This window comes from Desertimonas flava, assembly GCF_003426815.1.
Lineage (GTDB): Bacteria > Actinomycetota > Acidimicrobiia > Acidimicrobiales > Ilumatobacteraceae > Desertimonas > Desertimonas flava.
Genome location: NZ_QKYK01000001.1, coordinates 1 through 57,671, shown reverse-complemented (window position 1 = coordinate 57,671; position 57,671 = coordinate 1). Strand labels below are relative to the sequence as shown.

48 protein-coding genes, 1 pseudogene and 1 riboswitch (1 of these 50 running past the window's edge) are annotated in these 57,671 nt (G+C 71.0%); of the genes and pseudogenes, 23 read left to right on the top strand and 26 right to left on the bottom strand.

Annotated elements, in window-relative coordinates:
- A protein-coding gene (locus DN771_RS00245) for an SDR family oxidoreductase (RefSeq protein WP_162941378.1) crosses the window boundary here: on the bottom strand, positions 1 to 286 show its start. Its footprint begins 581 nt before the window's first position; only the first 286 of its 867 coding nucleotides appear in the window; it begins with the start codon at positions 284 to 286; its stop codon lies beyond the left edge, outside the window.
- Between the two features lie 244 nt (positions 287 to 530).
- Positions 531 to 1,775, bottom strand: coding sequence for a DNA polymerase IV (gene dinB, locus DN771_RS00240; protein WP_227462233.1), 1,245 nt, complete (start codon positions 1,773 to 1,775; stop codon positions 531 to 533).
- A 136-nt stretch (positions 1,776 to 1,911) separates the two neighbouring features.
- On the opposite strand from dinB, the gene DN771_RS00235 reads away from it, so the two are divergent.
- Both DN771_RS00235 and DN771_RS00230 read left to right on the top strand, forming a co-directional pair.
- Complete coding sequence (locus DN771_RS00235; protein ID WP_116995330.1) at positions 1,912 to 2,442, top strand: DUF1697 domain-containing protein; 531 nt, start codon at positions 1,912 to 1,914, stop codon at positions 2,440 to 2,442.
- 71 nt (positions 2,443 to 2,513) lie between these two features.
- Positions 2,514 to 3,332, top strand: a complete 819-nt coding sequence (locus DN771_RS00230) for a thioesterase family protein (RefSeq protein WP_116995329.1) — start codon at positions 2,514 to 2,516, stop codon at positions 3,330 to 3,332.
- A gap of 585 nt (positions 3,333 to 3,917) precedes the next feature.
- On the opposite strand, the gene pyrE is transcribed toward DN771_RS00230, so the two are convergent.
- Positions 3,918 to 4,487: an orotate phosphoribosyltransferase gene (gene pyrE / locus DN771_RS00225; protein WP_116995328.1), complete on the bottom strand. Its 570-nt coding sequence runs from the start codon at positions 4,485 to 4,487 to the stop codon at positions 3,918 to 3,920.
- Positions 4,488 to 4,583: 96 nt separating this feature from the next.
- On the opposite strand from pyrE, the gene DN771_RS00220 reads away from it, so the two are divergent.
- A complete protein-coding gene (locus DN771_RS00220; protein WP_116995327.1) occupies positions 4,584 to 5,525 on the top strand; it encodes an LLM class F420-dependent oxidoreductase in 942 nt (313 codons plus the stop codon).
- Positions 5,526 to 5,533: 8 nt separating this feature from the next.
- Positions 5,534 to 6,025, top strand: coding sequence for an 8-oxo-dGTP diphosphatase (locus DN771_RS00215; RefSeq protein WP_205528342.1), 492 nt, complete (start codon positions 5,534 to 5,536; stop codon positions 6,023 to 6,025).
- Between the two features lie 34 nt (positions 6,026 to 6,059).
- On the opposite strand, the gene DN771_RS00210 is transcribed toward DN771_RS00215, so the two are convergent.
- Entirely contained in the window at positions 6,060 to 6,896 is an 837-nt protein-coding gene (locus DN771_RS00210) for an acyl-CoA thioesterase (RefSeq protein ID WP_116995733.1), read from the bottom strand.
- Between the two features lie 124 nt (positions 6,897 to 7,020).
- On the opposite strand from DN771_RS00210, the gene DN771_RS00205 reads away from it, so the two are divergent.
- The gene (locus DN771_RS00205; protein ID WP_116995326.1) at positions 7,021 to 7,410 is read left to right on the top strand and encodes a hypothetical protein; all 390 of its coding nucleotides are present in this window, start codon (positions 7,021 to 7,023) and stop codon (positions 7,408 to 7,410) included.
- 55 nt (positions 7,411 to 7,465) lie between these two features.
- Here the strand turns inward: DN771_RS00205 and purB are convergent, their stop codons facing one another.
- Positions 7,466 to 8,776, bottom strand: a complete 1,311-nt coding sequence (gene purB / locus DN771_RS00200) for an adenylosuccinate lyase (RefSeq protein ID WP_116995732.1) — start codon at positions 8,774 to 8,776, stop codon at positions 7,466 to 7,468.
- 94 nt (positions 8,777 to 8,870) lie between these two features.
- Positions 8,871 to 10,142, bottom strand: a complete 1,272-nt coding sequence (locus DN771_RS00195; RefSeq protein WP_116995325.1) for an adenylosuccinate synthase — start codon at positions 10,140 to 10,142, stop codon at positions 8,871 to 8,873.
- 88 nt (positions 10,143 to 10,230) lie between these two features.
- Between DN771_RS00195 and hisD the strand changes: the two genes are divergently transcribed.
- Entirely contained in the window at positions 10,231 to 11,613 is a 1,383-nt protein-coding gene (gene hisD / locus DN771_RS00190; RefSeq protein ID WP_162941377.1) for a histidinol dehydrogenase, read from the top strand.
- Positions 11,614 to 11,720: 107 nt separating this feature from the next.
- On the opposite strand, the gene DN771_RS00185 is transcribed toward hisD, so the two are convergent.
- The 4 genes from DN771_RS00185 to DN771_RS00175 form a co-directional block, all read right to left on the bottom strand.
- Positions 11,721 to 12,986, bottom strand: a complete 1,266-nt coding sequence (locus tag DN771_RS00185) for an RNA polymerase sigma factor (protein WP_116995324.1) — start codon at positions 12,984 to 12,986, stop codon at positions 11,721 to 11,723.
- The gene (locus tag DN771_RS00180; RefSeq protein ID WP_116995323.1) at positions 12,983 to 13,333 is read right to left on the bottom strand and encodes a YciI family protein; all 351 of its coding nucleotides are present in this window, start codon (positions 13,331 to 13,333) and stop codon (positions 12,983 to 12,985) included. Before DN771_RS00180 ends, DN771_RS00185 begins: the two co-directional genes overlap by 4 nt.
- Positions 13,334 to 13,404: 71 nt before the next feature.
- Entirely contained in the window at positions 13,405 to 13,872 is a 468-nt protein-coding gene (locus DN771_RS29075) for a DUF6069 family protein (protein WP_162941376.1), read from the bottom strand.
- 216 nt (positions 13,873 to 14,088) lie between these two features.
- Positions 14,089 to 16,593: an ATP-dependent Clp protease ATP-binding subunit gene (locus tag DN771_RS00175; RefSeq protein WP_116995322.1), complete on the bottom strand. Its 2,505-nt coding sequence runs from the start codon at positions 16,591 to 16,593 to the stop codon at positions 14,089 to 14,091.
- A 211-nt stretch (positions 16,594 to 16,804) separates the two neighbouring features.
- On the opposite strand from DN771_RS00175, the gene DN771_RS00170 reads away from it, so the two are divergent.
- Positions 16,805 to 17,374 carry an FMN-dependent NADH-azoreductase gene (locus tag DN771_RS00170; protein WP_116995321.1) on the top strand — a complete coding sequence of 190 codons (570 nt, stop codon included), beginning with the start codon at positions 16,805 to 16,807 and terminating at the stop codon, positions 17,372 to 17,374.
- A gap of 18 nt (positions 17,375 to 17,392) precedes the next feature.
- Here DN771_RS00170 and DN771_RS00165 read toward each other — a convergent pair whose 3' ends face one another.
- On the bottom strand, positions 17,393 to 18,301 hold the full coding sequence (locus DN771_RS00165; protein ID WP_116995320.1) for a heme-dependent oxidative N-demethylase family protein: 909 nt from the start codon (positions 18,299 to 18,301) through the stop codon (positions 17,393 to 17,395).
- A gap of 9 nt (positions 18,302 to 18,310) precedes the next feature.
- On the opposite strand from DN771_RS00165, the gene DN771_RS00160 reads away from it, so the two are divergent.
- Entirely contained in the window at positions 18,311 to 18,979 is a 669-nt protein-coding gene (locus DN771_RS00160) for a DUF2461 domain-containing protein (protein WP_162941375.1), read from the top strand.
- A gap of 16 nt (positions 18,980 to 18,995) precedes the next feature.
- On the opposite strand, the gene DN771_RS00155 is transcribed toward DN771_RS00160, so the two are convergent.
- From DN771_RS00155 to DN771_RS00145, 3 genes are all read right to left on the bottom strand, one after another.
- A complete protein-coding gene (locus DN771_RS00155) occupies positions 18,996 to 19,436 on the bottom strand; it encodes a cyclic nucleotide-binding domain-containing protein (RefSeq protein WP_116995318.1) in 441 nt (146 codons plus the stop codon).
- A 69-nt stretch (positions 19,437 to 19,505) separates the two neighbouring features.
- Positions 19,506 to 20,171 carry a Crp/Fnr family transcriptional regulator gene (locus tag DN771_RS00150; protein WP_116995317.1) on the bottom strand — a complete coding sequence of 222 codons (666 nt, stop codon included), beginning with the start codon at positions 20,169 to 20,171 and terminating at the stop codon, positions 19,506 to 19,508.
- The gene (locus DN771_RS00145) at positions 20,168 to 22,819 is read right to left on the bottom strand and encodes an ATP-binding protein (protein WP_116995316.1); all 2,652 of its coding nucleotides are present in this window, start codon (positions 22,817 to 22,819) and stop codon (positions 20,168 to 20,170) included. Before DN771_RS00145 ends, DN771_RS00150 begins: the two co-directional genes overlap by 4 nt.
- A 222-nt stretch (positions 22,820 to 23,041) precedes the next feature.
- Between DN771_RS00145 and DN771_RS00140 the strand changes: the two genes are divergently transcribed.
- Positions 23,042 to 23,665: a TetR/AcrR family transcriptional regulator gene (locus tag DN771_RS00140; RefSeq protein ID WP_116995315.1), complete on the top strand. Its 624-nt coding sequence runs from the start codon at positions 23,042 to 23,044 to the stop codon at positions 23,663 to 23,665.
- A gap of 24 nt (positions 23,666 to 23,689) precedes the next feature.
- Here DN771_RS00140 and DN771_RS29070 read toward each other — a convergent pair whose 3' ends face one another.
- From DN771_RS29070 to DN771_RS00105, 6 genes are all read right to left on the bottom strand, one after another.
- A complete protein-coding gene (locus tag DN771_RS29070; RefSeq protein WP_162941374.1) occupies positions 23,690 to 24,835 on the bottom strand; it encodes a CehA/McbA family metallohydrolase in 1,146 nt (381 codons plus the stop codon).
- A complete protein-coding gene (locus tag DN771_RS00125; RefSeq protein WP_116995312.1) occupies positions 24,832 to 25,914 on the bottom strand; it encodes an ABC transporter ATP-binding protein in 1,083 nt (360 codons plus the stop codon). Before DN771_RS00125 ends, DN771_RS29070 begins: the two co-directional genes overlap by 4 nt.
- Positions 25,914 to 26,735: a carbohydrate ABC transporter permease gene (locus DN771_RS00120; RefSeq protein ID WP_116995311.1), complete on the bottom strand. Its 822-nt coding sequence runs from the start codon at positions 26,733 to 26,735 to the stop codon at positions 25,914 to 25,916. Before DN771_RS00120 ends, DN771_RS00125 begins: the two co-directional genes overlap by 1 nt.
- Complete coding sequence (locus DN771_RS00115) at positions 26,732 to 27,535, bottom strand: carbohydrate ABC transporter permease (RefSeq protein WP_205528340.1); 804 nt, start codon at positions 27,533 to 27,535, stop codon at positions 26,732 to 26,734. The genes DN771_RS00120 and DN771_RS00115 overlap by 4 nt, the downstream gene beginning before the upstream one ends.
- Before the next feature lie 119 nt (positions 27,536 to 27,654).
- Positions 27,655 to 29,277 (bottom strand): extracellular solute-binding protein, encoded by a 1,623-nt coding sequence (locus tag DN771_RS00110; RefSeq protein ID WP_116995309.1) that lies wholly within the window; start codon positions 29,275 to 29,277, stop codon positions 27,655 to 27,657.
- 146 nt (positions 29,278 to 29,423) lie between these two features.
- A complete protein-coding gene (locus DN771_RS00105; RefSeq protein WP_116995730.1) occupies positions 29,424 to 30,101 on the bottom strand; it encodes a YdeI/OmpD-associated family protein in 678 nt (225 codons plus the stop codon).
- Positions 30,102 to 30,203: 102 nt separating this feature from the next.
- On the opposite strand from DN771_RS00105, the gene DN771_RS00100 reads away from it, so the two are divergent.
- Positions 30,204 to 33,479: a DEAD/DEAH box helicase gene (locus tag DN771_RS00100; protein ID WP_116995308.1), complete on the top strand. Its 3,276-nt coding sequence runs from the start codon at positions 30,204 to 30,206 to the stop codon at positions 33,477 to 33,479.
- A complete protein-coding gene (locus DN771_RS00095) occupies positions 33,476 to 34,210 on the top strand; it encodes an SWIM zinc finger family protein (RefSeq protein ID WP_116995307.1) in 735 nt (244 codons plus the stop codon). The genes DN771_RS00100 and DN771_RS00095 overlap by 4 nt, the downstream gene beginning before the upstream one ends.
- 81 nt (positions 34,211 to 34,291) lie before the next feature.
- Here DN771_RS00095 and DN771_RS00090 read toward each other — a convergent pair whose 3' ends face one another.
- Positions 34,292 to 35,593, bottom strand: coding sequence for an alkyl sulfatase dimerization domain-containing protein (locus tag DN771_RS00090; protein ID WP_116995306.1), 1,302 nt, complete (start codon positions 35,591 to 35,593; stop codon positions 34,292 to 34,294).
- 53 nt (positions 35,594 to 35,646) lie between these two features.
- On the opposite strand from DN771_RS00090, the gene DN771_RS00085 reads away from it, so the two are divergent.
- From DN771_RS00085 to DN771_RS00075, 3 genes are all read left to right on the top strand, one after another.
- Positions 35,647 to 36,483, top strand: a complete 837-nt coding sequence (locus DN771_RS00085) for a PhzF family phenazine biosynthesis protein (RefSeq protein ID WP_116995305.1) — start codon at positions 35,647 to 35,649, stop codon at positions 36,481 to 36,483.
- A gap of 82 nt (positions 36,484 to 36,565) precedes the next feature.
- Positions 36,566 to 36,752, top strand: a riboswitch (cobalamin riboswitch).
- A 15-nt stretch (positions 36,753 to 36,767) separates the two neighbouring features.
- A complete protein-coding gene (locus DN771_RS00080; RefSeq protein WP_116995304.1) occupies positions 36,768 to 37,682 on the top strand; it encodes an ABC transporter substrate-binding protein in 915 nt (304 codons plus the stop codon).
- A gap of 107 nt (positions 37,683 to 37,789) precedes the next feature.
- Positions 37,790 to 38,731 carry a hypothetical protein gene (locus tag DN771_RS00075; RefSeq protein ID WP_116995303.1) on the top strand — a complete coding sequence of 314 codons (942 nt, stop codon included), beginning with the start codon at positions 37,790 to 37,792 and terminating at the stop codon, positions 38,729 to 38,731.
- Between the two features lie 90 nt (positions 38,732 to 38,821).
- Here the strand turns inward: DN771_RS00075 and DN771_RS00070 are convergent, their stop codons facing one another.
- A complete protein-coding gene (locus DN771_RS00070; RefSeq protein WP_116995302.1) occupies positions 38,822 to 39,451 on the bottom strand; it encodes a TetR/AcrR family transcriptional regulator in 630 nt (209 codons plus the stop codon).
- 237 nt (positions 39,452 to 39,688) lie between these two features.
- On the opposite strand from DN771_RS00070, the gene DN771_RS00065 reads away from it, so the two are divergent.
- From DN771_RS00065 to DN771_RS00035, 7 genes are all read left to right on the top strand, one after another.
- Positions 39,689 to 40,348 carry a phosphatase PAP2 family protein gene (locus tag DN771_RS00065; protein WP_116995301.1) on the top strand — a complete coding sequence of 220 codons (660 nt, stop codon included), beginning with the start codon at positions 39,689 to 39,691 and terminating at the stop codon, positions 40,346 to 40,348.
- Positions 40,345 to 41,406: a lysylphosphatidylglycerol synthase transmembrane domain-containing protein gene (locus DN771_RS00060; RefSeq protein ID WP_116995300.1), complete on the top strand. Its 1,062-nt coding sequence runs from the start codon at positions 40,345 to 40,347 to the stop codon at positions 41,404 to 41,406. The genes DN771_RS00065 and DN771_RS00060 overlap by 4 nt, the downstream gene beginning before the upstream one ends.
- 149 nt (positions 41,407 to 41,555) lie before the next feature.
- Complete coding sequence (locus tag DN771_RS00055; RefSeq protein ID WP_162941373.1) at positions 41,556 to 42,587, top strand: BMP family ABC transporter substrate-binding protein; 1,032 nt, start codon at positions 41,556 to 41,558, stop codon at positions 42,585 to 42,587.
- The gene (locus DN771_RS00050; protein ID WP_116995298.1) at positions 42,584 to 44,161 is read left to right on the top strand and encodes an ABC transporter ATP-binding protein; all 1,578 of its coding nucleotides are present in this window, start codon (positions 42,584 to 42,586) and stop codon (positions 44,159 to 44,161) included. The genes DN771_RS00055 and DN771_RS00050 overlap by 4 nt, the downstream gene beginning before the upstream one ends.
- The gene (locus DN771_RS00045; protein ID WP_116995297.1) at positions 44,158 to 45,252 is read left to right on the top strand and encodes an ABC transporter permease; all 1,095 of its coding nucleotides are present in this window, start codon (positions 44,158 to 44,160) and stop codon (positions 45,250 to 45,252) included. Before DN771_RS00050 ends, DN771_RS00045 begins: the two co-directional genes overlap by 4 nt.
- Positions 45,237 to 46,127, top strand: coding sequence for an ABC transporter permease (locus DN771_RS00040; RefSeq protein WP_116995296.1), 891 nt, complete (start codon positions 45,237 to 45,239; stop codon positions 46,125 to 46,127). The genes DN771_RS00045 and DN771_RS00040 overlap by 16 nt, the downstream gene beginning before the upstream one ends.
- A 20-nt stretch (positions 46,128 to 46,147) precedes the next feature.
- The gene (locus DN771_RS00035) at positions 46,148 to 47,185 is read left to right on the top strand and encodes an isopenicillin N synthase family dioxygenase (protein ID WP_205528339.1); all 1,038 of its coding nucleotides are present in this window, start codon (positions 46,148 to 46,150) and stop codon (positions 47,183 to 47,185) included.
- Between the two features lie 39 nt (positions 47,186 to 47,224).
- Here the strand turns inward: DN771_RS00035 and DN771_RS00030 are convergent, their stop codons facing one another.
- From DN771_RS00030 to DN771_RS00015, 4 genes are all read right to left on the bottom strand, one after another.
- The gene (locus tag DN771_RS00030) at positions 47,225 to 50,236 is read right to left on the bottom strand and encodes a protein kinase domain-containing protein (RefSeq protein WP_162941372.1); all 3,012 of its coding nucleotides are present in this window, start codon (positions 50,234 to 50,236) and stop codon (positions 47,225 to 47,227) included.
- Between the two features lie 62 nt (positions 50,237 to 50,298).
- Entirely contained in the window at positions 50,299 to 51,426 is a 1,128-nt protein-coding gene (locus DN771_RS00025) for a DUF58 domain-containing protein (protein ID WP_116995293.1), read from the bottom strand.
- Positions 51,427 to 51,455: 29 nt separating this feature from the next.
- The gene (locus tag DN771_RS00020; RefSeq protein WP_116995292.1) at positions 51,456 to 52,523 is read right to left on the bottom strand and encodes an AAA family ATPase; all 1,068 of its coding nucleotides are present in this window, start codon (positions 52,521 to 52,523) and stop codon (positions 51,456 to 51,458) included.
- A 23-nt stretch (positions 52,524 to 52,546) separates the two neighbouring features.
- Positions 52,547 to 55,060 carry a hypothetical protein gene (locus tag DN771_RS00015; RefSeq protein ID WP_162941371.1) on the bottom strand — a complete coding sequence of 838 codons (2,514 nt, stop codon included), beginning with the start codon at positions 55,058 to 55,060 and terminating at the stop codon, positions 52,547 to 52,549.
- Between the two features lie 244 nt (positions 55,061 to 55,304).
- Between DN771_RS00015 and DN771_RS00010 the strand changes: the two genes are divergently transcribed.
- Positions 55,305 to 57,161, top strand: coding sequence for a serine/threonine protein kinase (locus DN771_RS00010; protein ID WP_116995290.1), 1,857 nt, complete (start codon positions 55,305 to 55,307; stop codon positions 57,159 to 57,161).
- Positions 57,158 to 57,671: pseudogene (locus tag DN771_RS29065) on the top strand (hypothetical protein); the annotation flags it as partial. The gene DN771_RS00010 and the pseudogene DN771_RS29065, both read left to right, overlap by 4 nt.

Sequence of the window (57,671 nt, the reverse complement as noted above, 5' to 3'; positions counted from 1 at the left end):
CCGCGGCCGCTGCGTCCAACAGCATCGTGCTGTGTTCCACGGCCCGTGCGTACCCAGAATCGTCCCCGGTGCGCATCCAGTACGTGTTGTAGAACTCGTCCACCCCGTCGAACGCCGACGCGAGCACGCTGGGCTGGCTGAAGTCCAGTGGCCGGACGTCGATCGTGCTCCCGGCGGGCGCGGCGCGTGTGGTGAGCGTCCGTACCTGGGCGCCGCGCGACTCGAGCCGTTCGGCGATCGCCGCGCCGATGTTGCCGAACGCGCCGGTGACCAGGGCGGTCGTCACGAGCCCACATCCATCCTCGAAGTCTCCCAGAGCCGGCCAGCGCATCTCACACCGCCCCTGAAGCGCCCGGTATTTGCCCTCCGGTCGGGCGGGCCGGGTGGCCGGCCACCGCCACGTGCGGACGGGAGGGTACATACCCCACCGAAGCGTCCGGTATTTACCCTCCGGTTGGGACGGCGACCAGCGGACGGCCCTGCGCCTCGCACGGCCTTTCCGCTCACCGCCCAGGCACCAACCGTTAGGGTCAGTCGGGCAGCTGAGGCACGGAGAACCCCTCGTCGCGCCCGAGGAGCACGGCGCGGGTGAGCGCCGTCGACCCGAAGCGGTCGCGCACGTCGTCGAGCACCCGGTCCACCGACTCCCGCTCGGGTGTCTGATCGGCGTGGAAGGGCAGCGTCAACTGGACGGCGTCGTCGTCGTCGAGGTTGGCGATCGTGAGGCCGACCAGGGTGACGCCGCGTTCCTCGATCATCGGAGCCGCGCCGGCCAGCAGCCGCCGCGCCACCGCGAGGAACGTCGCCGAGTCGTCGGTGGCGCGATCCAGGCTGTGAGACCGGGTCGCCCGCGAGAAATCGTCGAAGCGGAGACGCAGGATGACCGTGCGGCCCACCCGATCAGCCGACCGCAAACGCCGTGCCACGCGATCGACGATGGCGACGAGCATCGTGTCCAACTCGGCGGAGCTGGTCGCCCCACGGCCGATCGCTCGCTGCGAGCCGATCGTCCGGCGTCGCCGGGCCGCGCGCACCGGCCGCGGATCGCGATTCGAGGCGAGGGCGTGGACGTGCCGGCCCCGATGGGGGCCGAGGATCGCGACGAGCGCTGCTTCGGGAAGGGCGGCGATGTCGGCCACCCGGCTGATACCCCTGGCGTGGAGGAGATCCGCGGTCTTGGCCCCGATGCCCCACACCCGCTCGATGGGCATCGGGTGCAGGAAGGCGAGCTCCTCGGTCGGAGGTACGTGGAGGAGGCCGTCGGGCTTGCCGGCCGCACTGGCCATCTTGGCGAGGAACTTGGTCCGGGCGACACCGACACTGATCGGGAGCCCGACGCGCTCGCGCACGTCCTGTCTCAGGCGGCGGGCGATGTCCACCGGTGCTCCGGACACACGGCGAAGCCCGCCGACGTCGAGGAACGCCTCGTCGACCGAGATCCCTTCGACGAACGGGGTGGTGTCGTCGAACACGGCGAACACCGCCCTGCTCGCCTCCGTGTAGGCGTCGAGCCGGGGAGGGACGAACACGAGGTCGGGACATCGGCGCCGCGCCTCGGCGGCGCCCATCGCGCCGCGGACCCCGTAGGCCCGGGCCTCGTAGCTCGGACACATGACCACGCCGCGGGCCGGGCTGCCGACGCCGCCGATCCCACCGACGGCGATCGGCCGACCACGCAGCGACGCGTCGTCGCGCTGCTCGACGGCGGCGAAGAAGGCATCGAGATCGGCGTGCAGGATGGTCGCCCCAGCCTCCTCGCCTCGTCGCCCGATCACGAACGTATGTTCGCGGATCGGCGGAAGGTCGTCAACCGGGGCAGCGCCCGTTCGACCCGCGGTGGGTCGGTAGTGTCGAGGTCATGGGCCGGGTTGGGAGTGCGATGCTCGATCTCGTAGTCGGGGCCGAGCAAGCGTGAGCGTGCGCGTGGCGTTCATCCGCGGCATCAACGTCGGCGGGCGCCACAAGGTGCCGATGGCTGCGTTGCGCGCCGACCTCGAAGCGGTGGGCTTTGGCGACGTCCGCACGTACATCCAGAGCGGCAACGTCGTGTACCGGACGCGAGATCAAGGCACCCCGGCCGATGACGCGGCGGCCATCGCCAAGACCATCCGGCGAGCCCACGGATTCGCCCCCGCCGTCATGGCGTTCGAAGCTGCCGACGTGGCGGCCCACCTCGACGCCAGCCCGTACCGCGACGCCGACCCGTCGCAGGCGTTCCTCGTGTTCGTCGACGGAGATCCGGCCGAGCTCGGTGATCCGACGCCGTACGCGACCGACGGCGAGCAGTGGCAGGTCGGCCCCGGGGTCGTGCACCTGTACACCCCGAACGGACTCGGACGCAGCAAGCTGGGCGGACGGTACGCCGGGGCGTCGAAGGTCGCCACGACCACGCGGAACCTGGGCACGATCGCCGCCGTGCTGGCCCTTGCCGACGGCCTGTGACGACCGACCATGCGCCCGCTGGCGAGAGACCGGATCCGATCCCGGGCGGATCCCACCCGTAACCTCGGCGCGTGTCCGACACGTACTTCGCCGCTCCCGAACTGCGCACGATCGACGGCGCCGACGCCGAGTGGTTCACGCCCAGCGAGTTCGCCCGCGGTCCCTGGGACCCCGAGGCATGTCATGGCGGGCCGCCGACGGCGCTGCTCGTGCGGGCGATGGAACAGGCCGTCCCGACGATGCGCCTCGTGCGCGTCACGGTCGACCTCGGCAAGCCGGTGCCGATGGCCGGCTTCTCGATCCGCGCGACCGTCACCAGGTCGGGGCGGTCGGTGGCGGCCACCGCGGTGACGCTGAGCGACGTCGACGGGGTCGTGCGCGCCACGGCGATCGGGCTGCACATCGCCACCCTCGAAACCCCGATGTTCGACGGTCCACTCGACAACGCAGGGATCGAGTGGCCGCAGTTCGCCGACGCCGTTCCCGGCAGGTTCCCGATCCGCAAGATCCGCCACGGGCTCACCGGGTTCCGCGACTCGGTGGAGATGCGCTACCCGCAGGGCACCGTCGCCGGCGACATCGGTTCGAGCACGGTCTGGATGCGCACCATCGGCATCGTGGCCGGCGAGGAGCCGACAGCGTTCCAGCGCATCTGCCCGCTCGCCGACTGCGGCAACGCGTTCAGCCGGCACGCCGAGGCCGAGACGGTGAGCTTCGTCAACCCCGATCTGGCCATCGCCGTCCACCGCAGCCCGGTCGGCGAGTGGTTGGGCATGCGGTCGGTGTCGCAGTGGCAGCCCGACGGCATCGGCCTCGTGGCGTCGACCCTGTTCGACGATTCGGGTCCCGTCGGCACCGCGACCCAGACGATGCTCCTCCGCCCCGCCTGATGCCCGAAGACCTGATTCTCAGCCTCCGACGGTCGCGTTTCGGGCGCTCCTGTCGGACCTGTGGGTCAGGAACAGGTGTGACCGCTCTACTTCGGCACGATCGTCTGCTCCTGAGGCTGGAGTGCCGTCGTCGGTCGTCGGACGCCGGCGCCTTGTCGGTGTGACTGGGCGGTTTGGGTCGCCGGTTGCGGTTGCCGCAATCTCCGTCATCTACCTCGGGGTCTCGACGCCGGCTCGGCTCGTGGGGATGTTTTCGGGGGCTGGATCGTGACGGTTTTCGTCACGATCCAGCCCCAGGTCACCGAATGGCACGATCGAGCCCCAGATTCTCGACGTTGTCCAGCGTCCACCCGGCCACCGACGTCGACCTCACCTTCGGAGCAGCAGCCGTCACCGGCGAAGCGGACCGACCAGCGGCCAGCAGAAGACGAGAGAGGCGCGACGGCCCCGCCGACGTGCCGACCCAGCGCGCTCCCAGAGGCCCACCCCGTGCGCACTTCCACCGTTCAGAACCCATGAAAGCGACAGGAGCGCCCGAAAACGCGACGAGAGCAGTTCACGAATCCGGATGGGGCGGGCGAGCCGCTACGAGCCGAAGGGGAAGCCGAGGTCGGGAGCCGTCAGCATCGGGGCGAAGGGAATGCCGGCGGCCTCGGCCATCGCCGCGCACGTACCGCCGCGGTCGACGATGACCGTGATCAGCACCGGCTCGGCGCCGAACGCCCGCACCACTTCGGCCGCCTCGAGCAGCGAGGTGCCGCGGGTGACCGTGTCCTCGGTGATGACGACCCGATCGCCCGGCTGGAGGGCGCCGGCGACCCGACCGGTCACCCCGTGGTCCTTGGCCTCCTTGCGCACCGTGAAGCTGCGCAACGACCGGCCCCGCGTCGCCCCGACCGCGGCCACGCCGTAGGCGACCGGGTCGGCGCCGACCGTGAGGCCGCCGATCGCGTTCGCGTCGGCAGGGATGAGATCGAGGGCGACGTCGGCGACCAGCAGGATCCCTTCGGGCCGGCAGGCCGTCTGCTTGGTGTCGAGGAACCAGCTGCTCGTGGCGCCCGACTTCAGCGTGAACTGGCCGTGCTTCACCGAGTGGGCGAGCACGTGGTCACGCAACGCGGCGCGCGCCGGGTCGAGGGGCGGGAGGTCGGCCATGGCGGCGACGCTACCAACGCGACCGTAGGCGGAACCGGTCCGGCCTCCATGAGAGTCCGCCACAGGAAATCCTGCGGCGGACCCTAACGTGGCGCCGTGTTCGACATCTCGCAGCTCCGCATCTTCACCGAGCCCCAACAGGGCGCCACCTACGACGATCTGCTCGCCGTGGCGACCAAGGCCGAGGCGCTCGGCTTCGGTGCGTTCTTCCGGTCCGACCACTATCTGGCGATGGGCGGTGCCCTCGAGGCGGGCGGCCTTCCCGGCCCGACCGATGCCTGGACGACGCTCGCCGGCCTCGCTCGAGACACGTCGACCATCCGTCTCGGCACGCTCGTGACATCGGCGACGTTCCGGCACCCCGGCGTGCTGGCCATCCAGGTCGCCGGCGTCGACCAGATGTCGGGCGGCCGGGTCGACCTCGGCCTGGGCGCCGGCTGGTACCAGGCCGAGCACGACGCCTACGCCATCCCGTTCCCCGATCTGGGTGAGCGGTTCGACCGGCTCGAGGAGCAACTGGCCCTCATCACCGGGCTATGGGCCGCACCGGTCGGTGAGCGCTTCTCGTTCGACGGCGACCATTACAGGGTGATCGACTCCCCCGCCCTTCCCAAGGCGGTGCAGGACGGCGGCGTGCCGATCATCATCGGTGGCGGCGGCAAGAAGCGCACCCCGGCGCTCGCCGCCAGGTATGCCGCCGAGTTCAACACTCCCTTCAAGACGCTCGACGACTTCGTCTCCCTGCGGGCGGGCGTCATCGCCGCGTGCGAGGAGGCGGGCCGCGACCCGTCGACGATCACCTTCTCGGCCGCGCTCGTCGCCGCGGTCGGCGGCGACGACACCGAGTTCGAGCGCCGGGCCAAGGCGATCGGCCGCGAGCCCGATGAGCTCCGTGAGAACGGTGTGGCGGGGACGGTGGAACAGGCTCAGGCCACGCTGCAGGGTTGGCAGGACGCCGGCGCCGAGCGGGTGTACCTCCAGGTGCTCGACCTCGCCGACCTCGACCATCTCGACACCCTGGCGTCGCTCACCGCCTGAGCGCCGCCGTGACGCTCGACGAGATCGACTGGGCGACGTGGGAGCCCGACAACGTGGCGACGCTGATGTTCGTCCGCTGCGGCCACGACGTTCTGCTGATCCGCAAACTGCGTGGCCTCGGCGCGGGCAAGTTCAACGGTCCGGGCGGTCGGCTGGAGCCGGGTGAGACGCCACTCGAGGCGGCGATCCGGGAGACCATCGAGGAGGTCGTCGTCGAACCTGGCGACATCGAAGTTCGCGGCGAGCTGCGCTTCCAGTTCCTCGACGGCTACCGACTGCACGGTTATGTGTTCGTCGCCCACTCGTACACGGGTGTCCCCACTGTCACGGACGAGGCCATACCCCATTGGTTCCCGATCGATCGCCTGCCGTTCGACGAGATGTGGGCCGATGACCAACTGTGGCTACCTGCGGTGCTCGCCGGCAGTTCCATCGACGGCCGATTCGTCTTCGACGGCGACACCATGGTCGACCATCACCTCGACATCACGGGACCCTGATTCCGGCTCAGCAGCGCGCTCGGCGACAGCGCTCTCAGAAGCGGGCGAGGAATTCTTGGGCGTAGGTGGCGGTGTGCGTCCCGTCGAGCGCGAACACGTGACCGATGGACAGTCCGCGCCCACCGACGAAGCCATGGCAGGTCACATCGTGAAGGTGCCATTGATCGACTCGCATCGGGCGGTGGAACCAGATCGTGTGGTCGAGGCTCGCCCCGTAGTTCGTGCTCTCGCCGTCGTCCGGACGCTGCGGCTCGCCCGGCGGCACCGGGGGACGCGGCACGTACTGCGGATGGGAGTGGAGGACCGCCTCGGCCGGCACGTCGTCGGAGATGTAGGCGAGCCAGCACTGATGCAGCAGGGCGGCCGCCGGGTCGTCGAGCTCACCCGGCGACCCCGTGTGCCGGAACCATCGGAGCAGGCGCCCGCCACCGGTGCGTTCGCCCAGGTCGCCGGCATCGTCGGGGACGTCGCGACGCTCGAACGTCTCGATCCACGACACGTCGTCGAGGCTGTCGGGGCTCGGTACGTTCCGCGGCATCGTCACGGTCTGGATCGTCAGTGACTCCTCGAAGCGCTGGAACGAGGCCTCCAGGTTGAGGATGGCCCCGACCGCCTGGCGAGCGACGACACGGCGCGTCGAGAAGCTGCGACCGTTGCGGATGCGGTCGACCTCGTAGCGCACGGGCTCGCGATCATCGCCGCGCCGGATGAAATAGGCGCGCAGGGAATGGGGTGGCTTGTCGGCTTCGACGGTGAGCGCTGCGGCCCGAAGGGCCTGGGCAACGATCTGTCCGCCGTACAGGCTGTGCCAGGGATACTCCGGCCCGCTTCCCACAAACGTGTCGGGTCCGTGGGGCTCCAGTTCGAACATCGACACGACTCTATTCAGTCGCATTCTGCGTTTTGCCGGCGGCACCACAAAGACTGTTGCCTTTTGGGTCTTTGAACATCGTAGAGTTTCAGGTATGGCAGCAAAAAGAGGCCCCAAGAGCCCCATGACCGACGAGCACAAGGCCGCGTTGGCGCTCGGGCGGATCGAGGGACGCGCCGTTCGTGAGTACCTCGAGTCGCTGCGCGCCAACAAGCCACGTCGTGGCCGGCGACGCACCCCGGATTCGATCAAAGCACGCTTGAAGGCCATCGAGGCCGAACTGGCGGATGCCGATCCGTTGACTGAATTGAAGCTTCGTCAGGAACGGCGCAATCTCGAGAAGGAGTTGCACACCCGCTCGTCGGGGGTCGATCACGCGGCGATCGAGAAGTCCTTCATCTCCGTGGCCAAGTCCTACGGCGAGCGTCAGGGAATCAACTACTCCGCATGGCGCGAAGTCGGCGTCGATGCCGCGGTGCTGAAGAAGGCAGGAATCACCCGCAAGGGCTCGTGAACTGTCCGGCGATCCGGGCGGTGGTCAACCGCCGCCCGGACCATCGACGATCTCGTCAGCGACTCGCCATCGAGTGCAGTTCGCTGAAAACTCGGTCGATGTTTCGGACGGAACGGGCGAGGTCGAAGGCCTCGTCGAGTTGTTGCGGCGTGAGCGTCACGTCGGCGTCGTTCTCCAGCAACTGACGAAAGTCGACACCCTCCTCCCAGGAACGCAGGGCGTTGCGCTGCACGATCCGATAGGCGTCGTCGCGAGAGCGTCCCGCCGCGACGAGCGCCAGGAGCACCGGCTGGCTGAACACCAAGCCGCGGCTCGACCACAGGTTGTCCCGCATGCGGTCGACGTTGACCACGAGGCCGCCGAGGAGCCGATTGAGTCGTTGCAGGCAGTAGTGCACCAGCGTCGTCGAGTCGGGAACGATGATCCGCTCCACCGATGAATGGGAGATGTCCCGTTCGTGCCACAGGGCGACGTCCTGGAGTGCGGCGAGCAGGTTCGAGCGAACCACGCGGGCGAGACCGCTGATGGTCTCGGCCGAGATCGGGTTGCGCTTGTGCGGCATCGCCGACGAGCCCTTCTGGCCCGGTTTGAAGCCTTCGAGCACCTCGCCCACCTCGGTGCGCTGGAGGTGCCGGAGCTCGACGGCGATCAACTCACATGTCGCCGCGGTCGACGCACAGGCATAGAGGAGCTCGGCGTGCCGGTCGCGGGCGATCACCTGGGTCGCCGGAACCGCCGTGAGCCCGAGAGCCTCGGCGACGTGGTGCTCGACGGCCGGCTCGACGTTGGAGTAGGTGCCGACGGCGCCCGACAGTTTGCACACCGCTACGGTCTCTGTTGCCGTGCGCAAGCGTGTGCGGTCGCGATCGAGTTGCAGCGCCCACAGGGCCGCCTTGGCTCCGAACGTCGTCGGTTCGGCGTGGATGCCGTGGGTCCGGCCGATCATGACGGTGTCCCGGTGGGTCGTCGCCAGGTCGGTGACGGTGGCGATCAGGGTGTCGGCGGCGCTGACGAGGAGCCGGCCGGCGTCGCGCATCGCGAGGCACAGGGCCGTGTCGACGACGTCCGACGAGGTGAGCCCGTAGTGGATCCACGACCCGGCCGGGGCACCGATCGCCGCCTGGACCACGTCGACGAACGCGGCGACGTCGTGGTCGGTGATCCGTTCCCGTTCGGAGACGGCGGCGACGAACGCCGCGTCGGTCTGCGGGGCGCGCTCGCGGCAGGCGACGGCGTCGGCGTCAGGGACGACGCCGAGCGCGGCGTGGGCCTCGGTGGCGAGCAACTCGATCTCGAGCCAGCGCCCGAACCTGGTGGTGTCGGCCCACACCTCCCCCATCTCCGGCGTGGTGTACCTCGGAATCACGCCCCGACCCACCCGAGTGTTGAAGTGCTCCGGAGTGTCGGGCGCCCCCCTATCGGACGTTCGACACTCGGTTGGCGTCCACCAGCGGTCATCGTCAGCTCCAGATCAGGTAATCGTCGCGTTCGGCACCGACGCCGACGACACGGACGGGCACGCCGACCTGGCGCTCGACGAGCTCGATCAGCGCCCTCGCACCCGCCGGGAGGTTCGCCGGTTCGCGGACGCCGCCGAGGCCGGTGCCCCAGCCCTCGAGCGTCTCGTACACCGGCTCGACGTTGGCCAACACGTCGGCCCGATCGGGGTACGACGTGAGCGTGCGGCCGTCGACGCGGTAGTCGGTGCACACCTTCACCGTGTCGAAGCCGTCGAGCACGTCGAGCTTGGTCAACGCCAGTTCGGTGAGGCTGTTGAGGCGCACCGCCTGGCGCAGCATGACGCAGTCGAGCCAGCCGGCCCGGCGGCGGCGCCCGGTCACCGTGCCGAACTCCCGCCCGACGTCGACGAGCCGGTCGCCGTCGTCGTCGGTGAGCTCGGTGGGGAACGGTCCCGAGCCGACGCGTGTGGTGTAGGCCTTGGTGATGCCGACGATGCGGTCGATGTCACGCGGCCCGAGGCCGGTGCCGGCACAGGCACCGCCGGCGGTCGGGTTCGACGAGGTGACGTACGGATAGGTGCCGTGGTCGAGATCGAGGAACGTCGCCTGCGCTCCCTCGAGCAGCACGTGCGCCCCGGTGGCGAGGGCGTCATGGAGCAGGCTGACCGTGTCGGTGACGTAGGGAACGAGCCGAGCGCCGAGATCGCGGAACGTGGCCACCACCCCGTCGACGTCGACCGGTTCGCCCCCGCTCTCGGCGATGAGCTTGTTCTCGGCGAGCGCCCTCGCCCGCACGTGCTCGGCGAAGCGCTCCGGATCGAGGACGTCGCCGGCGCGGATGCCGACGCGCCGGGCCTTGTCGGCGTACGCCGGACCGATCCCCTTGAGCGTGGTGCCGATCTTGTCGTCGCCCCGCATCGCCTCGGCGATGGCGTCGTGGGCCTGGTGCCACGGGAAGATGAGGTGGGCGAGGCTCGACACGCGGAGCCGCTCGCAGCTGATCCCTCGAGCGGTGAGGGCGTCGATCTCGGCGAACAGCGTCGGCAGGTCGACGACGACGCCGTTGCCGATGACGGGGATCACATGGTCGTAGAAGACGCCGCTCGGCGTGAGCTGCAGGGCGTACCTCTCGCCGCCCACGACCACGGTGTGGCCGGCATTGTGTCCCCCCTGGTAGCGGACCACGTAGCCGTGCTCCTTGGAGAGCAGGTCGATGACCTTGGCCTTCCCCTCGTCTCCCCATTGCGCGCCGACGACGACGGTGACTGGCATTTGCCCCAGGCTAGTGCTGGCTACCGGGGGCCACCCAGGCCGTCAAGTCGTGGGGCGGCGGCGAGAGCCGGCCGATACCGTCTCGTGGGTGACGACGACGCGGCCTGCCTGGCCGGACAACGCAACGAACGTGCTGCGGGTGCAGCGCTGGAACGAGATGGACGACGCGGCGCGCGACGCCCTGTTCGCCCGCGGGCTCGACGACATCTTCGCCCCGGCGCTGCGGTCGTCGATCACCGATCTGATCGACGACGTGCAGGCCCGTGGCGATGCCGCCGTCTGTGACGCGCTGGCGAGGTTCGACGACGCCGTGCTCACCCCCGACCAGCTGCGGGTGCCGGCCGAGTTGATCGAGGCGGCGACGGTGAGCGACGAGCTCGACGTCGCGCTCGACGACGCCATCGCCCATTGCCGGGCGTTCAACGAGCACCAGCTGGCCCGGCTGGGCGACTGGTCGTTCGACGCCGAGCCCGGTCTGTCGGTCGGCGAGAAGATCACCCCCGTGGAGTCGGTGGGGCTGTACGTCCCGTCGGCGAAGGCGAGCTACCCCAGCGTCGCCTATCAGCTCGGTGTACCGGCGACGGTCGCCGGGGTCGGCCGCATCGTGGTGGCCGTGCCCCCGCTTCCTGGTGCCCGCCGTGGCGACGACCTCGCCGATCCCGCCGTGCTCGTCGTCTGTCGCAAGCTCGGGATCACCGATGTCTTCGTCGTCAACGGCCCGGCCGGCATCGCGGCGATGGGCTTCGGCACCGAGTCGATGGGGGGGTCGATCCCCAAGGTCCGCATGATCGTCGGCCCGGGCTCACCGGCAGTGACGCTCGCCCAGGTCGAGATGCAGCGCCACGGCGTGGTCACGATGATGCTTCTCGGCCCGACCGAGAGCCTCGTCGTCGCCGACGCCTCCGCCGACCCGGCTCGGCTGGCGGCCGACCTGCTGGTCGAGGCCGAGCACGGCACCGACTCCTCGGTCGTGCTGGTCACCCCCGACATCGAGCTGGTGGCGGCCGTGGACGCCGCCCTCGAATCTCAGCTCGCCGACCTGCCCGAGGCCCGGGCGATGGCCGCCAGGGCCTCGCTCGGCGCCAACGGCGGCGCCGTCGTCACCGCCGACCTGGATGACGCCGTGGCCGTGGCCAACCGCTTCGGCCCGGAACACCTCCAGGTCGCCGTGGCGCCGGAACACGAAGCGCGCGTCGTCGACGCCCTCGTCAACGCCGGCGAGATCCTCGTCGGTCAGCACCTGCCGTTCAGCGCCGCCAACTTCGTGGTCGGCTGCCCGGCGTCGCTGCCGACGTCCGGCTTCGCCGCGGTGTCGTCGGGCATCACGGCGGCGACGTTCGTCAAGCGCACGGCCGTCGCCCGCGCCGACGCCACGGCGCTGGCCCGCATGGCCCCGTCGGTCGTCGCCCTCGCCGACCACGAGGGCTTCCCCGCCCACGCCGCCGCCATCCGCCGCCGCGATCTCGCCTGAGGTCTCCTCACCCGAGTACCGGAGCTGACCCGAGTACGGAAGCGCCCGGATCGGGGCCTCCCGTACTCGGACGACTTCGCATGACCAGCGTTCGCCGAGACGGAGTGTCAGACCAGCCGGGCGCGCTCGTCCTCGAGGAAGCGGCGCTCGACGGGATTGTCAGTCAGGGCGAGCGCCCGGTCGAACGCCGCCACGGCGTCGGCCGTACGTCCGCAGCGGGCCAGGACCCCGGCCCGCGCGGCGTGGTATGGCTGGTAGCTCTCCACGGCGTCGCCGTCCACCAGGTCCAACGCCAACAGGGCGTCGTGCGGGCCGTGCAACTCGCCGATGGCGACGGCCCGGTTGGTCGCCACTACCGCGTCGGGCCGGAGCGCGTACAGCTGGTCGTACAGGGCGACGATCTGATCCCACGCGGTGGCGTCGGCGGTCGGCGCATCGGTGTGGACCGCGGCGATCGCCGCTTGGATCTGGAACATGCCCGGCTGGTTGCGGCGGAGGCACGCCCGCACCAGCCGATGCCCCTCGTCGATCCGCTGGCGATCCCACCGGCTGCGATCCTGATCGGCGAGGCGGACCATGCGACCGTGTTCGTCGAGCCTGGTCTCGCGACGGGCGTCCGTGAGGAGCATGAGGGCGAGCAGACCCACCGCCTCGAGCTCGTCGGGCATCAACTCGACGAGCACCCGGCCGAGCCGGATCGCCTCGTCGGACAGATCGACCCGGACGAGCGATTCCCCGCTCGGGGCCGTGTGGCCGGCGGTGAACACCAACGAGATGGCCACCAGCACGGCGTGCAGCCGATCGGGCAGCTCGGCGGCCGCGGGCACCCGGTACGGCGCGTGGTTGTCCCGGAGCTTGCGCTTGGCCCGCACGATGCGCTGGGCCATCGTGGCCTCGGGCACGACGAAGGCGGCGGCGATGTCGGGGGTCTCGAGGCCGCCGAGCAGGCGCAAGGTGAGGGCCACCTGGGCATCGGTGGCGAGCGCCGGGTGGCAGCACAGGAACATCAGGCGGAGCTGATCGTCGGGAACGACGTCGACGAGCTGATCCAGCTCGTGCAACTCGTCCCGGTACGGGTTGGAGGAGGCGTCCATGTCGGTCTCGTGGAGACGGTGAGCGGCGACGTAGCGGTCGGTTCGCGACGACTCTCGGCGCAGGCGGTCGATGGCCCGGTTGCGGGCAGTCGTGGTGATCCACGCTCCGGGATTGGGCGGCAACCCGGTCTGCGGCCACACGTCGGCTGCGATGGCGAAGGCCTCGGCGACGGCGTCCTCGGCGAGGTCGACGTCGCCGAGGACCCGGATCAGCGTGGCCGTGCAGCGTCCCGACTCCCGCCGGAACACCTCCGCCAGCTCGTCGCCGCCACCGGTCATTCCGACTCGAAGGGCCGGACTTCCACGGGCTGTTCGCACGCCACGGTGGCCTTGGCGGCCCACTGGAGGGCGGCATCGAGATCGGCGGCTTCGATGACCCAGAAGCCACCCATCTGCTCCTTGGTCTCGGCGTACGGGCCGTCGATCATCGACACCTCGGAGCCGGCGGCGCGAACCACGGTGGCCGACGAGGCGGGACGCAGCCCACCGCCGAAGACCCAGGCGCCGACGCCCATCATCTCCTCGTTGAGCGCGCTGACCTTGGCCAACTGGCGCTGGGCATCGGGGGTGTCGAAACCCGTGTCGTAGTCGTCGTCGTGCCAGACGGACATCAGGTACTGAGGCATTGCAGGTTCCTTCGTCGGTGTTCGTGAATGAGGACGGTGCTGGAGGGCGGAAGTGAGCGATGATCCGGAGGTCACCCGCGGGCTCGGCGGGCGAGCAGCGGGACGGCGATGACGGCGGCGACCACGTGGGCGGCGACGAGACCCAGTCTGCTCGCCGTGTCGGGCGGTGAGGTCAACGACGGGATGCACGACGCTGCGGTCAGAGCTGCGGCGATCTGCACGAAGCGGCGGCGGGGCGCCACCGAGAAGCGGTTGAGCGCGGCCAGCAGCAACCCGCCGACGACGACGCCGACGAGCGTGAGGGTGGCGAAGCCGCCGACGGGGATCTGCTCGCCGTCGATGCGGAACGGAACGCCGCCGGCCCGGGCGGCGCCGGCGACGGCCATCGCTCCGGCCGACGCGGCGACGGCGGCCACGGCGGTGGCGCGGAGGACGGGGACCCGGCGCCGCGGTGTGACCTCGGCGAACGGGGTGGACGGGGTGGCCGGGGTGGACGGGGTGGACGGGGTGATCGTGGCGGGGACGGCGGTGGCGGTCATGGTTGATCCTTTCGGGTGGTGATGGAGGTGCGTCGTGCGCCTCTCATCACCACGACGAACGGATCTCCGCCGATCGACACCCGTCGCCGAAAAACTTCTGCTGGCGCGAAAAGGCCGTTCCACGACGTTCTCGCGCCAGCAGAACCCATCGCCTCGTTCTGCTGGCGCGAGAAACCGGTGGCAGAGGGTCTTCGCGCCAGCAGACGAGTCGGGCCGTCAGGAGCCGGGGGTGACGGTGATGGTGCCGTGGCCGTCGGCGTCAAGGGCGACGTCGACGGTGATCGTGCCGCCGTCGACGACCTTGCCCTCGAGCAGCAGCACGGCCGCCCGGTCGCCGATCTCGCGCTGGATGATGCGCTTCAGGGGACGGGCGCCGAACGCCGGGTCGTAGCCCTCGGTGGCCAGCAGCTCCATCGCCACCGGGCTCACGTCGAGCGCGATGCGACGATCGGCGAGCCGGTCCCGCCACGTCTGGAGCTGGACCTCGACGATGCGGGTGAGGTCGGCCGGCGCCAGCGAGCGGAAGCGGATGATGTCGTCGACGCGGTTGACGAACTCGGGCTTGAAGAACTCGAGCGGGTCGCCCGGGAGGTTCGACGTCATGATCAGCACGACGTTGGTGAAGTCGACCGTGCGTCCCTGGCCGTCGGTGAGGCGGCCGTCGTCGAGCACCTGCAGCAGCACGCCGAACACGTCGGGGTGGGCCTTCTCGATCTCGTCGAGGAGGACGACCGAGTACGGGCGCCGGCGCACGGCCTCGGTGAGCTGGCCACCCTCGTCGTAGCCGACGTAGCCGGGGGGCGCCCCGATCAGGCGGGACACCGAGAACTTCTCCATGTACTCGCTCATGTCGATGCGAACCATCGCCTGGTCGGTGTCGAACAGGAACTCGGCGAGGGCCCGGGCGAGCTCGGTCTTGCCGACGCCGGTGGGCCCGAGGAACATGAACGACCCGATGGGACGGTGCGGGTCGGACAGCCCGGCTCGGCTGCGTCGGATGGCGTTGGCCACCGCGGTGACCGCGTCGTCCTGGCCGATGACCCGCTGGTGCAACTCGTCTTCGAGATGGATGAGCTTGGCCGCTTCGGACTCCATCAGCCGGCTGACCGGCACGCCGGTCCACTTGCCGACGACCTCGGCGATGTCCTCGGCGTCGACCTCCTCCTTGAGCATGCGGTTCCCGGACTGCAGCTCGTCGAGGTGAGCGGTGGCCTCGTCGATGCGACGCTCGAGCTCGGGGATGCGGCCGTAGCGGATCTCGGCGGCGACGTTGAGGTCGGCTTCCCGCTCGAGCTGGATGCGCAGGCCCTCGAGCTCCTCCTTGAGCGTGCGGATGGCGTCGATGGCCTGACGCTCGGCCTCCCAGTGCTTCTTCATCTCGGCCGACTCGGCGTTGAGCTGGGCGAGCTCGTCGACGAGCGCCTCGAGGCGGGCCTTGGAGGCGTCGTCGCTCTCCTTCTCGAGGGCGACCTGCTCGATCTCGAGCTGCAGGATGCGCCGCTCGACGACGTCGATCTCGGTGGGCATCGAGTCGATCTCGATGCGCAGCTTGCTGGCCGCCTCGTCGACGAGGTCGATCGCCTTGTCGGGGAGGAAGCGGTTGGTGAGGTAACGGTTCGACAGCACGGCGGCGGCGACGAGCGCCGAGTCCTGGATCCGCACACCGTGGTGCACCTCGTAGCGCTCCTTGAGACCGCGAAGGATGCCGACCGTGTCCTCGACCGACGGCTCGGCCACGTACACCTGCTGGAAGCGACGCTCCAGCGCCGGGTCCTTCTCGATACGCGTGCGGTACTCGTCGAGCGTCGTGGCGCCGATCATGCGCAGTTCGCCGCGCGCCAGCATCGGCTTGATCATGTTGCCGGCGTCCATCGCCCCTTCGGCCGCGCCGGCGCCGACGATGGTGTGCAGTTCGTCGACGAACGTGATGACCTCGCCGGCCGAGTCGGTGATCTCCTTGAGCACCGCCTTGAGCCGCTCCTCGAACTCGCCGCGATACTTGGCGCCGGCCAGCATCGACGCCAGGTCGAGGGCGACGAGGCGCTTGTTCTTGAGACCCTCGGGCACGTCGCCGTCGGCGATGCGCCGGGCGAGGCCCTCGACGATGGCCGTCTTGCCGACGCCGGGTTCGCCGATGAGCACGGGGTTGTTCTTGGTGCGCCGGGAGAGGACCTGGATGACGCGGCGGATCTCGTCGTCGCGTCCGATGACCGGATCGATCTTCCCGTCGCGGGCACGCGCCGTGAGGTCCTGGCCGTAGCGCTCGAGTGCCTGGAACTGGTCCTCGGGGTTGGGCGACGTCACGCGGTGCGAGCCACGAACCTCGGCGAGCACCTGGAGCAGTTCCTCGCGGCCGACCCCGAGGCGGTCGGCCATGGCGAGCAGGAGGTGCTCGACCGACAGGTAGTCGTCGTGGAGGTCCTTCTGCGCCTGCTGCGCGGCGTCGAACACGGCCGAGATCTCCCGCCCGAAGCGGGGATCGTCGCCGCCGTACGCCTTGGGCAGGCGGGCGACCGCCTCGTCGGCGCGGTTGCGGATCATGAGCGGCGCCTGACCCAGCTTGGCGAGCACGGCGGGGACGACGGTGTCGTCCTGGCGCGCGATGGCGGCGAGCAGGTGGTCGGGGGTGAGCTCGGGGTTGGAGTTGGACTTGGCCGAATCGACGGCCGCGCTGACCGCCTCTTGGGTCTTCAGGGTCCACTTCTTCGGGTCGAGCACCATGGCGACAAGGGTATCGATGGGATCGGAAGTTGAGTCATATCCTGTCAACTTTTCGCTTGGAGTTGGCTCAGCTTGACCGATACGAAACCAGTGCTCCGACCGCGCGACGGAGGGCGGCCCTGGAGTACTGTGTCGCTCGTCACCCGCGGGTGAGGTGAGAGACCATTGTCGGCCCCCGCGCCCGCGGCCGTTCAGGAGAACGGAGTTTCCGATGACGGATCGGATCGTGTTGCGTGTGGATTCCGGGGTGGATCACCCCGCGTCCGTGAGCCGAGCCCTCGCCGACGAGCTCGTGCGCCGCGTCGTCGGCGACGGTGATCGTCTCGTCGAACGGGACGTGTCGCGTGGGCTCCCGTTCGTCGACGTGCCGTGGGTGGCCGCGGCGTTCGGCGACGGCGACCACAGCGCGCTCGCCCTCAGCGAGGAGCTGATCGCCGAGCTGATGTCGGCCGAGGAGCTGGTGCTCGTCGCCCCGGTGTACAACCTCGGCATCCCGGCGACGTTGAAGACGTGGATCGACCAGGTCGTCCGCGTCGGCATCACGTTCCGGATGACCCCCGACGGGCCAGAGGGGCTGCTCAATCTGCGCCGGGCGTGGATCGTCACGAACTCCAGCGGGACCGTCATCGGCAGCCCGCTCGACTTCAACACGGCGTACCTGAGGACCGTCCTTCACGTCGTCGGGGTCCACGACGTCCACATCGTGGCGCCACGCGAGCGACTCGATCCCAGCATCGAGGCGGTCGAGTGGGTCGACGAGGTCGTCCCCGCCGGCCCGTAGCCGGCGCGACGCCCGACGTCAGCCGTCGAGGAGCCCGGCGAGCGCCGGGCGGATCCCCTCGAGCTGCTTGTAGGCGGCGATGTCGTCGGGCATCGTCGCCAAGGCCTCGAGCAGACGGTTCATCGGCTCGCCGGCGGCCACCTCGCGAAGCGGTCGCGTGTAGGTGCGGATCGTGAACAGGACGGCGCCCGTGCGGGGGAACCGGCGGAGCGTCTCGCGCTCGATGCGGACCACGAGATCGTCGAGCCCGACACGGCCGGAGCGGGGCGCAGCCGTGCCGTCGAGCGGCTGGTACAGGTCGTCGGTGTCGAGCACACCCCACCCCAGCCGCCAGAAGCTCTTGGCCGGCGTGAGCCGCTCGAAGAACTTGGCGATCGGCTCACCGAGCTGCTCGTTGAGCTGGCTCACCGGTTCGTGCACCTCGACGAGCGACTTGCCCAGCTTCGACGCCAGATCCCACCGATTGGGGAAGCAGACCGACCCGGCGGCGAACACCAACTCGGGCGCCTCGACCATCACGATCAGGTCCTCCTGCACGAGCCGTGCCGCCACCTCGAGCGGGTGACGGTCGGGATCGTCGATCAGGACCCGCTCGTCGAGGCGCCGGTTCACGAGGCCGTCGCCGTCGCGGGCGAAGTCCTCCGGGAAGCGGGTGGCGAGGTGGTCGACGATCGCGTCGCGCACCTCGGCGCAGCCGTCGACAGCCTCGGGCATCGCGGCGAACACCGTTCCCGGGTGCCGGGCCTGGACCTCCCGCTTGCGTGTCACGTCCCGCTCGTAGTGGTCGCCGAGCTCGATCCAGTCGGCGAGGTCGAGCGGGCGCAGCGCCAGCCTCCAGCGGAACGGCCCACCCGGGCCGTCCGCGTACGGGGCGTACTGCGGGTCTCGTACCACCGATTCCACGGCGATGACGGTATCGCTGGGCATGCTGGGTGGGTGAGCAGCTTCCGTGGCTTCCCGCCCGATGCCCTGGCCTTCTTCGCCGAGCTCGAAGGCAACAACGAGCGGGCGTGGTGGCAGGCCAACAAGCCCCGGTTCGACGAGGCCGTACGCGCCCCGATGCGTGCCCTCGTCGACCTGCTTGAACCGGAGACCGGACCCTTCCACATCTTCCGCATGAACCGCGACGTGCGCTTCTCCAACGACAAGACGCCGTACAAGACCGCCCAGGGCGCCGTCACCGAGACGGAAGGCGGCTCGATGCTCTACGTGCAGATCAGCTCGACCGGGCTGTTCGTCGGTGGCGGGATGTACCACGCCGCCACCGACCAGATCGCCCGGATGCGGCGGTCGATCGACGCCGAGGCGTCGGGCGCGGCATTCGTGGCCGCGATCGCCGGGGTTCGCCAGGCCGGACTCGACGTCGGCGGGGGCGCCGAGCCGGCCTTGACGACCGCTCCCCGCGGCTACTCGCGCGATCACGCTCGCATCGAGTACCTACGGTGGCGGGGGTGCAGCGCGGGCAAGGAGCTCGGCTCGCCCGCGTGGCTTCACACGGCCCGGGCCGCAGACCGAATCCGGGCGGTCTGGGCCAAGGCCGAGCCGGTGCTCTCGTGGCTCGACAGCAACGTCGGACCGAGCGAGACGGCGCCGCGAGAACGCTGACGCGACATGCCGACCGTCAGGCCGCGACGATCGCGCCGATCTGCAGCGTCTCGGTGTCGCGCACCCGCTGGGCGAGCTGCGTGGCCACGCGACGGGTGAAGTTGGGCGACGAAGCCATCATCGAGGCGAACTCTCGTGGACCGCACACCAGAACCACCAGCCCCGACTCCGCCACGACCGTCGCCGTGCGACGACCGCCGTCGAGCAAGGCGATCTCGCCGATGCAGCCCCCGGGACCGACCTCGGCGATCTCCACTCCGTCGCGCCGGATCGAGACCGTGCCCTCGACGATGGCCATGAACTCGCGCGCCGGACCACCTTGACGCATCAGCGTGGTCCCGGCGGTCACGCGGTGCTCGCTGAACGTCTTGGCGGCGACCTCGCGCTCCTTCGCCGAGCAGGTACGGAAGAGGTCGTGCCGGGCGATGCGTGCCGTGATGGAGTCCCGATTCTTCATCGGGTCATCGTGCGCCCGCGGCCGAGGCGGCGCAGGCACCGATCGCGCCCGATCGATGAGTCATCGTGCTCACGCCGACGACACCGACGCGCGCATCCGCACCGAATCGGTGTCGATGACGACGATCGACTTGGCGCTCGTGCGGACCCAACCGAGTCCCCGCAGGTCGTGGAGCACACGGACCACCGCCTCGCGCGAGAGGCCCGCCCACGCGGCGATGTCGCCCTGCGTGAGCGGTGACGCGATCACCGTGGTGTCGCCGTCCGTCTGCCCGTAGCGGTCGATCAGCTCGACCAGCCGGCGGCACACCCGGCCGACCGCGTCGAGCGCCCCGTACTCCGCCTGTCGGCGCGACGTCTCGCGGAGGCGCCGCGTCACCGACTTGAGCACCTTGGGCAACGCACCAGGCCAGTGCTCGAGGAACTCGTGGAACTCCGCCGCCGGAACGACGACCGCGTCGACGTCGCTCAGGGCGACGGCCATCGCCGAACGCTCCGTACCGTCGATGACACCGAGCTCGCCGACCACGGCACCCGGCCCGGCGACGTCGAGGACGACCTCCCGGCCACCAATGGTGGTGACCACCTTGACGTCACCACCGCGCACCAGGACGACGTCGTGCGGAGCGTCGCCCTCGAAGAAGAGGATCGAGTGGGCGGGAAAGCGGCGCTGACGTCCTCGCGCGATCAGGTCGTGGCGCTCGTCGTCGCTCAGCAGGTCGAGCAACCCGGTCATGCGGCCGACGCGATCCGACAGAGCGCCCTGCGCACCGAGTCCTCCAACCGCGAGACGGCCGCCGGCGAGCCGAGACGGGAGGCGCGCCGGGCGAGATCGACGAAGTCCATCATCGAGACCGACGCCGCCGACGGCCCGACCGGCACACTGGCCAGGTCGACGTCGGCCGGGAGCTGCCCGCCGCTCCGCAGGAACTCCAGGGCATAGAGCAGCGGGATCAGATCGACGAAGGCCCGACGGGACGGGAGGGCGTCGAGCTGGTCGAGGAATCCCCGGGCCGCCACGTCGGGAGCCAGCCGCGACAGGAGCCGCGAGGCGTTGCCGGGCAGCGCCAGCCGCGCGAGGGCGGGCGCCCGTGGGATCACGTCGAGCGCCCGCCCGATCAGCTCGAGCGCCCAGTCCGGAGACTGCTCGGCGACAGCCCAGGCGGCGCCCAGCAGGCAGGTGGCGCGGGTCAGCGCCATGTCCGCCCGATCGGCGACGTCGAGCGCCCTCGGCACGATCTGGTGCAGGTCGTCGGTGATGGCGGTGAGGCTGAACTGGTCGAGCACGGCGATGCCGAGGAAGAGGTCCCGGGTCGCCGGCCCGAACCGCTCGTCGTCGCTCGATCGCGCACACAGGGCCACGGACCCGTCGAAGTCGCCCGACCAGGCGAGCATGATCCAACGCATCAAGCCGCCGAGACCGGTGGGGTCGTCGGCCTCGACCGCCTCGATCTCGTCGACCCACCGGACGACCTGAGCGGGGTCGGTCGCTCCGCTCGCCGACACCACCAGGGCGCTCAACACGGCTCGCCGGTCAGCGGGCCGCGTGCACAGCTCGAGCAGCGGACGAACGACGTCGCCGAGATCGTGACGACCGAGAAGGAAGAACGCCGTTGCCGGCCCGCACAACCGGGCCGCCATCTCGGGTGACCGGCGATCGACGGCCGTCGCCACCGCCGTCCGCCAGTTGTCGGCTTCGCGCTCGAGACGCACGGCATTGCGCTCGACGGCGGCGGTGCAGATGTCGTGCTCGACGCGTTCGGTGAGCCCGACGACCCACGCCGCGTGCGCGGAGAGCGCCTGGTCGGCCTCGCCCGACTCGGCCAGGCGTTCGGCGGCGAACTCGCGGACGGCCTCGAGCATCCGGTAGCGCACGTGGTCCGCCGACACGTGGGGCGTGAGCAGGCTGTGGGCCACGAGCGACGTCAACTGCTCGGCGACGAGACCGGGACCGAGCCCCTGGGCCTCGGCGACGCTGCGCACGGCGTCGATCTCGAACCCGTTGCGAAACACCGACAGCCAACAAAAGAGCCGCTGCTGGTCGGCGTCGAGGAGTCGGTACGACCAGTCGATCGTCGCCCCCAACGTCCGGTGCCGCCCGCCGCCCGAGCCACGGTCGGCGAGGGCGGCGAGCCGGTCGTCGAGCAGCTCGAGCACGGCCGGCACCCCGAGCGATGCGACACGTGCCGCGGCCAGTTCGATCGCCAGGGGTACCCCCTCCAGGCGCCGGCAGAGGCGTTCGATCATCGCATGCGTGACGAGCCCCAACTCGGCACCCGCCGACTCGGCGCGCTCACAGAACAGGGCGAACGCGGCGTCGGGATCGAGCGGCCGGAGGACCACCACGTGCTCGCCGTCGACGGCGAGGCGGCGGCGGCTGGTGGCGATCACGGTCAGTGCCGGATGAGCGGTGAGCAGCCGGTCGACTGCGGCCGCGGCCGCGGCGACGACGTGCTCGCAGTTGTCGATCACGAGCAACGCCGGTGGTGATCCATGGTCGGGGCGCGGGGCACCCGATCCGGCCAGCCCGGGCAGCATCCCAACGGCGGCACCGACCACGTCGCCGACATTGTCGGCGACGGTCACATGCGAGAGATCGACGAACCACGTCGCCCGCTCTCCACCGGCCACCTCCGCTGCTGCTTCGAGGGCGAGACGGGTCTTGCCGATTCCGCCCGGACCGACCACGGTGACGATGCGGTGGGTGGCGGCAGCGCCGCGGACTCGCCAGACGTCGGCGCTGCGGCCGACGAGCGACGACCGGGGCAGCGGCAGGTTGGTGACCATCGGCTCCACCCGGCCGATCGGCTGCGGAGCGTCGAGCTCGTCACCGGTCACCGCGACCTGCCAGAGGTGCTCGGGCTCGGGCAGACCCCGGAGCATGTGAACACCGCGGTCGACGAGCTCCACCGGGCGGGCCGATCCTCGCACGAGCGCCGCGGCGACGTCGGAGAGCAGGATCTGGCCGCCCTGGGCCGTCGACATCACGCGTGCTGCACGGTTGACCGTGCGACCCCGCAGATCGTGCCCGACCTGCTCGACCTCGCCGGCGTGGATGCCCATGCGGACGGCGAAGCCCAGCGGTGCGACGTCGTGCTGGGCAGCGATCGCCGCGTGCACGGCGCCGCTCACCGACGCGAACGCCGCGGCGACGCCGTCGCCCATCATCGAGAAGATCGTCCCGCCGTGGGCTGCGATCGCCTCACGGAGCAGATGGAAGTGCCGCTCCACGAGCGCCGACATCGCCGGCTGCTCCTCCCAGTGGCGCGCCGATGACTCGATGTCGGTGAAGAGCAACGTGACCATCGCGTTGCGGCGTTGGCGCGACTCGGTCGGCACGAGCGATGCGCCGGCCGGGGCCGGCCAGCTGAGGGGTGGGGTCATGAGCTATCGGTGAGCAACGAGCCTCTCGCACGGCGCACAGCGAAGGGTCGGGGGACTGGACGCCACGATTACGTCGGGGGTGACGTCGGGGATGGCGTCGAGGGGAGACGTCGGAAACTATTCTGAGTGGGACCTTAAAGTCCTACTCCGATATCTTCGGAGGCGTCAACCGAATTTCGCCGGCCGGTGGGGCCGGCCGCGGACGAGGAGCCGCGTCGACACATGGGTGGAACCACACAGACCGACGGCCGACGGGAGCGTTCGCGGCGCACGGCGGCGAAGATCGTGACGGCCGCCCGACGACGGTTCGTCGAGAACGGATACGTCGAGACCACCGTCGAGTCGATCGCCGAGGCGGCGTGCGTGTCGCCGCAGACCGTGTACTACGTGTTCGGCACCAAGCCCCGCCTCCTCGACGCCGCGCTCGACGCCACCATCGCCGGAGACGACCAGCCGGTCGCCCTCATCAAGCGCGGGTGGGTCGACGCTGTCGAGACGGCCACCGACGCAGAGGGCGCCGTCCGAGCGATCGCCGCCCTCGCCGTGGCTGTGCTCGCCCGGGTCGAGCCGATGCTCGAGGTGGCCCGGCGGGCCGCGTCGGTCCCCGAGGTGGCGGCGATCTACGACGAGACCCGTCGACGCCGACGCCTCGACCAGCGTCAGCTCGTGGAGCTGCTCGCCGGGCACGGTCATCTCCGCGACGGTCTGGCCGTCGACGACGCGGCAGACGTCGTCTACGCGCTGATGAGCGAGGAGCTGATGGTCTCGCTCGTCACCGAGTGCGGCTGGTCGGTCGAGCGGTTCGGCGACTGGTTCGCCGACACCCTCGTCGCCCAACTCGTGTGACCGCACCGATCGGCGAGCGGAGCGTCAACACGAGACGGCGGCGACGCGAGCGTCGGACCGGTCGACGAGCCGGGCCAGGCCGCCCCCGGGGGATTCGAGTCGGCAGCCGTCGGCGTCGACGGCCACCAACTCACCGTCGACACGCACCAGCACCGGTGACGTGGGCGATGCACTGATCGCCACCCGACCCTCGCTCATCGCGGCGAGCACGGCGCCGACCGTGCGGTCCTCGGATTCCACCCACGTGGTGGGAGCGCCGGGGACGACCCCTTGACCGTGGCGGTGGAAGTCGCTGCCGCCGATGCCGATCGAGCCGTGGTCGGGCCAGTCCTCGAACGGCTCGGGATCGGCCCGGTCCCAGGTGGAGTGCCACATCTCGACCAGGGGCGCCGGCTCCCGCAGCGGATGACGCCACGAGCAGTCGCCGGCCCACGGATGGTTCACGGACATGAGTGCGCCGCGCGCCGCCGCTTCGCGCCGCCACGTCTCGGCGGGCTGACGGAAGTCGATCCAGCCGACGTCGCCGAACACGTTGGCGTGGCCCTCGTCGGTGGTTACCTCCTGGCCGGGCACGAGCACGACACCGGCGTGCGCTCCGGCCGCGGCGAGGAACGGGTGATGGCTCACCGTGTTGTGGTCGGTGACCGCCAGCACGTCGAGCCCGCGCGATGCCGCCAGGTTGGCCAAGTCGACGATCTCGAGCGCGCCATCGGAGTGCACGGTGTGGCTGTGGAAGTCGCAGGCCAGCCACTCTCGCCCGGCGGCAGCTGGCAGGCGGCGTCGTTCCGGGCGCTGCGGGCGGGGTGGGGCGATCGGAGCCGGGGGCGGTGCGACGGGATCGACATGGACCTCCACGCCGACCTCGACATCGACACCGGCGCCGCCGACGCGGTACAGCCCGAGCACCACGCGCCACTCGCCGGCCAGCTCGCCGGGCTGGTAGCCGGGCGTCGCCCACGTGGGCGCGACGGTCACCTCCGACCGCTCGCCGCCGGACCAGCCACGGAAGCGGTCGGGGCCGTCGAGGCCGAGATCGACGGTGGCCAGCGAACGGTCGTAGGCCATCGTGACGGTGAAGGCCGACGCGCCGCGCGGCACCTCGAACGGCACGTACTGGTACACGCTCACCGCCCGGTCGTCGAGCGTGAAGTGCCGACGCTCGACGCTCACGACCTCGTCTCCGCGGCGCTGAGCAGCTCCCCGTCGGCACGGTCGTACAGGAGCACCCTGCGGGCCGACGGCAGTACGGAGACGTTGTCGCCTGGTTGTGGCTCGGTCCCCTCCTCGACGGCCGCGCGGATCTGCTGGCCATCGCCGACGACGACGGTGACGAGGAACGACGCGCCGAGGTTCTCGGTGATCGACACCGTGCCGGTGATCCCACCGTCACGGCCGATGGCGACGTACTCGGGCCGAGCGCCGTAGAAGACCTCTCGCCCGGCATTGGCACCGGCGATGGCGGCGTCGACGGGCAGGACACCGCCGTCGATCTCGACGCCACCCTCCACCACCACGCCGGGGATGAGGTTCATCGGGGTCGACCCGATGAACCCGGCGACGAACACGTTCGCCGGCCGGTGGAAGAGCTCGGACGGTGTGCCGACCTGACGGATCCGACCGGCCTCCATCACCGCCATCCGGTCGGCGAGGGCGAGCGCCTCACTCTGGTCGTGGGTGACGAAGACCGCGGTCGTGGCCAGGTCCCGTTGCAGCTGTTTGATGAACGTCCGCGCCTCGAGCCGGAGGCGGGCATCGAGGTTGGACAGTGGCTCGTCGAAGAGGAAGACGTCGGGACGGGTCGCCACGGCGCGGGCCAGCGCGACGCGCTGTTGCTGCCCACCAGACAGCTGGCCGGGGCGACGGTCCATCAACCCGCCGAGTGAGAGGCTCTCGCCCGTGCGTTCGGCCTCGGCGCTGCGCCTCGACTTGGCCACCTTCTTGATGCGCAGCGGGTAGGCGATGTTCTCGAGTACCGACATGTGCGGGTACAGGGCGTAGTCCTGGAACACCATCGCCAGGTTGCGGTCGCCGGGCGGCAGCGCGGTGACGTCGCGCGCGCCGATGTGGAGCGACCCCTCGGTGACCGACTCGAGGCCGGCGATCGTGCGCAGCAACGTCGTCTTGCCGCACCCCGACGGCCCGAGCAGGGCGAAGAACTCGCCGTCGCCGATCGTCAGGTCGAGGGCGTCGAGCGCCTTCACCCCACCCGGATACACCTTCGTCAACGAACTGATCTCAATCCCAGCCACTATCTCTTGATGCCTCCGTGGAATCGGAACCCGTATCGCTTGTTGACGAACCAGTAGAGCAACAGGATGGGCAGCGTGTAGATGAGGGCGAAGGCCGAGATCGACCGCAGGTCGGCCCGTCCCGCCTCGTCGGCGAAGCTGTACATCAACACGGCCGCCGGCGACTTGTCGGCCGAGCGCAGCAGGATGAAGGGGACGAGGAAGTTGCCCCACACCTGGACGATTCCCCACACGCCGATCACGGCCAGCCCTGGCCTGATGACGGGGATGACGATGTGCCGCAACGCCTGGAACGACGACGCACCGAACACCCGGGCCGATTCCTCGTAGCTGCGGGGGATGGAGTCGGTGAAGTCCTTGAGGATGAAGATCGACGTGGGCAGCATGCCGCCGGCGAGCGCCAGCCAGACGCCGTGGAACGTGTCGATCATGTCGAGGCCGAACATCAACAGGTACAGCGGCAGGATCGCCGCAGCCCCGGTGATCACCGACGACAGCAGCAGCAGGACGTAGAGGAACACGTCGCGGCCCGGGAACCGGATCCGGCTCAGCGCGTACGAGGCCGGCGCGGCCACAGCGATGACGATGGCGACCGCACCGACGGCGAGGAAGATCGAGTTGCGCAGTGCGGGCAGCACGTCGTCGCGTTCGAACACGCGGCGGAAGTTGTCGAACGTCGGATTGGACGGTGTCGCCCGCAGCGTCGGCTTGCCGTTGAACGGGGCGAACACGAGCCACAACATCGGCACCGCGAAGAAGACACCGATGAGCGACGCGAAGCCGACGAACGCGACCCGCTTGGCGAGGGCACGGGGGTTCATCGGCGTGACCGGCCGGCGCGTAGATAGAGCGTTGCGATCACGAGGTTGACGACGAGGATGAGCGCGGCGATCGCCGACCCGTAGCCGAGCTGGGGCGTCGCCCCACGGAACGCCTCGGCGTACATGTACACCGACAGCACCTGGGTGCGCCGGCCGTAGCTCTCACCGATGAGCAGGAACGGACCGAAGTCGTTGAACGTCCACAGCGTGATCAGCAGCAGGTTGGTGAGGATGTAGCCCTTCACCGACGGCAGCACGATGCCGGTGAGCTGCTGGCGGACCGAGGCCCCGGCCAGCTTCGCCGTCTCGAGATACGACGGCGGCAGCGAGTTGATCGCCGCGCCGAACAGGAGCATCGAGAAGGCCGTGCCGCGCCAGATGTTGAACACCACGATCGACAGGAGTTGGTGGTCGATCAACCACCTCGGGTTGCCGGGGATGAGGGCGTTGAGCGTGCCGTCCTCGGCGAGGAACGCCCGCCAGAGATAGGCGACGACGGTGCCGGGAATGATCCAGGCGGCGACGACCACCAGCTCGAGGGCCCGCCGTGCCCAGCCGGTCCAGTTCCGGAACATCCACGCCAACGTGAAACCGAGGGCGGCCTGGCCGATGACGGCCGAGAACAGCACGTACCGGACGGTCGTCTTGAACGAGTTCCAGAAGCGGTCGTCCTCGAGGGCATCGCGGTAGTTCTCGAGGCCGATCCACTGGGGATCGATCGCCCGGACTCCGGTGAGCGTCCGGTCGGTGAAGCCGAGGTACAACGTCCAGACCGCCGGGACGATGAGGAACACCGCCACCACGGCCACGGCCGGCGTGACGAACGCGGCGGCTCCACGCGCGCCGAACAGGTCGCCGCCCGCGCGAGTCCGCGGGCGGCGACCTGTGGTGGCAGGTGTGGGGGCGACGGCCTCGACGGTCAGGGCTCGGTGCCCGCCGCAGTGTCGCCCGGAGCGGCGCTCGTCGCCGGCGCGCCGGTGTCGGCGGACGCTCCGGTGTCGACCGGCGCGCCGGTGTCGGGAGCGACGCTCGGTTCGGGCGCCGCGCTGTCGTCGGGCGCGTCGGTCCCGGGCGCCTCGCTCGCCGCCGGGGCACTGCCGTCTGTGGCGCCTGAGTCGGAGGGAGCGACGGCTGCGGGATCCTCCTGGGTGATGTTGTCCTCACCGACGATGTCGGCGAGGGCGGCCTCGAAGTCGGCGGCGGCGTCCTCGGGGGACGTACCGGTGACGACGGCCTCGACGGCCTCCTGCAACGCCACCGACACGGCCGGGTACTCGGCGAGTCCGGGTCGGTAGTGGGTGACGGGCAGCACCTCGGAGGCGACGAAGCTGAGCATCGGGTCGTTCGACAGGATCGCCGCGTTGGTGTCGTCGCGCGCCGTGATCTGGGCGGTCTCGCTGTAGCGCTCGGCGAGCACGTCGGGCGAGAGGATGAACGTCATCAGCTCCCAGGCGAGATCGGGGTGCTCGGTGTTGGGGTTGAGCACCCAGGCGCCGCCGCCGGACATGGACGCGAAGTCGAGTCCGCCGAGTGCCCCGCCGGGCTCGTAGGCGGGGATGCGGGTGTAGCCGACGATCTCGTCGCGACCCTCCATCGGGAAGTTGCCGGTCTCCGGGTTGACGACGCTACGCCACAGGTAGTCGCTCTCGATGAGCATGGCGATCTCGCCGTTGGCGAAGGCCTCGAACGTCTGGTCACGTCCGTCGGTGAGCAGCTGCCAGTCGACGTTGCCGAGCCCCTCGTCGCCGTACACCGTGGCGTACGTGCCGAGCATCTCGAGCATCGCCGGCGACGCCCCGGTCCACAGACCGCTCTCCTCGTCGTACACCTGGCCGCCGGCGGCGGCGAGGAGCGGGAGGGCACCCTGCATCGTGGTGGCCTCGCCCATCGCCACACCGCCGTTGAGCTGGATCGGCGTCACGTCGGGCAGCGCCTCCTTGATGGTGCGCGCAGCGTCGAGCACCTCGTCGATGGTCGTCGGCGCCCAGTCGGCCGGGAGTCCGGCCTGCTCGAAGAGGTCCTTGTGGAAGTAGATGACGCGGCCGTCGGTGCCTTGCGGGATGCCGTAGCGCTGACCTTCGAAGCTGGCGTTGCCCTGCACGGCTTCGTTGATCTGCGCCCAGCCGTCCCATTCGTCGGCAGCAGGCCCGACGACGTCGGCGAGCGGGGCGATGTACTCGGCGGTGGCGAACTCGCCGACCCAGATACCGTCGATGGAGAAGACGTCGGGACCTTCCCCGGCTCCGAGGTCGAGGGCCAGCTGGCTCTTGTAGTCCTCGTCGTCGACGCCGCGTCCTTCGAACGACACCTCGACCGGCGTTCCCGCGGCGGCCATCGCCTCCTCGAACGCCGGGATGACCGTCTCTTCCAGCCATGCCGCCGAGGCCTGGTTCTTGCCCTCGGGCTGGTTGATCGAGTTGTCGAGCAGCGACAGCTGCACGGTCTCGGCGCCCGGCGGCGATGTCGCCACCCCGGTCGAAGCCGCTGTCCCGGCGAGCAGAACCCCACCGGCCAGGGCCGAGAACACCGTTCGTCTCCTCATCAGAGCCTCCCATGTGTCGCGGACGCCGACGTTGGCGCCCTGTTATCACCCCGCCGGGATACTAAGCCGGGCGCGGCCGGGTCAAGGACCGACCCCAGATCGTCGGCCCGGCGTCACGTCCCGGCCACTGTTGCGATGGTCCGTCGTCATGGCCGCGCGGACCGAGCCGCCGCGGCAGCACGTTCGAGCCACTTGGGCGGGTCGCCGTAGGCCTGGATCTTGATGAGCCGGCCGCTCGCACAGTCGTCGACGAGCTGGACGATGCGACGTTCGCGGGTGGCGTCCTGCTTCGCCGAGCACACCCAGGAGACACAGATCCGCCGGTAGGACGGTGTCGCCTGGGCCCAGAACGCCGCAGCCGCCGCATCGGCGGCGAGGAGCGCGGCGTGCTCGGGACTCAGCTCCGTGCTGCTCTCGTAGGAGTACGCACCGCTCCGGTCCGCACGTCGGGCCTCGTAGGCAGCGAGTCCGGCCGGGGTCATCCGGCCCTCGGCAATGAGGCGTTCGACCGTCTCGATGTTGATCTTCGACCAGTTGCTGCCGCGTCGGCGGGGCGTCCAGCGCTGGCGGCGGCGGTCCTCGTCGATGCGCTCGGCCTTCGAGTCGATCCATCCGAAGGCGAGGGCCTCGGGGACAGCCTCCTCCCACCTCAACCCGCGGTCGGCGACGTGACGCCTGTTCAGTCCCATCCACAGTTCGGACGCCGTCTCGTGGTTGGCCTCCAGCCAGGCGCGGAACTCCTCGGGCCCACTGAAGAAGATCGCCGGGCGGTCCTCGGTTCCGCCCTGTCGCCCGAAGGTTCGTCCGGTGGATCGCGGTGCCATCGGTCCACCATGCCACGACCGGACGGCGGTCAGCGACACTTCGACCAGCGGGGACTCCCGGCCACGGCCCGAGTGTGACAGTCGATCGTTAGGGTCAACGTGATGGTCCGCGGGTCGGCACTCGCGTCGCCTCGCGCGACGGTCCAGGCATCGGTGGTGGTGTCGTGGCAGCGCGACGCGGTGCACGTGTGGGGCTGGGACGGGGTGCAGACGATGCCGCCGATGTGGCTCTACAGCGGCTTCCGCGAGTCCGGTTGGCCCGGGTCGCCGTCGGCCCACGGGTTCCACTCGTCGCTCGACGTCGTCGCGCCCAGCGGCGAACGCCTGCGGCCGATGTCGGTGCGGCTCGATGCGATCAGCGGGCTGAGCTGGCTGCGCGGGGCGGCGGCCGCACCGAGCGACTCGGCGCGCTGGTTCGGCGCCCTGGCGGTGCTGGCCACCGACGTCGTCGCGGCGGGGGGCGTGATCCCGCGGATCGAACGCAACGAGCACGAGCCGCTCACCTCGGCCGACACGATGTTCTCGCACGTCGCCGCCGACGTGGGGTGGGCGGCGATCCTCACCCAACCGGTCGTCGCGGCGCTCGACGAACTGAGCCGCGTGATGCCACCGATCTGCCTCCCCGACGTCCACCGCGAGGATGCCAACCTGCGCCGGGACACGGTGCAGATCATCTTCGAACGATTCGTCGACAACGCGGCGCGAGCCGCGCTCCAGCGCGAAGGATGGGAGCCCGACGTCCCGCGTGACCGTTCGCCGGCCACCGCGGTCGCCCGCCTGGTGTTCCGCTCGCTCACGGGCCAGGACCGGCGCGTCCAGACCACCCGGGCCACCCACACCGATGCCCTCGTCACGGTCGACGAGGCGTTTCGGCGCCTCGGCAATCGCGCCCGCGGCGAGCCGGTCCTCGAGCGTCGCCTTCGCCTCGTCGTCCCCGACGATCGCTTCGAGCCGTGGCGTGTCGACCTCGAGTTGGTCGACGAGGGCGATCCCGGGCGCTGGTGCTCGGCCGCCGACGTGTGGGCGCGCACGCCGCTCGCCGTCGAGGTGGCGGGCGGACCCGAGCACCTCCCGTTGCTCGAAGCCCTCGTCGCCGAGACGGCAATCACGGTCGCCGCGGCGGTCGACGTGCTCGGCGCCTTCGCCGACGCCCGCCAGCCCACGTCGGTCGAGTTCGAGGTCGACACGGCCGAGGAGCAGACCCACGCCATCGACGAGCTGCTCGACCAGGCCCCCGCCGCCCTGGAGCGGCGCGGCATCACCCTGATCGGTCCCGAGCATCTCGTCCGCTCGCAGATCGCAGTCCGCGGACGGGCCACACGGGCGCAACCCAGCGACCGGCGGGCCGGACTGAACCGGGACACGATCGTCGAGTGGACGTTCACGGCGGCCGATTCGGCCGGTCCCGTGGCGATCAGCGATGCCGAGCTCGCCCGCGCCGAGGAGACCGGATCGTCGCTGCTGCACATCGGCCACCGCTGGGTGCGCATCGACCCGGCCGCCCTGCGCAAGGCCCGGGCGCGGCACGACGAGTACCTGCGGCGTGTCGAGGAGCTGGAACGGGCCGGCGTCGACCCCCTGGCGATGCTCCGTCTCGCCGCCGACGCCGCGGCCGCCGGCGACGAGATCGACGCCGACACCGACGAGATCCCCGACGGTTCGCAGGTGTCGGCGGCGTGGTCCGGGCTGCTCCTCGGCGGGCTCCCCGACGCGCAGCTGTCGGAGGAGCTCGAGCCGCCGTCGTTCACCGGGACGCTCCGCCCGTACCAACGGCGCGGCCTCAGCTGGCTGCGGTTCCTCGACCGGCTCGGGTTGGGCGGCTGCCTCGCCGACGACATGGGGCTCGGCAAGACGGCCACCACGCTCGCCCACCTCGTCGATCGCCCGGGCCCTCATCTCGTGGTCTGCCCGCTGTCGGTCGTCCACAACTGGGAGACGGAGGCCGGCCGCTTCGCGCCGTCGCTGCGGGTCCGCGTCCATCACGGGTCGGGCCGCCACACCGGCGGCCGCGACGCCGACGAGGCCGACACCGCGGTCACGCTCGCCGGGTACGACCTCGTGGTCACCACGTACGGGCTGGTCAACCGCGACCTCGCCGTACTCGAGGCGGTCGACTGGTCGACGGTCGTGCTCGACGAGGCGCAGTTCGTGAAGAACCCGGCCACGCGTGCGGCCCGGGCCGTGCGCAAGCTGCGGGCCGGGCAGCGGCTGGCCCTCACCGGCACACCCGTCGAGAACCGCCTCTCCGAGCTGTGGGCCATCCTCGACTGGGTCAATCCCGGGATGCTCGGGACCAGGGACCACTTCCGGCACCGCTACTCGAAGCCGATCGAGCGCGGCGCGGGCAACGATCCCAACAGCACCGGCGACGACGGGAGCGACGCGCTGGTCGCCGCCGAGGCGGCGGCCGCGCTCAAGGCGATCACCCAGCCGTTCGTCCTGCGCCGGTCGAAGGCCGACCGTCAGCTCGTCCCCGACCTCCCCGACAAGATCGAGCAGATCGCCTATGCCGGCCTCACCCGCGAGCAGTCGGTGCTCTACCAGAAGGTCGTCGATCAGCTGCTCGAGGAGGCCGGCGAGATGGAGGCCACCGCCGGCTCCCGCGCCAACTCGCGGGAGGCGATGAAGCGCCGATCGATCGTGCTGGCCGCGCTCACCAAGCTCAAGCAGATCTGCAACCACCCCGCCCACGCGCTCGGCGACGGGTCGCGGCTGCACGGCCGATCGGGCAAGCTCGCCCGGTTCGACGAGCTTGTCGACGAGCTCGTCGACGTCGGAGAGCGCGCCCTCGTGTTCACGCAGTTCGTCGAGATGGGCTCGCTCCTGCAGCGCCACGTGGCCGAGCGCCTCGGCTGGTCGGTGCCGTTCCTGCAAGGCTCGATGTCGAAGAGCCGGCGCGATCGCGTGGTCGCCGACTTCCAGGCCGGCCTCGGACCGCCGCTGCTGATCGTGTCGCTCAAGGCCGGTGGCACGGGGCTCAACCTGACGGCCGCCAGCCAGGTCATCCACTACGACCGCTGGTGGAACCCGGCCGTCGAGAATCAGGCCACCGACCGGGCCTGGCGCATCGGCCAGGGCCAGACCGTGCTCGTGCACAAGCTGGTGTGCGAAGGCACCGTCGAGGAGCGCATCGCCAAGGTGATCGACGACAAGCAGGCGCTCGCCGACCTCGTCGTCGGCCAGGGGGAGGCCTGGCTGTCGGAGCTGTCCACCAGCCAGCTCCGCGATCTCGTGAGCCTCGACACCAGCACGGCGTCGACGGTGGGCGATGCCGGCCCGGCCGTCGATCCGGCCGAGCCCACTGCATCGAGGACCACCACGTCGGGCACCACGCTGCGGGCGGTGCCCGACCTGTCGGCCGAGGAGGACGCGTCGTGAGCCGGCCACGCCGGAGCTTCGGGCAGCAACCTGGCCGGCTCGTCGCCACGATGCTGCGCGCCCTCGCCGCCGAGCTGTCCGACCCGGGCCGTTACGCCCGGGCCAAGGCCTACGCCCGCGACGATGCCGTGATCGAGATCGACATCCGGCCCGAGGTGGTCTCGGGCCTGGTGATGGGCAGCCGGCGCGATCCCTACGAGGTGCTCCTCGCCGTCGACCCGGTGCCCGACGACGAGCGGGCCCGGGCCAACCCCGAGTCGATCGGTTCGATGACCCTGCTCATCCCGGGGCGTGACGAGCTTGCCGTGTCGTGCTCGTGCCCCGACGCCGCGGGCACGCTGTGCAAGCACGCCATCGCCCTGTTGCTGGTGTTCGCCGACGAGACCAGCATCGAACCGGAACTCCTCGTGCGCTGGCGCAGCGAGGATCCCGACCGCGACCGGCCGCGGCCGGGCGTGCAGCGCATGGCACCGCGCGGCCGTGTCATCGACGCCGACGACCCCACGACCGTCACCCTGCCCCCGCCCCGCCAACCGGCCCGGGCTCCGGCGGCCCGCGTCGACATCCTCGCCGGTCTGCTCGACGCCTCAGGACCGCTCCCCGACCTGCCCGCACTCGCCCCCTTCACGCTCCCCGCGCCGCCGGTGGCGGTGCTCAACGACCCCGCCCAGCGCCTCCTCCACGAGCTCCTCACCAGCGCCCTCGCGGCCATCACCACCCGCCCCCGCTGACCTTCTGGGCGCGGATCGTGCCATTTCACGATCTAGGCGCGATCCGTGACGCTCAGCGTCACGATCCGCGCCCAGATCGGGCTAGCGACCGTCGTCGAGCTTCGACTGGCTCTCGAGGACGGCCGACGAGAAGATGCCCTTCGTCATCAGCGACATCTCCCGGCGGCGGCGCTGCTCGTACACGGCGGCGCGGGCCTCGTGCACGCCGGGATCGTCGGGGGCCGCCTTCGCCGCCAGCTCGATCAGATGACACGCGAGGCGCATCGAGGCGTCGTCGCCGCCTGCCGCCAGCTCACCGGCGCGCGCGACGAGCCGGTCGGCTCCGCCGGCGAGCGCCGCCACCTCGGCGGCGACCGCAGACTCGGGCGCCGGCTTCAGCGACGCCGGGTTGCCGTCCCACCAGCCGCCGTACTTGCGCCACACGTTGCGCACCACGAACTCCGGCTCGTCGTACAGCGGCCGTAGGTACGGAAGGCGCAGGACCGCCGGGTCGACCTTGACGCTGTGGAGGATGGTGTCGAGCGAGGCGCCGCTGTTCATCGCCTCGAGGACGTCGGCGACGAGCGTCTCCAGGGCCGTGGCAACCTGGTCGAGGACGCCGGCGATTCGGTCGCGCCCGGCGATCGGCAGGCCGTGCGCCGGCAGGAGCAACTCGGGGTCGTGGGCCGCGATCGCCCGCAGCGCCGCCGCCCACTCGTCGGGGTAGCGCTGCACCTTCTGCGGGTTGCCGGCGTTCGGGAAGTTCCAGATGAACAGGTCCCCGACGCACGCCGCGCGCTGCGCCGGGAGCCACGTCCACGTGTGGTCGTCGGTCTCCCCACGGGCGTGCATCAGCTGCATCTCCACGCCACCCACCGTGAGGTCGTGCCGATCCCGGTACGTCACGTCGGGTCGGGCGACGTCGGCGGGCAGGAAGCGCTGGTCACCGCCGAGCGTCATGCCGCTGTCGGGGCGCAACCAGCCGAACTGGCGCTGGTTGATGGCGACGTTCCAACCATTGGTCAGCTCGTAGCGATCGATGCGGGACACCACGTTCTCGTGGCCGACGAAGACCGGCCGCCGGTGCCCTCTCGCCTCGGCGTCGGCCACGAACGCCGGACTGCCACCCACGTGGTCGGCGTGACCGTGGGTGTAGACGACGTGGCTCACCGGCTCGCCCGTCCAGCGCCTCATGCTCTCGACGACCGCGCCGGCCGTCATCACGCCGCTGGAGTCGAAGGCGACGAGGCCGTCGCCCGTGCGCACCAGGACCACGTGGGAGAACGACTCGATCACGGCGATGTCGTCGGTCACCTCGGACAGCTCCTGGGTCACACGGTTGTGCGGGTTCTCGGCGACGCCGGAGTCGACGATGCGGCTGCTCAGTTCGAGAAGGTCGGCCATCACGGCAGAATACGGCCGCGACCCGCCGACTCTCGATGCGGCAAGCTGCAGCGATGACCCACCCCTTCGCCCAGGTCGACGTGTTCTCGTCGGAGTCGTTCGGGGGCAACCCCGTGGCCGTCGTGCTCGACGCAGACGGGCTCGCCGACGACACGATGCAGCTGATCGCCCGGTGGACCAACCTGTCGGAGACGACGTTCGTCCTGACTCCGAGCGACGCCGACGCCGACTACCAGGTGCGCATCTTCACCCCGGCCGGCGAGCTCCCGTTCGCCGGTCACCCGACGCTCGGCACGTGCCACGCCTGGCTGGAAGCCGGCGGCACGGCCCGCCCGGACGGCACCGTCGTGCAGCAGTGCCCGGCGGGTCTGGTCACCGTCCGCTCCGGCGGATCGGACGGACGGCTGGCGTTCGCCGCCCCGCCGCTCGTCCGCAGCGGGCCCGTCGACGACGCCACCGTCGCCGAAGCGGTCGCCGCGGTCGAGCTCGACCCGGCATGCGTGCTCGCCGCCGAGTGGGTGGACAACGGGCCGGGATGGCTCGCCCTCCTCGTCGACTCCCCCGCCACCGTGCTCGCCGCTCGTGCCGGCGCGACCGATCTCAAGATCGGCCTCGTGGCGGCTTACCCGGAGGGTTCGCCCGAGGCCATCGAGGTGCGAGCGTTCTTCCCGGCCGACGGACGGCTGTTCGAAGATCCCGTAACGGGGAGCCTCAACGCGTCGCTCGGCCAGTGGCTCACGTCCTCCGGGCGGGTGACCGCCCCGTACGTCGCCGCCCAGGGTCGGGCCCTCGGCCGCGCCGGACGTGTGCACGTCGAGCTGGACGAGAACGGCGCCGTCTGGGTGGGCGGCGCCACGGTGACCCGCGTCTCCGGCACCATCGAGGCCTGACCTGCGCCGCGCGATGAGCGATCGGGCCACCTGGCGGCCTCATCGCTCATCGCCCGTTGCGGTGCTCGCCGCGGTGACGTCGTAGACTCGCCGTCGACCGTTCGGGAACACCGGTGAGAATCCGGGGCTGTCCCGCAACTGTGACCGGGAAGAGAACTCCCACCGTCGCCCCCGGGCGGCGGCAACGCCACGGCCGATTGCGCGGCTGGAAGGCAGGGGGCGATCGGTGATCCGGGAGCCAGGACACCGGCGGTTCATACGCACCAGACGCGAGGAGACGTCCCATGAACCGTTCCATCAAGATCGCGACGCTTGTCGTCGCCACGCTCGGCTTCGCCGCGCCCCACGCCGCGGCCAGCTCGCCACCCTCCGACAGCGGCACACCCGACGACACGGCGGCCGCCACGCCGCCCGAACGCATCGTCTCGCTCTCGCCGGCGGCTACGGAGGTGTTGTTCGCCATCGGTGCCGGCGATCAGGTGGTCGCCGTCGACAACTACTCGAACTTCCCCGCGACGGCCCCGATCACCGAGCTGTCGGCGTTCGAGCCGAACATCGAGGCGATCGCCGACTACGAGCCCGATCTCGTCGTCGTGGATGCCACCAATCCCGAGCTCATCACCACGCTCACCGAGCTCGGCATCGAGGTCCACGAGGCGCCGGCGCCCGCCGATCTCGACGGCCTCTACGCCGAGATCGAACAGCTGGGCGACGCCACCGGTCACCGCGACGAATCGGACGTTCTCGTCGCGGACATGCGGACCGAGATCGACGAGATCCTCACGCGCGTGCCCGAGACCGACGAGCCGTTGACCTTCTACCACGAGCTCGACGTGATGCTCTACACCGTCTCGTCGAACACGTTCATCGGTCAGCTCTACGCCCTCGCCGGGTTGGAGAACGTCGCCGACGCCGCCGACAGCTCGCTCAGCAGCGACTACCCCCAGCTGTCCGCCGAGTTCCTGATCGACGCCGACCCCGATCTCGTCTTCCTCGCCAACACCAAGTGTTGCGGCGAGAACGCCGAGACCTTCGGTGCCCGATCCGGCTTCGAGGCGATGGCTGCGGTGCGCAACGGCAACGTTGTGCTGCTCGACGACGACATCGCCAGCCGACCGGGCCCCCGCGTCGTCGAGCTCTTCGCCACCATCGTCGACGCCGTCGTCGTCGCGGTCGACGAGGAGCTCGCCGCCGCCTGATCGAAACGTTGTGAACCGAACGGTGCCCACAGTCGTCTGATTGCCAGCCGACCGCCAGGAGGCGGCCCCTAGGCTCGACCCACGCACTGCTCTCAGGAGAGACACCCATGTTCGCAACATCCACCACCGTCGCTCGCCGCAAGGCCGTCCGCGCCGGGATCGCCACGGCCGCCATCGGCGCCGTGACCCTCGGCGTGGCCGCGCCGTCGGCCGGCGCCACCTCGGTGCCGCCCAGCAGCGACGGCGACGTCGTCGTCCTCGATGCCGGCGACCTGTCCCAGCCGGTCGACCTCGGCGCCCGGCCGGCCGCCGGGACGGCGGCGACCAACACGTCCGTCAGCTCGGTCACCGGCACCCTCGCCGTCACGGGCGAGCAGGAACAGAACGTCGACCTCGACGTCGTCACGACGGTCGTCGAGTCGGCCCACGTCACCGCCTCGGACGAGTCCGGTGTGACGATCCGCCGGCGCGTCGAGTCCTACGACGTCACCGACAACAGCAGCGAGGACGGCGCGGGCGAGAGCTTCGCCAGCGACGAGGAGCTGGCCGAGCTCGTCGGCGTCGACCTCGACTACTTGTTCGGACCCGACAACCGTCTCCAGGACGTCGTGCCCGCGGACGGCGTCGAGGTCACCGACGAGCAACTGGCCGCGATCGACGAGGTCATCGCCGACGGCATCGACAAGGCCGGGCTCCCGGCCGAGCCGGTCGGCGTCGGTGCGCAGTGGACGGCCACACTGCCGGGCACCAACGGCGGGGCGGCCATCGAGGCGACGTACACGCTCGTGTCCTTCGCCGACGGCCAGTACACCGTCGAGGTGTCCGCTGCCGGCGACGCGGCGTCGCTGTACGGCGACGACCTGCCGCGCGGCTTCGACGAGGCCAGCGGCACCATCGCCGGTACCGGCACGCTGGTCGGCAGCGTCGACGAGCCGCTCGTGCGCAGCGTCGAGCTCGAGCTCGACCTCGACGTCACCCTGACCGGCCCGACGACCGAGATGACGATGAACCTGACCATGACGGAGTCCGAGGTGTCGGCGACCGCCTGACCGCCGCCCTCGGCAACCGACCCGTCGACAGCGAACAGCGCCGGCCGCCACGGCCGGCGCTGTTGTGCGCGGATCAGGAGTCGCCGCGACTCAGACGGCGGCCGTCAGCGAGTCTCGCAACGGCGTCAACACCCGCATGACGTTGTCGGCGAGGGCGGTGGCGTCGGCGGTGATGCGTGACCGGGCGATCTCCCGGCCGGCCTCGCCCAGCACGCTCGTGAACGTCAGCACCATCACCCGGTCGATGGCGTCGTCGTCGGTCTTGAACGGCTTGAGGGCGCTGGAGATGGTCGCCCGCCGCCAGTCCGAGAGCTCCTTGCCGAACCCGGTCGGCGTGTCCCCGTCGAAGAAGAGCCGGACGAGATCACGGTGCTCCCAGCTGAAATCGAGAAACGATCGTGTGCTGACGAGGAACAGCTCCCAAGGATCGGTCTCGCCAGCCTCGGCGGCCGCCGCCACCGCATCCGCCGCCTGTTGCTGCTGAGCGTCGCGGTGCTGCTCCCACAGCGCGACGAACAGCTCACTCTTTCCGCCGAAGTGATGATAGAGACTGCCGACGCTGCTGCCGGCCATCTCGACGATCTCGGCGACGTTGGCATCGGCGAATCCGTAGCGGCCGAACACCGATCTCGCCGCGTCCAGAATCGATCGTCGGGTCTCCTCGGTACTGCTCCACTGGTGCTTCACCCGTCGTCGACGACGGGTCAACTGCGTGGCCATGGGGGTTTCCTCCTCCGAGCGCGCCCTGCCCGGGTAGATGGACTCGGCGGTGGAGTCTAGGACCGGCGGTCATTCCGCCGCGAAGTCCCGAAATCGGGCTCGTGCATTCCGGCGGCGCTGGGGAACATAGGCTCGATCGATGATGCATGGGAGGTGCGTCACCGACGAATCGACCGCAGTTCACCCGCTCCGCCCGGTCGCCGGCACACCCGGCGAGACCCCGCGCTCCGGGACGCGATGACGGCGCGTCGCGAGTTCGCCATCGGCATCGGCGGCTACGCGGCGTATCTCGCCGCCCGGCGCCGGGTGTGGAACGACGCCGGCCGGGCCCGGGCCCAGCGCAACAGCGCTCGGCTGATCGACGCCGAGAAGCGGGCCGGGGTGTTCGTGGAGCAGCGCGTCCAGGCGGCCGCCGGGCGATGGCCGCGCTTCGCCCACGTGCTCAACGTCGGCTACGCGGCAGCCAACGTCACACTCAGCATCGGGTGGCTCTTCCTGTTGTTCCGGCGGGGTGACGCGGCCTACGCCCGCGAGCGGCGGGCCGTGGTCGTCGCCTGGGCAGCCGCCATCCCCGTGTTCGCCGCGTTCCCGGCCGCACCGCCCCGCAAGGTCGATGGCTTCATCGACACCCTGCTCGAACACGGCATCGACATCGAGCGGCCGGGCCTGGTGCGCTGGTTCAACCCGATCGCCGCGATGCCGAGCTACCACGTGGCGTTCTCGATGGTCACCGGCCTCGGGCTCGCCGGTCGGGCTGCCTCACCGTTGCGCCGGCTGGCGTGGACGTCGTATCCCGGGGCCGTCGCAGCGATCGTGATCGCAACCGGCAACCACTACATCGCCGACGTGGCCGCCGGTGCCGTGCTCGGATCGGTAGCGCGAAGGATCACCCGATGACGGCGGCCGACGAGCGCGAGCCGAACGAGACGAGCGACCCGAAGGTCTCGGCGTTGCGGCTCCTCGCCGGCATCGTGCTGGCGCTCGTCGTGCTGGCGGTGATGGTGTTCTTCATCGGCCGGGCGACGGGTTTCTCCGACCTGCAGGACACCCTGCGCGAGGGTGACTGGCGCTGGCTGTCGATCTGCGCCGTCGGTCAGATCGTCGTCTTCGGCGGCTACTCGGGGGTCGTGCGGCGGTCGCTCGCCTTCGAGAACGGGCCCGTCGTCCCGCCGCGCCTGGCGCTGCGGGTCGTGCTCACCAGCTTCGCCCTCTCGCAGATCGTGGCGGCCGGCGGGGCAGCCGGGTTGGCCGTCAACTACTGGGCGTTCCGGCGGCTCGGCATCAGCCGCCGCGAGACCGTGGTGCGCCTGCTCGGTCTGAACACGGTCGTGTACCTGGCGTTCTCGATCCTCGCCTGGGCCGCCGCGCTGTACGCGATCGTGAGCGGCGCGGCCCCGCTCGGCGCCACCGTGCCGTGGTTGGCGATCCTGCCGATCCTCTGGGTGGCGGCCTGGTGGTTCACCGATGCCCGACGCGTCCAGGCGTGGGCCACACCCGAAGGCGGCCGGATCCGCCGAGCCCTCTCGACGGGCGTGGCGGCAGCCTGGTGGGCGCGGCGGGCCGCCGAGAGCCGCGAGGGGCGCCCCGCGCTCGGCTGGGCGGCGCTCTACTGGCTCGGCGACGTCGCCAGCCTCTGGGGCGCGGTCCATGCCTTCGGGCGCGGGCCGAGCATCGCCGCCCTGGCGTTGGTGTATGTCATCGGCTACCTGGCCGCCGCCATCCCGATCCCGTTCATCGCGACCGGAGGCATGGACGCCACGCTGACGTTCGCGCTCCAGATGGTCGGCGTGCCGATCGAACATGCCCTCGTCGCGGTCGTTGCCCACCGAGTGTTCGCCTTCTGGATCCCGCTGATGCCCGGCATCGTGCTCGGGTTCCTCCTCCGCCGGACGCGCGCCGAGCTCGATCTCGTCCGGGCCGAGCGTGAGGGCTTCCTCGCCGTCACCGACGGGTGAACGAGGCGTCACCAAGGGCGACCGAGAGCACCGGCACCGATGCGCCGAAACATGCTCGTCACACTCCGGTGACATTTCGTGTCACGATGCGAGCACATACTGACGCCGGCGGGACGCATCGCCTCGCCTGCACACCAGGAGAGACACGAATGGCCCGAACCCGCTCCCACGTCCTCACCGCCGGCATCGCCGGCGCTGCCGTCTGCACGTTCGCCGCCGGTGCGGCAACGGCCACCACCGAACCGGTTTCCGAGGACGCCGGTAACGCCTCGGCGCCAAGCATGGCGATCGTCTACTCCGCCGAGTGGCAGGACGGCTCGTGGGGCCAGGCGGCGTACGACGCCGCCAACACGATGCTCGACGAGGGGATCATCTCCGATCTGGCGCTCCAGGAGAACGTCGTCCCCGGCGCCGAGGGAGAGCGGGCGATCCGGGCGCTGGCCGAGGACGGCTTCAACCCGATCATCGCCCACTCGTTCGACTTCGGCGAGGACGTCAAGGCGATCGCCGCCGACTATCCCGACACGATCTTCGTCTACGCCGGAGGCTTCGGCGACGTCGACGGCAACGTCGGCGACTACGCCCAACCCTTCTATCAGGCGTCGTACCTGCAGGGCATTCTCGCCGCCGGCGTGATGGGCGAGGGCAAGGTCGGCGGGGCCGGCGGCTTCGACATCCCGGTGTGCCAAGCGATGTACCAGGCGTACCTGGCCGGTGCGCAAGCGGTGAACCCCGACATCGAGGGCAGCTTCGTCGCGGTGGGTGACTGGTACGACGTGCAGCTCGCCCAGGAGGCAGCCCAGAGCCAGGCCGACGACGGCGCCAACATGTTCATCGGGTGCGGCCAGGCGCCGACCTTCGGCCAGATCGACGTCGCCAACGAGATCGGCGGCGTGTCGACGGGATACGTCGGGGACATGTCGGCGCTCGGCGAGTCGGTCCTGTCGTCGACGGTGTGGAACCTCGACGCGACGTTCGGCCTGATCGTCGCCGACGTCGCCGCCGGCGCCACCGAGGCGCAGTACTACGACGTCTCGCTCGCCGATGGTGGCATGACGGTGGCGATCAACCCGGACCGCGAAGGCGACATCCCCGAGGACGTGATGGCACAGTTCGAGGACACCCTGGCGCAGATCGAGAGCGGTGACTTCGAGGTGCCGTACGTGCCCGAAGCGGGGTGACCGGCGACGCGGCCATCGCGGCCGTTGCGATGTCCGGCGTGGGCCGGCGGTTCGGGTCGACCATCGCGCTCGCCGACGTCGACATCGAGATCGCCCGCGGTGAGATCCACGCGCTCCTCGGGGAGAACGGCGCCGGCAAGACCACGTTGATGCGGATCCTCGCCGGTCTCGACTCGGCCGACACCGGTGAGGTGCGCATCGACGGCACGGTGGTCGAGCACGCGACGCCGCGATCGATGATCGATCGCGGCGTCGCGCTCGTCCAGCAGCACTTCACGCTCGTGGGACGGTTGACCGCGGCCGAGAACCTCGTCCTCGCCCGGCCGACGGACTGGCGGCTGCCATCGAGGGCCAAGGCGGTCGAGCGGCTGATGGCGCTCACCGAGAAGTACGGGCTACCCGTCCGGCCCGACATCCCGGCCGCGGCGTTGTCGGTCGGTGAACAGCAGCGCTTGGAGGTGGTGCGAGCGCTCGACCACGACCCTCGGGTCCTGGTCCTCGACGAGCCCACGGCCGTGCTCACGGATCAGGAGGCCGACCGCCTCCTCGAGGTGTGCCGGTCGCTCGCCGACGAGGGCCGGTCCGTCGTGATGATCAGCCACCGGTTGCGGGAGGTGCTGGCCGGCGCCGACCGTGTGACGGTGCTTCGTCGCGGTCGTGTGGTGGTCGCCGGCGAGCCGGTCGCCGCCCACGATCGACGGTCCCTCGTGCGGGCGATGGTGGGCGACGAGCTCATACCGCACAGCACCGGCACCGGCCGGGTCCGCCGGATCGGCGTGGAACGGATCCGCCTGTCGGCGGTCGCGGCCGGACGGCTCGACCCCATCGATCTGAGTGTCCGCGCCGGGGAGGTGGTCGGAATCGCCGGCGTGGACGGCAACGGTCAGACGGAGCTCGAGGCCATCCTGGCCGGGCGCGTCGCGCCGGTGAGCGGAACCGCGGAGATCGACGGCGAGCCGATTCCGATCGGGTCGCCGCGCCGCCGGATCGACGAGGGGGTGGCGTACATCGCGGCCGATCGCTATCGCCATGCGGTCGTGAGGGAGCTCTCGGTGGCCGACAACCTCGACCTCGGGCGGACACGCTGGTGGCGTCGCCGCGCCTCCCGGCGCATCTCCGCCGCCGGCCCACGCCTCGAGGCCTGGGACGTGCGCGGCGAACGGGCCGCACGCGCCGGCTCGTTGTCGGGTGGCAACGCGCAGAAGCTCGTCCTCGCCCGGGAGCTCGAGCATCCCCCCGCCGTCGTCATCGCCGGCCACCCGACCCGAGGGCTCGATCCCGGGGCGGCGGGCACGGTGGCCGAACGGGTCGTCACCGCCGCCGACGCCGGCGCGGCCGTGGTGTGGATCGGCGCAGAGCTCGACGAGCTCACCGCGGTCGCCGATCGGTTGGTCGTGCTGTGCACCGGGTACGCCCCACACACGTTCGTTCCGCCCTACGACCGGCATGCCATCGGGCATGCGATGGCCGGCGGGGTACGCGTCGACCAGGCACATGTCGACCGGGCACACGTCGGCAAGGCGGTCGGCCGGGAGCCGATCGACGAGGTGCCGATCGACGGGCTGCCGGCGTGAGCACCACGGTCGTCGACGACACCCTCGGCCGGCGTCTGCGCTGGACGCTCGGCAGCGGAGGAACGTCGTCGACAGCCCGCCTCGCCCGGCTCGTCGTGCCGGCGGCGGCCGTCGTGCTGGCCCTGGCCGTCGGCGCTCTGTTGATCATGATCGAGGATGCCCCACCGCTCGACGTGTACCGCAGCGTCTGGGACACCGTCGCCACGGGCCGATTCGGCTGGCGCGACACCCTGATCGAAGCCACGCCGCTCGTGCTGATCGGGCTCGGGCTGGCGATCGCCTACCGCGCCAAGGTGTTCACGATCGGGGCCGAGGGCCAGTACCTCGTCGGCGCCACGGCGGCGGTCGCCGTGGTCACCGCGCCGGCGATCTCGGGCGGTCCGGGACCGTTGCTCGTCGTCGTGGGGGCCGGGGTCGGCGCAGCCTGCGGCGCGGTGTGGAGCGGGCTCAGCGGCTGGCTCCTCGACCGCTTCGGCACCAGCGTCGTGATCTCGAGCCTGCTGCTGAACTACGTCGGCTCGTCGATCCTGGCCTGGGCGATCCGCGTCGGCATCCGCGACCCCGACGGGTTCGTGCCCCAGAGCCGCGAGGTCGGTGGCGCCACCCTCGCCGACGTCCCCGGGCTGGACACCCACGCCGGTGTGCTCATCGCGGCGGGCGCGGTCGTCGTGGCCGCCGTGCTCATGGCCAGGACACGGTGGGGCTACCTCGTCGACATCCACGGCCACAATCCCGACGTCCTCGACGCGCAGGAGATGCCGAGACGGCGGCTGGTGTACGCCGTGCTGCTCGTGTGCGGCGCGATGGCCGGCCTCGCCGGGATCGTGCAGGTGGCGGGCGTCAGCGGCCGGCTGAACGCCAGCAGCAGCGTCGGCTACGGCTTCACGGCGATCGTGGTCGCCGTGCTCGGCCGCATGCGCCCGCTCGGCGTGGCGGCCGCCGCTCTCCTCCTGTCGGCGCTGACGATCGGCTTCGAGGGCGCCGAGCGGGACTTCGGCCTTCCGGCGTCGCTCGTCGGCATCGTGCAGGCCCTCATCGTGCTGTTCGTCGTCCTCGGCGACGGTGCCGTCGGTCGGTGGGCGAAGGGCTGAGCGGGATGGACAAGGTCTTCGCCCTCGCCACGCTGACCGCCGGGCTTCGTCTCGCCCTCCCGGTTGCGCTGGCGGCGCTCGGGGCGCTCACGGCGGAACGCTCGGGGGTGCTCAATCTCGGCGTCGAGGGAACGATGCTGAGCGGCGCGCTGGCCGCCTACCTCGTGGCCGAGGGCACCGGGTACACCTGGCTCGGCCTGCTCGCCGGTGTCGGCGCCGGCCTCCTGTGCGGAGTCGTGCTGGCCTTCGGCATCTTGGTGCTGCGGTCCAATCAGATCGTCACCGGGCTGGCGTTCACGCTGCTGGCCACCTCCCTGACGACGTTCATCTTCCAGCAGTCCTACGACATCGGCGCCAGCCCGCCGCGCATCCAGCGCATCTCGATCTGGCTGCTCGCCCTCGTCGTGCTCGCCGTCTTCGCCGCGGCGTGGTTTGTGCTCGAACGCACATCGTGGGGCCTGGCCCTCACATCGGCCGGCGAGGCCCCGCACGCCGTCGACGCCCTCGGTTACGGGGTCAACCGCATCCGCGCCGTCGCCGTCGTGACGGGCAACGCCCTCGTCGGCCTCGGCGGCGCCGTGCTGGTGTGCGGGCCGCTCGGCCTGTTCATCCAGAACGTCACCGCGGGCCGCGGCTGGGTCGCCCTCGCGTTGGTCGTCTTCGCCCGCTGGCGACCGAGCGTCTGTCTCGCCGGCGCCGCGCTGTTCGGGCTCTGCGACGCCGTCCAGCTGCGCCTCCAGGGCACGAGCACGGCGATTCCCTACGAGGTCTTCCTCGCCCTGCCGTACGTCGTGACGCTGCTCGCCATGGTCGTCCGGGCGAGGGACAGCCGCACGCCCAGCGCCTTGGGCACACCGTTCGTCCGCGGAGCATGATGGACACCAGGAGAGTGACCGTGCCGACCACCACCATCCCCACCATCGATCTGTCGTCGTTCGCCACCGGCCGACCGTTGCCGTCCGACGAGGCCCTCGCCGTCGCCGAGCAGATCGACGCCGCCCTGCGCGACGTCGGGTTCGTGACGGTGACCGGGCACGGCCTCACCGACGAGGTCAAGAACGCCCTGTTCGATCAGATGCGGACGTTCTTCGCCCTTCCGGCCGAGGAGAAGGAGCGCATCGCCATCGGCAAGAGCGCCTACCATCGCGGGTACGTGGGCTTCGCCACCGAGACCTTGGAGGGCGCCCTCGGGGGCGACGAGGACGCCGTCGGCGAGGTGCTCGCCGGCGACATGAAAGAGACGATCGACACGGGCACCGAGCACGGTCCCGACCACCCTGAGGTGCTCGCCGGCACGCCGCTCCACGGACCCAACCAGCTCCCCGACCTGCCCGGGTTCCGGGAGGCGTGGTCGGCGTACCGCGAAGCGGTCGTCGAGACGGCGCTGCGCATGCAGCGCGGGCTCGCCATGGCCCTCGGCCTCGACCCCGAGTTCTTCGAGTCGCAGCCCGGCGAGACGATGTACCACCTGCGGATGATCCACTACCCGCCGATGGATCGGCTGACGCCGGAGCCGGGCCAGCTCGGTTGCGGCGCCCACACCGACTACGGCACCTTGACCGTGCTCGCCGATGACGGTGTGGGCGGCCTGCAGGTGCGGCAGCGCTCGGGCGAGTGGGTCGACGTCCTCGTTCCCGACGGCCACCTCGTCGTCAACCTCGGCGACCTGATGTCGATCTGGACCAACGATCGCTGGGTGTCGAACCCGCACCGCGTCGTGAACCCACCGAACCAGGACCGCTACTCGGTGCCGCTGTTCGTCACGCCGCCGTTCCACCTGCGCATCGAGACGTTGCCGACGTGCCTCGACCCCGACGGGACGAGCCGCCACGAACCGCTCGTGAGTGGCCCGTACCTCCTCGCCCGCTTCGACGGCACCCACAGCTACCGCAACAGCCTCCTCGACGAGCACAACCGCGCCGCCGCGGGATGACGCGTCCCCGAGATAGTGCCAGGCACTATCTCGGGGACCTCACGATCGGATGGTCCACGACGGCGGCGGGAGGGTGAACCCGGCGTCGACGCGATGGCGGGTGGTCACGGCGCCGAACCGCTCGGCGACGTCGGCCGCCGACCGCGGTCGGCGCCGCGGATCGATCTCGAGGAGGGGAACGGCGACGTCCGACTCGAAGGCGGCGGTCACGTCGTCGACCGACGGCGTCGTCCCCGGGAAGGGCGGCCGACCCGTCGCCGCGAACATCAACGTCAACCCGAGCGAGTAGATGTCGGACCGCACGGTCGGTGCGTGACCCAGCCACACCTCCGGCGCGGCGTAGGCCGGCGTCAGCATCGTCGCCGGTCCGCCCGCAGCGCGCAGCCATCCGGCGCCCAGGTCACCGAGCACGAGCGAGTCGTCGTCGTCGATGAAGACGTTCTCGGGCCGGACGTCGCCGTGCAGCACGCCGCTCTGGTGAAGCGTGTGCAGCGCCTGGGCGAGCTGGCGGGCGGCGGCATTCACCTGCGGCACCGTCAGCGCACCGCTGATCCGCACCCGCCGGGCAAGCGTGCCCCGCTCGTAGAACTTCGTCACGACGTAGGGGCGGCCGTCGATCGTGAAGCCCGACCGGAGCACCTCGGGCAGGTTGGGCTGGCCCGAGACGGTCTCGGCCACCCGCGCCTCCCACAGGAACCGCTGCTGGTCGAACCCACGGCCGGCCGGATCGACGTGGAAGACCTTGACGGCGACCGCCCGCCCGCTGCTGGCCTCTGTCGCCCGGTACACGGCAGCCGTCGATCCGACACCGGTGCGGGCGACGACCTCGTACCCGTCGATCTCGGGCCGGTCGCCCGTCTCGAGCACCGCGGCGCTCGCCGGCACCTCCCCGTTCCACCGACGGTGGCGACGCGGCACACGCTTGGTGAGCCGCAGGCGGGCGAGCGCGCGCCGCGGGTTGCGCATCGGCGCCGACCACACGAGCCAACCCTCGGGGAGCCGGGCCAGCGAGGCGTCGGTCAACGCCCAGGCCAGTGCCGCGTCCTCGTCGGTGGCGCGGTCCCCGTCGAAGCGGGCCCGATCGACCACGGTGGCCAACTCGCCCAACATCCGGGTCACCGGCGCCGGCACGCGCCCGGCCGTCGAGCGGGCGGCCTCACTGGCGGTCAGGTGGGCACCGATGCCCTGGCGGTTGTCGTGAAAACGCTCGAGCAGCGTCGTCCAGGCGAGGAGGGCAGCGAGGGCCGGATCGGCGGCGCGCGAGCGGCGGGCGATCGTTCGCCGGCGGATCGCGAACGACCACGTCGCGACGGCCGCGACGATCCCGAGGGTGACGACCAGGACCAGCAGTGCGGTCCGGCCCCAGTCGCTCGACTCCGGCGGGCGCGGCGCCTGCAACGGCACCGTCGTCGTGGTCGCCTCCGGGGGGACCTCGTCGGGGTCTGGGTCCGGTCGCGCGGCGATCTGCTCGCGGATGCGATCCTGCTCGATCGGCGTCGGCACGGGATCGACGGGGATCCAGCCCACGCCGGCGATCGGTGTCTCGACCCACGCCGTGACGTCGGCGGCGGCGAACACGGTGTCGCCGTCGCCCGGTGGCGACGGATAGCCGACCACGACGCGCACCGGCACCCCGGCGCAGCGGGCGAGCAACGCATACGCGGTGACGAACACCTCGAGGTTGCCCACCGCGAAGTCCTGGCCGAGGAACCGCTCGACGCTCGCCAGGGTCTGACCGCCGGAACCTTCGGCCACGTAGAGACGCTGGTACTTGAGCCACACCTCGATCGCGGCGAGCCGTCGAAGCGGATCGTCGACGTCGGCGGTCAACTGTTGGGCGATCCCACGGATCAGTTCCGATGATGGACATGTGGCGATCGCCCGAGGGAGTCCCGACGGTGGCCGTCCAGGACCCTCGGGACGGGTCTCGTCGGGCGCGGCGAGATAGACGACGTCGCCGGGCGGGCCGTCACCGACCGGCAGGAGCAGTCCGGCGTCCGGGGCGTACCGGAGCCCGGTGGCATCGACGACCTCCAGCGGCGTGCCCGCCGTCGGAAGGGCCACGAGTCCCGAGCGGCCGTTGAGATCGGTGACCTCGACACGTGTCGTCTCCCGCGACGACTCCCGATGGGAATCGCCCACGGCACTGGCGGCGAGGTGGGTGCCGGTCAGGGCGTACTCGGCCAGCTGATGCCAACCCTCCGGCGCGTAGTCGTCGAGCACGGCGAGGCGCATCCGGCCGGGACTCGGGCCATCGACGCTCACCCGCACGTCCGGATCGCCGGCGTCACGAGGCGGGTCGGCGACGAGGCGGGCGGCGACGGCAAGCGGGTTCTCGTCGGCCGCCACGACGAGATCGCTGGCGACGAAGCGGCGTACGTCGAAGGTCTCCGGAGTGGGGATCACCAGTGCTGCCGCAGCCACCGCGGCCGCGGGGAGCGCGACCACGGCGGGCCGCCACCACTGGATGCTGCGGCGACTGGCCGTCGACGGACCGGTGAGTCGCTCGAGCTCGGAGTAGTCGACCCGGGACACGCCCATCAAGCAGGCGGCGAGCACGACGCAGAACGCTCCGGCGACGGCGGGCGGCACGCCGGCGGGACCGGCGAGGAGCGACGCGGCGAGGAGACCGGCGCCGGCGACGAGTACCGCGGTCAGCAATCGCGCGCCCAGCGCCGCCCAGGCGGCGAGGGCGACGGTCGTCGACGTCACCACGTAGGGAACGACCGCCAGGTCCTCGAGCCCGTCGGCGGGGAGCCCGATGCTGAGGAACGTCGCGAACTGTGTCGGCACGTCCGCCAGTGACCGCACGTCGCCGGTGACGACGACGAGACCGGCAGCGAGCGCGGTGAGGGCCACGACGACCCGCGCCGAGCCACCGACCGCACCGGCGAACGGCCGGGCGGCGAGCCACCCGGCGAGCGTGCCCGCCAGCACGCCGGTGCTCAGGCCGAGCACCAGGTCGCCGGGGACGAAGGCCCGCCACAGCGCGAGCCCGCTACACGCCGCGAGCAGCACGGGGCCGGCTGCTCGGTGGAGCGGACGACGCACAGTGGACGGCTCGTCGACGCTCGCGCCGCGACGGCGCCGCCGTTCCCGCCTGTGGACCGCTGTCACGACAGCGACGTCCAGAGGTGCACGAACTCCTCCGGGTCGGCACACGCGATGGCCCGCATCCCACGTGGGGCGACGACCGGGTCATGCCGCTCGGCGACGACGGAGACGAGATACGCCGGCGAGAAGCCGACGGCCAGCTTGGCGAGCGTCATCAGGTCGGTGCCTGACGGTTCGCCGGTGACGAACACCAGGCTGCGCCCGCGCGAGACGATGACGTCGGCGAGCTGGGCGAGCGAGTCGGCGTCACCCAGGCGCACCGACGTGAGCCGATCGACCGCCGGGATGGGTTGGCCGTCGAGATCGATGTCACCCGCCCCGTCGGCGAACATCAGCGTCGTCGGGAAGTCTTCGTTCTCCGCGGCGCGGACGATCGACGCGGCGATGTCGACGGCGTGCTCGAAGTCGTCGGCCGAGATCGCCGATGTGCGGTTGTCGAGCACGACGAGCAGTTCGGGCCGGGTCGTGTCGATCATCTCCTTGACGAGCAGCTGGCCCGTCCGCGCCGTGCTGCGCCAGTGGACCCGACGCAGGTCGTCACCGGGTGCGTACTCGCGCAGCTGGTGGAAGCTCGCCGTGCCTTCGGAGCGCTCGCGGGTCGGGCCCTCGAGGTCGCGCTGGCGCCCCGACGGCAACATGCGCAGCGCGTAGTGGCGCGGCCGCACGCTGACGGTGCACGTGCTGGTGAATCGCCGGTCGGCGGTCACCAGCCCGAAGGGGTCGGAGCGGCGCACGACGAGCGGGCCGGCCCTGACGACCCCGCGGCGACCGGTGGGCACCGCGTAAGCGAGCTCGTCCGTCCCCTGCGCGGGGATCGGCCCGATGGTGGCCAGGCGCTGTTGGCCGTCGACCGTCTCGATGACGGTGAGCGGCCGAGGCCGTCGGGTGGACACCGAACGGAATCGCAGGCGGATCTCGGCCGGGCCACCGCGGTCCACTTCGGTGGGGATGGCGGCGCGCGCCACGCTGACGTCGGGTACCTCGGCGACGAGGACCGCCGCACCCCCGACGAGGGCGAGCATGAACACGCCGACGGTCACCACGACCGGGACGCCGAGCAGAGCTCCGGCCGCAACGAGCACGAGCCCACCACCGAGGAATCCTCGGCCAAGGGTGGTGAGTCGCATCGAAGGGACCTCAGCGTCCGTTCGCTACCTCAGTCGACCACGCCACCGGGCACGGCGAGCCGGGTGAGGAGATCGACGATCACCCGCTCGGCGGTGATGCCACGGAGCTGGGCGTTGGGGGCGATGACGAGCCGGTGGGACAGGACGGGAACGGCGAGGCGCTTGATGTCGTCGGCGGTCACGAATGCTCGACCTTCGGCCGCGGCGAGGGTCTGCGCCGCGCGCAGCAACCCGATGGTCCCTCGTGGACTGGCGCCGAGGCGCACGTCGGCGTTCTGCCGGGTGGCCTGGACGAGCGCCACGACGTACTGCACCACCTGCGGGTCGGTGCGCACGAGCGAGCTGATTCGGATCATGCGGTCGACGTCGGCGAGACCGACGACGGCGTCGAGCGGTCCGGGCGGACCCCCGTGGCGACCGCTGACGATCGCCGCCTCGGCGACGGCGTCGGGATAGCCCATGGCCATCTTGAGCAGGAAGCGATCGAGCTGGGCTTCGGGCAACGCGTACGTGCCGGCGTCCATGTCGACGGGGTTCTGGGTGGCGACCACGACGAACGGCCGCGGGACGGCGTGGGTGACGCCGTCGACGGTGACGCTGCGTTCCTCCATCACCTCGAGCAGGGCCGACTGCGTCTTCGGTGAGGTGCGGTTGATCTCGTCACCGATGACGACGTTGGAGAAGATCGGACCGGGCCGGAACTCGAAGTCGCGGCTCGCCTGGTTGAAGATCGACACTCCCGTGATGTCCGACGGCAGGAGGTCGGGGGTGAACTGCACGCGGTTCCACGTGCCCGAGACCGACTCGGCGATCGACCGGGCGAGGCTGGTCTTGCCGACGCCGGGCACGTCCTCGAGCAGCAGGTGGCCCTCGGAGACGAGGGCGACGAGCGCATAGCCGATCTGGTCGTCCTTGCCCTGCACGCGCCGAGCGACGTTGGTGAGCAGGCGCCGGAACGTCTCACCGAACCACGTGACGTCGGCGTCGGACAGCGTGATGGCGCCATGGATGACCCGCGATCGCCCGCCGGACGCGGCCAGGGCGCCGGTCAGGCGGGTGGCCCCGGGATCGAAGGTCGTGGTGTGATCGTCGGGCATCGGGCGCCTCGGGTGTGGGTCGGCTACCGGGGCGGGGCCACGGTGGAGGTGGAGGTGGACGTCGAGGTCGTGGTCGTCGTGGAGGTGGAACTCGTCGACGTCGAGGAGGTCGTCGAGGACGTCGACGAGGTCGATCCCGGCGGACGGGTCGTGCTGGTGGTCGACGTGCTGGTGGTCGACGTGCTCGTGGTCGATGTGCTCGTGGTCGTCGCGCCCGGAACGGTGGACGTCGTGGATGTCGTCGACGAGGTCGTCGTGGATGTCGTCGACGTGGTGCTGGTGGTGACCGTCGAGGTGGTGGACGACGACGTGGTCGTCGATCCGCCGGGTGTCGTCGTCGTGGTGCTGGTCGAGGTGGCGGGCGTGGTCGCACCGGTGACGTCGACGCTGGCGGCGTCGCCGGGTGACAGCTCCTCCCCACTCGTCGAACGGAACGTCACGATGACGCTGACGCAGTAGGTCCCTTCGATCGACGTCGGGACGGTGACCGAGGACGACATCGCCTCGAGAGAGCCCGACAGCGGTGCCTCCGCTCCACACGGACCACCGGTCCACGACGCACCGGTGGCCTGCCAGGTGTCGCCGTAGCTGTAGTTGACGGTGGCCGTGAACGGATCACCGGGGGCGACTGCCTCGGGCGTCACGAGGAGCCCGGTGAGCTGTGGGGTCTGCGGCGGGGCGACGATGTTCCGGGTGATCGTGGCGCGCCGCCCGCAGACGCTGAGCGTGACGGTCAATGTCCCAGGGGTGACGGCGACCGACGCCGAGTGCACGTCGCCGCGCCCGAGCATCCCGCCCCACCATTCGTCGGCGGCGCCGGCGACGTCGACGTCGGCCCACGCGCTGTTCCCCAGCGCACCGGCACAGTCTCGGCGCCGGCCGTCCCACCCGTAGTTGATCGTCACCTCGGTGGCGGTCGTGTCGCCGCCGCCGTCGGCGAACGACAGCACGAGGTCGACGTCACCGGGCAAGTCCGTGACGGGTGGCGGGCTGGTGTCGAGTGGGCGAGTGGTGTCGGACGGGCGGGTCGTCTCGGGTGGGCGGGTCGTCTGTGGCGGCCCGGGGTCGATCGGCTCGATCGTGTCGGCGATGATCGGCAGCGACGTCGTCGGTGCGACGGTGATCGCAGGTGCCGTGGCCGGCGGTTGCGTGGGCGCCGGCTCGGTGGGGCGTGGAGCGGCGGCGGCGGTCGGTGGCGATGTCGGTCGTGCCGTCGTCGCCGGCTCGGTGACCGGCGGCTGCGTCGTGGCCGTGGTCGTCGGTGCCGCCGTGGTCGGCGGCCGTGGTGGTGGTGGCGGCGGCGGCGGCGTCGTGGGCGGCGTGGTCGTCGTGATCTGCGGGATCGAGACGGGCGTGGTGGCCACCGTCGTGGTGGACCCGTCGGCGGGATCGTCGACCGACTCGGCGTCGGAGCGGCCGTCGCTCAGCTGGTTGAGATCGTCGGGTGTGCACGTGTCGACGCAGTACTGCACGTCGAGGCCCTGCAGGGCGAACACCGTCGCCTGTTGCCGGCGGTCGATGGCGATCGCTTCGGTGGCCGACACGAACCACAGCCGCCCTCCGTCGGTGAAGACGTCCTCGAAGGGACCGTCGACGCCCTCGATGACGCGCAACTCGTCGCCTTCCAGACGCCCGACGACATGACCCGCCACCGCCCACACCGCGCCGTGCCACACGGCGAGCGAGCGGATCGGATCCAGTGCCTCGAACGTCGTCCCGTCCCCGTCGACCTCGACGGTCACCGTGCGTCCTGATGCCGTGGCCCAGGCTCCGTCGGTCGCGTCGGCGACGGTGGGGGCGATGCCGTCAACGCCGGCGGCACCACGCGGCGATCCGTCTCGCACGGGATCGATCCCGCCGGCACGGCGCACGTGCACCCGCCCGTCGATCACGAGGAGGCCGACCGCACCGGCCGCGACCTCGACGCGATCGGCGGCGCGGCCGCGGGTGTCGATGCGCACGGCCGTCGACGCGTCGGAGCCGACGAGGACCCATGTGTCGCCGTCGGTCTCGACGACCGGTGCCGACGCGGCCGGCTCCCCGGTGACGGCCACCACCTCGGCGGCGATGTCGCCGGTCGAGCGGTCCGGCACCAGCCGCCGGAGGGTGACACCGTCGGCACCGGCGGTCACGATGCCGGCGGCGCCGAGGACACTCGTCGAGTCGGCCGGCACGTCGAACAGCGCACCGTCGTGCGAGCCGTCCCCGAGCACCGCCACCGCGCCGTCGCCCTGCAGCAGGGTGAAGCGTCGGTCCGATCCGGCAAACCGCATGCCGACCGGCCAGGCGTCGGGATCGGGGTCTCCTGCCTGGGCCTCGACCAGCCCGGAGATGCCGTTGGCCAGCACGAGCTTGCCGTTGCCGTCGCCGGCCGGGAGATCGAGCCAGGTGCGCCCGTCGAACTCGGCGGCGCCGACACGGTCGGGCGAGTCCATCGCCCGCTCGACGGCGAACCCGAGGGCCAGGACGACGACGAGCACGACGCACCGGGCCACCAGGCTGGACCGCCCGGTCGAGCCGATCAGCCTCGCACTCACGCCGAACTCACACCGGTCTCACGCGGCGTCAGGGCCGTCCATGATGGATTCCACCGACCATCGCCGCGATGCTACTTCGTTGCCAGGCGACCCTGTCACGGTGCCGGCGCGGCCCGGCGGCGCACGCCGGCGGCGACGAGGGCGCACTCGGTCGGCGACCTGCTCCCGGTAGAGTCCAGGGCGCTTTCACGTCGGCGTGTGGGTGCCTGCAGCCGGCTTCGACAGTGGGGTGGTGGACACTCACATGACGCTGCAGCCAGGCCAGATGGTCAACAACTACCGACTGGATCAGACGATCCACCGCGGGCGCGCCACCACCGTCTTCGCCGCGACCGACATGTCCCTGCAGCGCCGCGTGGCGTTCAAGGTGCTCACCGACGACTATGCCGCCGACCCCGGAGTGCGGGAGCGGTTCGTCCGCGAAGCGCAGATCGCCGCCGCCCTCGACGGCCACCCGCACATCGTCACGGTGTACACGTGGGGCGAGGTGGACGGCTCGCTGTTCTTCGTCACCGAGTTCATCGCCGGGATCAGCCTCGCCGAGCTGGTCGAGCGCCAGCCCGGCGGCGAGGGTCTCCCCGTCATCGAGGGCTTGGACCTCCTGGCGCAGGCGGCCGGCGCCGTCGACTTCGCCCACCGCCACGGCGCCGTCCACCGCGACATCAAGCCGGCCAACATCATGGTGAAGATGACCGAGACGCCGCGATCGGCGTTTCTCGTCGACTTCGGGATCACCAAGGTCGCCGACAAGTCGGGCGGCGCGGCGCCCGCTCCCAGCCCGCAGAGCGGCACGTTCGTCGGCACGCTCTCGTACGCGTCACCGGAACAGATCTCCGGCCAGGCGATCGACGAGCGCACCGACGTGTACTCGTTCGCGGCGAGTGCGTTCGAGATCCTTTGCGGGCGGACGCCGTTCGCCGACGAACCCGACGAGACCTCGCTCGCCATGGCGCACCTGCAGAAGGTCCCGCCCGACATCACGGCGTTCCGCTCGACCCTGCCGCCCGGACTGAACGACGTGTTCCGTCGCGGGCTGGCGAAGCGGCCCGAGGACCGGTTCGCCACGTGCACGGAGTTCGTCCAGGCCCTGCGCACACAAGTGTCGGACTCGGCCCAGGCCTACGCCCGCCCGCTCCCACCGGGTGCCGACCTCCCGCCGCCGTCGCTCGAACCGCCCGACGCCACCCCGCGGCGCCGCTGGCCCATCGTCACCTTCCTCACCGTCGCCGTGTTGATCCTCGCCGCCGTCGGCTGGTTCGTGTCCGACCGGTGGCGCAACCCGCCGGTCGACGTGGCCATCGGCCGCGACGTCGAACTGCCGACCACCACCACCACGACGACCACGACCACCACCACCACGCCGCCGACCACGACGACCACCACGACTCCACCGGCGCCGACGAACCAGTACGGCGACGTGATCGGCGAGCCCGTCGCCGAGGGCTCGTCGGGTCCGTCGAGGTACGCCCTGGCCGTCCAGTCGCGCGTGTTCAACCCCGCCGAGATCGCCCAGGTCAACTCGGCGGCGTTCTTCTACGCCGAATGGGCCCGCCTGTTGGGCCCGTCGGCCGAGGAGTCCGGCCCGGTCGTGGCCACCGAGAACGGCTACCGGCTCGACGTCGGATCCGGCACCCAGGTGGAGCTCCGGGACTTCGAGCTGGACGTCGAGGGCAAGGTGACGTCGTTCAGCGAGTGCATCGAGGGCGCGTGCACCGCGCTCACCGATCCGACGGGCGGCCTCATCCTCCACTCGCGATGTCCGGTCGGCGAGCCCGGATGCATGACGGTGGGCAGCGAGAACGGTCAGCTCACGGCGTGGAAGGTCATGGACGTCGCCCTGCGTATGCCCGCCCGCAGCGCGCTCTACCAGATCGAATGGGTCCAGCCCCCGGCTCCGCCCGGCTCCGGGCCGACCCAGCCGCCACCGGAGCGGCCGACGATCCTGCGGATCTTCAACTCACCGGGCACGGTCCGTTTCGTGTCCGGCGGTGACTTCTTCATCCTGTCGTTCGACGCCGAGCCGGTGTCCGGCTCGATCGACGTGCTCACGATCGCCTTCTCCGACAACACGACCACGACGATGACGATCAGGTACCCATGAACGGCAGGCGAACCATCTGGCTCTCCTCGCTCGGCACGATGGCGGCAATCGTGTCGGCGTGCGCGGCCCCGGCCAGCCGCTACCCGACGGATGCGGCCGCGTTCATCGCCAGCGACGAGGTCTACGAGGCGTACAAGGTCGACTTCGAGAACATCGACTGCAGCGAGCCGGCCTCGACCGACGTGGGCACGACGTTGTCGTGTACGGCCGACGGCAAGGGCCAGCGCTACCGCTTGACGTTCACGATCGTCGGTAAGAACCGGCTCGAGCTCTCCGGCATCGAGCTCCTCGACGCCCCACCGTCGTCCCAGGTCACGGGATCATCGGAGCCGCCGACGTCCACTCCCACGGAGTCGACATCGGGCGCACCCACCACCGCTGCGAGCGGCGGCCCGACGGTCACCGCCCCCGTCCCGGCGCCGGCCGTGACGACGGCCGCGCCGACCACCGCCGCACCGACCACTGCGGCGCCGCCGGCCACGACCGCGGCGCCGACCACCGCGGCGCCGG

Coding starts and splice junctions, on each gene's coding strand:
- DN771_RS00080 (WP_116995304.1), top strand. CDS start 36,768: ATGAACCGTTCCATCAAGATCGCGACGCTTGTCGTCGCCACGCTCGGC.
- DN771_RS00105 (WP_116995730.1), bottom strand. CDS start 30,101: ATGGCACCGCGATCCACCGGACGAACCTTCGGGCGACAGGGCGGAACC.
- DN771_RS00065 (WP_116995301.1), top strand. CDS start 39,689: ATGACGGCGCGTCGCGAGTTCGCCATCGGCATCGGCGGCTACGCGGCG.
- DN771_RS00070 (WP_116995302.1), bottom strand. CDS start 39,451: ATGGCCACGCAGTTGACCCGTCGTCGACGACGGGTGAAGCACCAGTGG.
- DN771_RS00010 (WP_116995290.1), top strand. CDS start 55,305: ATGACGCTGCAGCCAGGCCAGATGGTCAACAACTACCGACTGGATCAG.
- DN771_RS00195 (WP_116995325.1), bottom strand. CDS start 10,142: ATGCCAGTCACCGTCGTCGTCGGCGCGCAATGGGGAGACGAGGGGAAG.
- DN771_RS00205 (WP_116995326.1), top strand. CDS start 7,021: ATGACCGACGAGCACAAGGCCGCGTTGGCGCTCGGGCGGATCGAGGGA.
- DN771_RS00110 (WP_116995309.1), bottom strand. CDS start 29,277: ATGAGGAGACGAACGGTGTTCTCGGCCCTGGCCGGTGGGGTTCTGCTC.
- DN771_RS00090 (WP_116995306.1), bottom strand. CDS start 35,593: ATGGCCGACCTTCTCGAACTGAGCAGCCGCATCGTCGACTCCGGCGTC.
- DN771_RS00145 (WP_116995316.1), bottom strand. CDS start 22,819: ATGACCCCACCCCTCAGCTGGCCGGCCCCGGCCGGCGCATCGCTCGTG.
- DN771_RS00060 (WP_116995300.1), top strand. CDS start 40,345: ATGACGGCGGCCGACGAGCGCGAGCCGAACGAGACGAGCGACCCGAAG.
- DN771_RS00155 (WP_116995318.1), bottom strand. CDS start 19,436: ATGAAGAATCGGGACTCCATCACGGCACGCATCGCCCGGCACGACCTC.
- DN771_RS00025 (WP_116995293.1), bottom strand. CDS start 51,426: ATGCGACTCACCACCCTTGGCCGAGGATTCCTCGGTGGTGGGCTCGTG.
- DN771_RS29075 (WP_162941376.1), bottom strand. CDS start 13,872: ATGACCGCCACCGCCGTCCCCGCCACGATCACCCCGTCCACCCCGTCC.
- pyrE (WP_116995328.1), bottom strand. CDS start 4,487: ATGGCCGACCTCCCGCCCCTCGACCCGGCGCGCGCCGCGTTGCGTGAC.
- DN771_RS00020 (WP_116995292.1), bottom strand. CDS start 52,523: ATGCCCGACGATCACACCACGACCTTCGATCCCGGGGCCACCCGCCTG.
- DN771_RS00185 (WP_116995324.1), bottom strand. CDS start 12,986: ATGACCGGTGGCGGCGACGAGCTGGCGGAGGTGTTCCGGCGGGAGTCG.
- DN771_RS00100 (WP_116995308.1), top strand. CDS start 30,204: ATGGTCCGCGGGTCGGCACTCGCGTCGCCTCGCGCGACGGTCCAGGCA.
- DN771_RS00175 (WP_116995322.1), bottom strand. CDS start 16,593: ATGGTGCTCGACCCGAAGAAGTGGACCCTGAAGACCCAAGAGGCGGTC.
- DN771_RS00210 (WP_116995733.1), bottom strand. CDS start 6,896: ATGTTCGAACTGGAGCCCCACGGACCCGACACGTTTGTGGGAAGCGGG.
- DN771_RS00120 (WP_116995311.1), bottom strand. CDS start 26,735: ATGAACCCCCGTGCCCTCGCCAAGCGGGTCGCGTTCGTCGGCTTCGCG.
- DN771_RS00170 (WP_116995321.1), top strand. CDS start 16,805: ATGACGGATCGGATCGTGTTGCGTGTGGATTCCGGGGTGGATCACCCC.
- DN771_RS00085 (WP_116995305.1), top strand. CDS start 35,647: ATGACCCACCCCTTCGCCCAGGTCGACGTGTTCTCGTCGGAGTCGTTC.
- DN771_RS00055 (WP_162941373.1), top strand. CDS start 41,556: ATGGCCCGAACCCGCTCCCACGTCCTCACCGCCGGCATCGCCGGCGCT.
- DN771_RS00180 (WP_116995323.1), bottom strand. CDS start 13,333: ATGCCTCAGTACCTGATGTCCGTCTGGCACGACGACGACTACGACACG.
- DN771_RS00075 (WP_116995303.1), top strand. CDS start 37,790: ATGTTCGCAACATCCACCACCGTCGCTCGCCGCAAGGCCGTCCGCGCC.
- DN771_RS00140 (WP_116995315.1), top strand. CDS start 23,042: ATGGGTGGAACCACACAGACCGACGGCCGACGGGAGCGTTCGCGGCGC.
- DN771_RS00165 (WP_116995320.1), bottom strand. CDS start 18,301: ATGCCCAGCGATACCGTCATCGCCGTGGAATCGGTGGTACGAGACCCG.
- DN771_RS00150 (WP_116995317.1), bottom strand. CDS start 20,171: ATGACCGGGTTGCTCGACCTGCTGAGCGACGACGAGCGCCACGACCTG.